This window comes from Flavobacterium degerlachei (assembly GCF_900106645.1).
GTDB classification, from domain to species: Bacteria; Bacteroidota; Bacteroidia; order Flavobacteriales; family Flavobacteriaceae; genus Flavobacterium; species Flavobacterium degerlachei.
Map to the genome: position 1 here is coordinate 173015 of NZ_FNMV01000004.1, position 57671 is coordinate 230685.

At 34.2% G+C, this 57671-nt stretch carries 48 protein-coding genes, 2 tRNA genes and 1 pseudogene (2 of these 51 running past the window's edge); 25 read left to right on the forward strand and 26 right to left on the reverse strand.

The window, feature by feature from the left end; translation table 11 throughout:
• Together BLV91_RS05750 and BLV91_RS05755 are read left to right on the forward strand one after the other, a co-directional pair.
• Positions 1–398 carry the 3' portion of a serine O-acetyltransferase gene (locus tag BLV91_RS05750; RefSeq protein WP_091430636.1) on the forward strand. 157 nt of this gene lie to the left of the window's left edge, so only the last 398 of its 555 coding nucleotides appear in the window; its start codon lies off the left edge, out of view; its stop codon occupies positions 396–398.
• Positions 398–1516 (forward strand): glycosyltransferase, encoded by a 1119-nt coding sequence (locus tag BLV91_RS05755; protein ID WP_091430638.1) that lies wholly within the window; start codon positions 398–400, stop codon positions 1514–1516. The genes BLV91_RS05750 and BLV91_RS05755 overlap by 1 nt, the downstream gene beginning before the upstream one ends.
• A 7-nt stretch (positions 1517–1523) precedes the next feature.
• On the opposite strand, the gene BLV91_RS05760 is transcribed toward BLV91_RS05755, so the two are convergent.
• From BLV91_RS05760 to BLV91_RS16965, 4 genes are read right to left on the reverse strand one after another with little or no spacing between them, the layout of a single operon-like run.
• Complete coding sequence (locus tag BLV91_RS05760; protein ID WP_091430640.1) at positions 1524–2156, reverse strand: methyltransferase domain-containing protein; 633 nt, start codon at positions 2154–2156, stop codon at positions 1524–1526.
• A gap of 18 nt (positions 2157–2174) precedes the next feature.
• Complete coding sequence (locus BLV91_RS17320; RefSeq protein WP_394331832.1) at positions 2175–2561, reverse strand: GtrA family protein; 387 nt, start codon at positions 2559–2561, stop codon at positions 2175–2177.
• Positions 2542–3504, reverse strand: a complete 963-nt coding sequence (locus BLV91_RS05765) for a glycosyltransferase family 2 protein (protein ID WP_091430641.1) — start codon at positions 3502–3504, stop codon at positions 2542–2544. Before BLV91_RS05765 ends, BLV91_RS17320 begins: the two co-directional genes overlap by 20 nt.
• Before the next feature lie 2 nt (positions 3505–3506).
• A complete protein-coding gene (locus tag BLV91_RS16965) occupies positions 3507–3998 on the reverse strand; it encodes a hypothetical protein (protein WP_175513957.1) in 492 nt (163 codons plus the stop codon).
• A gap of 714 nt (positions 3999–4712) precedes the next feature.
• On the opposite strand from BLV91_RS16965, the gene BLV91_RS05775 reads away from it, so the two are divergent.
• From BLV91_RS05775 to BLV91_RS05785, 3 genes are all read left to right on the forward strand, one after another.
• A complete protein-coding gene (locus BLV91_RS05775; protein ID WP_245709614.1) occupies positions 4713–5873 on the forward strand; it encodes a glycosyltransferase in 1161 nt (386 codons plus the stop codon).
• Positions 5870–7210 (forward strand): O-antigen ligase family protein, encoded by a 1341-nt coding sequence (locus tag BLV91_RS05780; protein ID WP_091430645.1) that lies wholly within the window; start codon positions 5870–5872, stop codon positions 7208–7210. Before BLV91_RS05775 ends, BLV91_RS05780 begins: the two co-directional genes overlap by 4 nt.
• A gap of 208 nt (positions 7211–7418) precedes the next feature.
• Positions 7419–8813: an exopolysaccharide biosynthesis polyprenyl glycosylphosphotransferase gene (locus BLV91_RS05785; protein WP_245709615.1), complete on the forward strand. Its 1395-nt coding sequence runs from the start codon at positions 7419–7421 to the stop codon at positions 8811–8813.
• Positions 8814–9235: 422 nt separating this feature from the next.
• Here the strand turns inward: BLV91_RS05785 and BLV91_RS05790 are convergent, their stop codons facing one another.
• Both BLV91_RS05790 and BLV91_RS05795 read right to left on the reverse strand, forming a co-directional pair.
• Positions 9236–10396 carry a lipoprotein N-acyltransferase Lnb domain-containing protein gene (locus BLV91_RS05790; protein WP_091430651.1) on the reverse strand — a complete coding sequence of 387 codons (1161 nt, stop codon included), beginning with the start codon at positions 10394–10396 and terminating at the stop codon, positions 9236–9238.
• A 23-nt stretch (positions 10397–10419) separates the two neighbouring features.
• Positions 10420–11490, reverse strand: coding sequence for a putative type IX sorting system protein PorV2 (locus BLV91_RS05795; RefSeq protein ID WP_449403936.1), 1071 nt, complete (start codon positions 11488–11490; stop codon positions 10420–10422).
• A 189-nt stretch (positions 11491–11679) separates the two neighbouring features.
• On the opposite strand from BLV91_RS05795, the gene BLV91_RS05800 reads away from it, so the two are divergent.
• The 3 genes and pseudogenes from BLV91_RS05800 (at position 11680) to BLV91_RS05810 (ending at position 13708) form a co-directional block, all read left to right on the forward strand.
• Complete coding sequence (locus BLV91_RS05800; RefSeq protein WP_091430655.1) at positions 11680–12405, forward strand: CDP-alcohol phosphatidyltransferase family protein; 726 nt, start codon at positions 11680–11682, stop codon at positions 12403–12405.
• The gene (locus BLV91_RS05805; protein WP_091430658.1) at positions 12386–13249 is read left to right on the forward strand and encodes a glycoside hydrolase family 25 protein; all 864 of its coding nucleotides are present in this window, start codon (positions 12386–12388) and stop codon (positions 13247–13249) included. The genes BLV91_RS05800 and BLV91_RS05805 overlap by 20 nt, the downstream gene beginning before the upstream one ends.
• 136 nt (positions 13250–13385) lie before the next feature.
• Positions 13386–13708, forward strand: a pseudogene (locus BLV91_RS05810) (four helix bundle protein).
• A gap of 59 nt (positions 13709–13767) precedes the next feature.
• Here BLV91_RS05810 and BLV91_RS05815 read toward each other — a convergent pair.
• From BLV91_RS05815 to BLV91_RS05835, 5 genes are all read right to left on the reverse strand, one after another.
• A complete protein-coding gene (locus BLV91_RS05815; RefSeq protein ID WP_091430660.1) occupies positions 13768–13998 on the reverse strand; it encodes a DUF5808 domain-containing protein in 231 nt (76 codons plus the stop codon).
• A gap of 122 nt (positions 13999–14120) precedes the next feature.
• A complete protein-coding gene (gene lptB, locus BLV91_RS05820; protein ID WP_091430662.1) occupies positions 14121–14861 on the reverse strand; it encodes an LPS export ABC transporter ATP-binding protein in 741 nt (246 codons plus the stop codon).
• 158 nt (positions 14862–15019) lie between these two features.
• Complete coding sequence (locus BLV91_RS05825) at positions 15020–15373, reverse strand: carboxymuconolactone decarboxylase family protein (RefSeq protein WP_091430802.1); 354 nt, start codon at positions 15371–15373, stop codon at positions 15020–15022.
• 1 nt (position 15374) lies between these two features.
• The gene (gene tatC / locus BLV91_RS05830) at positions 15375–16181 is read right to left on the reverse strand and encodes a twin-arginine translocase subunit TatC (RefSeq protein ID WP_091430665.1); all 807 of its coding nucleotides are present in this window, start codon (positions 16179–16181) and stop codon (positions 15375–15377) included.
• Complete coding sequence (locus BLV91_RS05835; RefSeq protein ID WP_175513958.1) at positions 16181–17146, reverse strand: KpsF/GutQ family sugar-phosphate isomerase; 966 nt, start codon at positions 17144–17146, stop codon at positions 16181–16183. Before BLV91_RS05835 ends, tatC begins: the two co-directional genes overlap by 1 nt.
• A gap of 108 nt (positions 17147–17254) precedes the next feature.
• Between BLV91_RS05835 and BLV91_RS05840 the strand changes: the two genes are divergently transcribed.
• A complete protein-coding gene (locus BLV91_RS05840; RefSeq protein WP_091430667.1) occupies positions 17255–19450 on the forward strand; it encodes a RecQ family ATP-dependent DNA helicase in 2196 nt (731 codons plus the stop codon).
• Positions 19451–19498: 48 nt separating this feature from the next.
• Here the strand turns inward: BLV91_RS05840 and BLV91_RS05845 are convergent, their stop codons facing one another.
• A complete protein-coding gene (locus BLV91_RS05845; protein ID WP_091430671.1) occupies positions 19499–19750 on the reverse strand; it encodes a hypothetical protein in 252 nt (83 codons plus the stop codon).
• Positions 19751–19934: 184 nt separating this feature from the next.
• On the opposite strand from BLV91_RS05845, the gene BLV91_RS05850 reads away from it, so the two are divergent.
• Positions 19935–21512 carry an NAD(P)/FAD-dependent oxidoreductase gene (locus BLV91_RS05850; RefSeq protein WP_091430673.1) on the forward strand — a complete coding sequence of 526 codons (1578 nt, stop codon included), beginning with the start codon at positions 19935–19937 and terminating at the stop codon, positions 21510–21512.
• Positions 21513–21548: 36 nt separating this feature from the next.
• On the opposite strand, the gene BLV91_RS05855 is transcribed toward BLV91_RS05850, so the two are convergent.
• From BLV91_RS05855 to BLV91_RS05865, 3 genes are all read right to left on the reverse strand, one after another.
• A complete protein-coding gene (locus BLV91_RS05855; protein WP_091430675.1) occupies positions 21549–22505 on the reverse strand; it encodes a quinone oxidoreductase family protein in 957 nt (318 codons plus the stop codon).
• A 119-nt stretch (positions 22506–22624) separates the two neighbouring features.
• Entirely contained in the window at positions 22625–25102 is a 2478-nt protein-coding gene (locus tag BLV91_RS05860; RefSeq protein ID WP_091430677.1) for an ATP-binding protein, read from the reverse strand.
• A gap of 383 nt (positions 25103–25485) precedes the next feature.
• The gene (locus tag BLV91_RS05865) at positions 25486–25947 is read right to left on the reverse strand and encodes a GNAT family N-acetyltransferase (protein WP_091430679.1); all 462 of its coding nucleotides are present in this window, start codon (positions 25945–25947) and stop codon (positions 25486–25488) included.
• A gap of 168 nt (positions 25948–26115) precedes the next feature.
• On the opposite strand from BLV91_RS05865, the gene idi reads away from it, so the two are divergent.
• The 7 genes from idi (at position 26116) to BLV91_RS05900 (ending at position 29295) form a co-directional block, all read left to right on the forward strand.
• Entirely contained in the window at positions 26116–26643 is a 528-nt protein-coding gene (gene idi / locus BLV91_RS05870; RefSeq protein ID WP_091430807.1) for an isopentenyl-diphosphate Delta-isomerase, read from the forward strand.
• A gap of 44 nt (positions 26644–26687) precedes the next feature.
• On the forward strand, positions 26688–27098 hold the full coding sequence (locus BLV91_RS05875) for a 6-pyruvoyl trahydropterin synthase family protein (RefSeq protein WP_091430682.1): 411 nt from the start codon (positions 26688–26690) through the stop codon (positions 27096–27098).
• Positions 27098–27556, forward strand: coding sequence for a peroxiredoxin (locus tag BLV91_RS05880; RefSeq protein ID WP_091430684.1), 459 nt, complete (start codon positions 27098–27100; stop codon positions 27554–27556). The genes BLV91_RS05875 and BLV91_RS05880 overlap by 1 nt, the downstream gene beginning before the upstream one ends.
• A 68-nt stretch (positions 27557–27624) precedes the next feature.
• Complete coding sequence (locus BLV91_RS05885) at positions 27625–28593, forward strand: type I phosphomannose isomerase catalytic subunit (protein ID WP_091430686.1); 969 nt, start codon at positions 27625–27627, stop codon at positions 28591–28593.
• Between the two features lie 57 nt (positions 28594–28650).
• On the forward strand, positions 28651–28917 hold the full coding sequence (locus BLV91_RS05890; protein ID WP_091430688.1) for a hypothetical protein: 267 nt from the start codon (positions 28651–28653) through the stop codon (positions 28915–28917).
• A gap of 78 nt (positions 28918–28995) precedes the next feature.
• Positions 28996–29069 (forward strand) — tRNA-Thr (locus BLV91_RS05895).
• Positions 29070–29221: 152 nt separating this feature from the next.
• Positions 29222–29295: transfer RNA gene (locus tag BLV91_RS05900), tRNA-Thr, on the forward strand.
• A 152-nt stretch (positions 29296–29447) separates the two neighbouring features.
• Here the strand turns inward: BLV91_RS05900 and BLV91_RS05905 are convergent.
• The 5 genes from BLV91_RS05905 to BLV91_RS05930 form a co-directional block, all read right to left on the reverse strand.
• Positions 29448–30158, reverse strand: coding sequence for a DUF4369 domain-containing protein (locus tag BLV91_RS05905; RefSeq protein WP_091430690.1), 711 nt, complete (start codon positions 30156–30158; stop codon positions 29448–29450).
• Between the two features lie 126 nt (positions 30159–30284).
• Entirely contained in the window at positions 30285–32144 is a 1860-nt protein-coding gene (locus tag BLV91_RS05910; RefSeq protein WP_091430691.1) for a M61 family metallopeptidase, read from the reverse strand.
• Positions 32145–32272: 128 nt separating this feature from the next.
• Positions 32273–32551: a DUF2805 domain-containing protein gene (locus BLV91_RS05915; protein WP_091430693.1), complete on the reverse strand. Its 279-nt coding sequence runs from the start codon at positions 32549–32551 to the stop codon at positions 32273–32275.
• A gap of 388 nt (positions 32552–32939) precedes the next feature.
• On the reverse strand, positions 32940–33293 hold the full coding sequence (locus BLV91_RS05925) for a DoxX family protein (protein ID WP_091430695.1): 354 nt from the start codon (positions 33291–33293) through the stop codon (positions 32940–32942).
• A 76-nt stretch (positions 33294–33369) separates the two neighbouring features.
• Positions 33370–34269: an EamA family transporter gene (locus tag BLV91_RS05930; RefSeq protein WP_091430697.1), complete on the reverse strand. Its 900-nt coding sequence runs from the start codon at positions 34267–34269 to the stop codon at positions 33370–33372.
• 214 nt (positions 34270–34483) lie between these two features.
• On the opposite strand from BLV91_RS05930, the gene BLV91_RS05935 reads away from it, so the two are divergent.
• Positions 34484–36601 carry a TonB-dependent receptor domain-containing protein gene (locus tag BLV91_RS05935; RefSeq protein WP_091430700.1) on the forward strand — a complete coding sequence of 706 codons (2118 nt, stop codon included), beginning with the start codon at positions 34484–34486 and terminating at the stop codon, positions 36599–36601.
• Between the two features lie 91 nt (positions 36602–36692).
• Here the strand turns inward: BLV91_RS05935 and BLV91_RS05940 are convergent, their stop codons facing one another.
• The 3 genes from BLV91_RS05940 to htpG form a co-directional block, all read right to left on the reverse strand.
• Entirely contained in the window at positions 36693–37082 is a 390-nt protein-coding gene (locus BLV91_RS05940; protein ID WP_091430702.1) for a DUF2721 domain-containing protein, read from the reverse strand.
• A 344-nt stretch (positions 37083–37426) separates the two neighbouring features.
• Entirely contained in the window at positions 37427–38020 is a 594-nt protein-coding gene (locus tag BLV91_RS05945; RefSeq protein ID WP_091430704.1) for a hypothetical protein, read from the reverse strand.
• Positions 38021–38594: 574 nt separating this feature from the next.
• Positions 38595–40499 (reverse strand): molecular chaperone HtpG, encoded by a 1905-nt coding sequence (htpG, locus tag BLV91_RS05950; RefSeq protein WP_091430809.1) that lies wholly within the window; start codon positions 40497–40499, stop codon positions 38595–38597.
• 180 nt (positions 40500–40679) lie between these two features.
• On the opposite strand from htpG, the gene BLV91_RS05955 reads away from it, so the two are divergent.
• The 3 genes from BLV91_RS05955 to BLV91_RS05965 all read left to right on the forward strand — a co-directional run bounded on the left by BLV91_RS05955 (position 40680) and on the right by BLV91_RS05965 (position 42969).
• Positions 40680–41159 (forward strand): lipocalin family protein, encoded by a 480-nt coding sequence (locus BLV91_RS05955; protein WP_091430706.1) that lies wholly within the window; start codon positions 40680–40682, stop codon positions 41157–41159.
• Positions 41160–41185: 26 nt separating this feature from the next.
• The gene (locus BLV91_RS05960; RefSeq protein WP_091430709.1) at positions 41186–41881 is read left to right on the forward strand and encodes a YiaD family glycine zipper/OmpA-like lipoprotein; all 696 of its coding nucleotides are present in this window, start codon (positions 41186–41188) and stop codon (positions 41879–41881) included.
• 143 nt (positions 41882–42024) lie between these two features.
• Positions 42025–42969: an ABC transporter ATP-binding protein gene (locus BLV91_RS05965; protein WP_091430711.1), complete on the forward strand. Its 945-nt coding sequence runs from the start codon at positions 42025–42027 to the stop codon at positions 42967–42969.
• 62 nt (positions 42970–43031) lie between these two features.
• Here BLV91_RS05965 and BLV91_RS05970 read toward each other — a convergent pair whose 3' ends face one another.
• Entirely contained in the window at positions 43032–45443 is a 2412-nt protein-coding gene (locus BLV91_RS05970; protein ID WP_091430713.1) for a S9 family peptidase, read from the reverse strand.
• 265 nt (positions 45444–45708) lie between these two features.
• On the opposite strand from BLV91_RS05970, the gene BLV91_RS05975 reads away from it, so the two are divergent.
• Positions 45709–46716: a 3-oxoacyl-ACP synthase III family protein gene (locus BLV91_RS05975; RefSeq protein ID WP_091430716.1), complete on the forward strand. Its 1008-nt coding sequence runs from the start codon at positions 45709–45711 to the stop codon at positions 46714–46716.
• A 105-nt stretch (positions 46717–46821) separates the two neighbouring features.
• Here BLV91_RS05975 and BLV91_RS05980 read toward each other — a convergent pair whose 3' ends face one another.
• Together BLV91_RS05980 and BLV91_RS05985 are read right to left on the reverse strand one after the other, a co-directional pair.
• On the reverse strand, positions 46822–49239 hold the full coding sequence (locus BLV91_RS05980) for a TonB-dependent receptor (protein WP_091430718.1): 2418 nt from the start codon (positions 49237–49239) through the stop codon (positions 46822–46824).
• Positions 49240–49453: 214 nt separating this feature from the next.
• Positions 49454–53737, reverse strand: coding sequence for a T9SS type B sorting domain-containing protein (locus tag BLV91_RS05985; RefSeq protein WP_091430720.1), 4284 nt, complete (start codon positions 53735–53737; stop codon positions 49454–49456).
• Between the two features lie 201 nt (positions 53738–53938).
• Between BLV91_RS05985 and argS the strand changes: the two genes are divergently transcribed.
• From argS to ffh, 3 genes are all read left to right on the forward strand, one after another.
• Positions 53939–55717 carry an arginine--tRNA ligase gene (argS, locus tag BLV91_RS05990; RefSeq protein ID WP_091430722.1) on the forward strand — a complete coding sequence of 593 codons (1779 nt, stop codon included), beginning with the start codon at positions 53939–53941 and terminating at the stop codon, positions 55715–55717.
• Between the two features lie 290 nt (positions 55718–56007).
• Positions 56008–56727, forward strand: coding sequence for a hypothetical protein (locus tag BLV91_RS05995; RefSeq protein ID WP_245709616.1), 720 nt, complete (start codon positions 56008–56010; stop codon positions 56725–56727).
• A gap of 124 nt (positions 56728–56851) precedes the next feature.
• Positions 56852–57671, forward strand: the 5' portion of a protein-coding gene (gene ffh, locus BLV91_RS06000) for a signal recognition particle protein (protein WP_091430724.1). Its footprint extends 533 nt past the window's final position; the window shows 820 of its 1353 coding nt (coding positions 1–820); its start codon is at positions 56852–56854; the stop codon falls past the right edge of the window.

A 57671-nucleotide genomic window follows, 5' to 3' on the forward strand; every position in this document is an offset into this window, starting at 1 on the left:
GACATATTTTGTTGTTATTTTGTTTATTCTGGCAAAAAATAGTAGAAATTACCACGGGGATTTCGATACCCGCTTCGGTACAAATCGGGCATTCGTTTTACATCGGACATTTTGGAGGAATTATTCTTAATGGAAATGCCGTAATAGGGAACAACTGTAATATTTCACAAGGCGTCACCATTGGTATTTCGGGAATAGAAAACAAAAGAGGCGTTCCGGTGATTGGTAATGATGTGTATATTGGTGCTAATGCAGTTTTGGCTGGAAAAATTAGGGTTGGCAATTCTGTGTTAATTGGCGCTTGCTCTATGGTAAATAGTTCTATTGCTGATAATGCTGTTGTTATGGGCGTCCCTGCTGTAGTTATTTCTAACCATGGATCTAAAGGCTATATTTAATGAAATTATTGATTGTTTCAACTGCGCCGTTTATCTATAGAGGAAGAGATGTATATGCCTACGGACCTTATGTAAACGAACTTTTGGTGTGGAATAAAAATGCAACTACAATAGGATTTTGTTGCCCAGTCTGGGAATCAGATAGGGGTTTATTAATATCAAAAGTACCGTTTGAAATCGGGAAGCATTTTAAATTAATAGATTTAAATGGCGTTACCTTGAAAGGTAAAATACAATCCTTCTTTAGGTCATTTTATAATATAATTATTTTGTTTAAAGCTTATTATTGGGCAGATCATATTCATATACGTTGTCCGGGGAATATTGGTTTGTTGAGCTGTTTTGTTCAAATATTTTTTCCTAGTAAACCAAAATCCGCAAAATATGCTGGGAATTGGGATCCTGAATCCAATCAACCGTGGAGTTACTGTTTACAAAAATGGATTTTAAGTAATACTTTTTTGACTCGAAATATGCAGGTGTTAGTCTATGGAGAATGGCCCAATCAATCTAAAAATATAAAGCCTTTTTTCACGGCCAGTTATTCTGAGAAAGAAAAACTGCCTTTACAACCATTGAATATGAGCGGGACTATCAATTTTATTTTTGTGGGGTCTTTGGTCGTGGGAAAAAATCCACTATACGCCATTAAGCTAGTCGAGCAGTTTTTCAAAAACAACCATAATGTAAGGTTGAATATTTATGGTGATGGAGTTTTAAAAGCTGAACTTGAAAAATATATTGAAGAGAATTATTTAGAAAAACATGTTTTTTTACATGGAAATCAAAATCAAGAAGTCATAAAAAAAGCCTATCAAAATAGTCATTTTGTAATTTTGCCATCAAAAAGTGAAGGTTGGCCCAAAGCCATAGCAGAAGGGATGTTCTGGGGATGTGTGCCAATTGCAACTCCCGTTTCTTTCGTGCCGTTTATGTTAGATTATGGAAAAAGAGGGGTGTTGTTGGAAATGGATTTCACCTCTGATTACAATCAGTTAAAAATGTTTTTGAGAAATGAAACTCTTTATCAAGAAATGAGAAATGAAGGGGCAAATTGGTCTCGATCGTATACTACAGACTTATTTCAAACTGAAATTAAGAGCATATTAATAAATTAATTTTTAATTAAGAGCTGTGTTTTTCTGCTAAAATTATAGTCCAAGGTATAGGTGACTCAATAGCGATTACCTTACCGTATTCTTTTTCAACTAGTTTGATGATTGATTTTTTCGACCAATGATTTAAATGTCCTGGTGTATTGCCAAAATGTCTTAAATATTTAAATCTGCAAATATTTAAAAAACGCCATAGTGGCTCACGTGGAACACCCAAAATAATATATTTTTTAGAAATTCTTTTTAATTCTTCTAGTGCTAATTTTGGAAAATCTAAATGTTCTAAAACTTCTAATAGAAGAACTAAGTCAACGCTATTGTCTTCATATTTAAGTTCGTACACGCTCTCTTGAAAAATAGTTAAATGAGGATTGTTATTTTTGGCAAGAGGTATTAAGCTTTCTACATATTCAGAAGCGGTCAAATTCGAAATCATTTTATTGATTTTCATCGTAGATCTTCCTTCTCCACACCCTATTTCATGGGCGGAATTAATAGTTGCAGTTTTGTTTAATAATTTTTCAACGGATTTAAAGTAATTGTCAACCAAAAACTTTGAGATTAAGTTACTGTCTTCATACTTTCCGGAAAAATTTTCTATTTCTGGAGTGGCCTTTAATTTGGTATGGTCAATTTTTTTCATTGTAAATTAATATTTTATTTAATTGTATACATAATATTTAGATACAATAAATCGGAGAGGCATTAAAATTAGGATAGTAATAACAGTCGATATCATGTAACTTAATTTTAAATACATTCCTGTATTATATAGTAAGTTCGCAAGCAGATAAAATGTTATTAAGAAAATACAAAATTTAATTAGTTTGTTTTTTTTGTGGGAGGTTTTGAATAATAGTTTTAATTGGATGAGATATAGTAATAAATACCAAATTGCATAAGTAACCATAAATGCCATAGACTTATCAATTTTAATAATACTGACTAATAGATATAGAGATAGAAAAATATATGTATACCCAAAAACACTGATTAAGATATAACGTACTATCTGTGATTGAAATTTTTTATCTTTCAGGATTTTCAAAATGCGTTTTTTTTAAAAAATATAATATCTTTTCTTGATTTTTTCTAATTCTACCGAGCATATCTGCCATAAAAGAAAAAATAGTAACTACCACACTCATTCCTAAAAGTGATAATCCAATTATACCAAAACTTTTATAAGGGGTAATTGTATCATAAACAATCCAATGGGTTAAAGCCCATCCACCAAAAAATAGGGCGACTAAAAAGGTAAAAAATGCTATTCCTAGGAAAAACTGTAAGGGTTTGTAGTCTTTAAGCGATTTAAAGATTATGGAAGAGGTTTTAAAAGCATATTGAAATAAATTATTCGCAATTCTGGAAACACGATCTTCAAAGTATTGTACACGCACAGGTATTTGCTCTACATTGAATCCTTTGTCCAATAAATCTAAAATAGTTTCATGCGTATAGGTAAAACTACCGTGCAAATTTAAACTTAACAAAGTATCATTAGAATAAGCTCTAAAACCACAGGAGGCATCATGAATTTTTGTGTTACTTACAAAACTTACAATTTGGTTGACTTTTTTGTTGCCCCAAAATTTGATTTTAGGCATATTATCTGGTTTTCCGTTTGTGAAACGAATCCCAATACAAAAATCGGCTTGGTTATTTAAAATGGGAGCTAGCATTTCAGGTATTTGATTAACATCAAATTGACCATCTGCATCAATGCTAACAAGAGCTTCAGCTTTTGTTTGTAAAGCATAGTTAATGGCGGATTGAAAAGCGTCGCCGACACCCTTGTTTTTATTATGGCTTAAAACTGTAGCACCTGCTTTTTTTGCCTCAGAAACGGTTTGATCGGTACTTCCGTCATTTACTACTAGAATTTCAATGGCTCTAAAACCAATAATTGTTTTAGGGATGGAATTAATTACCTGTGAAATGGTTTTTTCCTCATTCAGAGCAGGCATATAAATAATTAATTTTCGCAACATGTTTAGAGGATTTTTTTTAAGATCAGAAAAGTTAATCGAATTTCATTTAAAACCAAAACGATACTTAGTATTTGAGCAATTCTTATAAAATACTTGGGATTTGGAAAGAACTTGGCGTAAATTAAATAATACCCCAAATAAATTATAGGTAATAGAAGAAGCCAATATCTGCTAAAACCTGTTCCCGCTAAAATAAAACCAAGCATGACTAAAGAAAAGGCCAACAGTAAATTGACGACAATGGCGTTTTTGACTTTTTGATAAAGACCAAAAAAAACAGCTAAAAGTAGAACTGAACTAATAAAAAAGTTTCTGACTCCAGTTATAGGTACAAATAATGATATAAAAGCCGGTATTCCATTTATACGACTAACTTCATAATGTTTTTCTAAACCTAGTCCACATTTTATATTGTACCAAAGTGGATTTTCCCCAATTTTAAATCTATTGAAGTAACTTATCTCACTTAAGTTTTGAGATTCAATATTGTACACATATTTAAACCAAAAAAGTAGAGGAGTAGTGAGTAGAAGAGATATTACGAGTACTTTTAAAAAATATTTTCGAGAACTGGTGAAAAAAGAAAAATAATATAAAATTACGAGTAACCCTAAAATGGCATATAGGTATCTCGTAAAAACTAGTAAAATAAATAACAAGAAAAATTTTTTGAAATTGGATAGGGTTTTGGGTTCGTTGAGGTAATATATAAACCCCCAAAAAGAAACAAAAATAATAGATTCGGGATATAGAGAAGGAAGAAAGGATATGAAACCAGAAGAAATTATAGTCAGTAGGATGATGCTGTAAACAACCGCTCTGTCTAAATTAAGTTTTGACATAGTTAAGTAACAAAACCGAATACCTAAAATAGTTAGCATTATATGAAAAAGTTTCTGCAATGCAAATCCTAAATAAGGAAATTTGCTAATGCTGAAGAAAGCCATTAAAAAAGGGACTATAGGTATTACAGTTGAAGGATGATTGGTTTGGTAATATCTTCCAGTTAATAAATTTTTAGAAATTTTAAAGTAAGTGGTTTCATCACCTTGAAGAGGTATAATGAGATTTCTAAGAGACAGTATTAGTATTGAAATAAAAAGTAAACTAAATAATTTTTCCTTTTTTATGAAAGATAGAACACGTTGCATAAAGTAAATGTTAATGGAGTAAAAATAGTATTTTTTATTTGAAACGAAATTATTGTTGTGAAACGACTAACAAGTTCATTTTATTTATATTTGCTTGGTCCTAACTTTAAAAATAATAAAGCGATTAAAGCAAATATAAGAATACTTCAAATTATAGATTCACTTGAAGCTGGTGGTGCCGAACGTATGGCGGTGAACTATGCCAATGCGCTTATAAAGTATACTGAGTTTTCCGGTTTGGTAAGTAGTAGGAAGGGAGGACCATTATTAGAGCAATTAGATGATGAAGTAAATTACCTTCATTTGAATAAGAAAAATGCTTTTGATGTTGCAGCCGTATTTCGATTACGGGATTTCGTAAAAAATAACAATGTTACCATTGTTCAAGCGCATAGTAGTTCTTTTTTTATCGCTTTTCTTTTGAAATTGATTCGTCCTTCCGTAAAACTGATTTGGCACGACCATTACGGGGATAGTGAGTTTCTAAATAAAAGAACTAGTACCATTTTGAAAATGACAATGCCTTTTTTTGATGGTATAATAGCGGTGAATCAAAATCTTAAAAAGTGGTCAATCGAAAAATTATATTTTAATAATGTTATTTATTTAGCCAATTTTGCTACAATAGAAAAAGAAGTTTTTCCGCCTACAATTTTGGAAGGCAAAGCTGGTAAACGAATAGTGATGTTGGCAAACCTACGAGAACAAAAAAACCATTTTTTGGTTTTGGAGGTGGCAAAAAAAATAAAAAAGAAATATCCCGATTGGAGTTTTCATTTGGTAGGGAAAGATTTTAATGATGTATACTCCCGGAAAATAAAGAATCTAATTAATGATTATAGTTTGGAAGAAATGGTTTTTATTTACGGTTCGCGACAAGATGTTGGAGCTATTTTAGAGCAAGCTAGTATTGGAATTCTTACTTCAAAATCAGAAGGCTTAGCCGTTGCTTTACTCGAATATGGTTTTCATAAAATCCCCGTTGTAATTACAGATGTAGGAGATGCTGGATTAGTAGTTAAAAATCGTAAAAATGGCTTATTAATAAATTCCCGAAACTCAGATTTGTTTTATAATTCAATAGTAGAATTAATTGATGACGATAGCTTAAAGATAGAATTTGGTAATGAATTGTACAAAACGGTTATTGAAAATTTTTCAGAAACTGTCGTTATTAAGAACTATTTAAATTGGGTGCAAACCACTATTTTGAAATGAAAAAAGAAGAATTATCATATCTCTACTTAGTCCTATTCCATGTCTTTATTGGGTTTGTTATTTATTTGCTGCCTTTTACCGCAAAATTATATGGCTATTCCATGTTTCTATTAGGATCTTATTTTGTTATAAAAACCCAAAATAGAAATAATGAAGCCTTGATTGTCGCAGCTTATATTGTAGGTGCGGAGGTGCTGTTGCGGATGACAGGCGGAAACATATCCTATGAATTTTCAAAATATGCGGTAATTATTTTTCTTTTTATGGGGATTTATTTTAGCGGATTTTCCAAGGGAGCGACCCCTTATTGGATTTTTTTACTGCTATTGGTGCCTGGTGTGGTTATCTCTACTTTTGTTTTGAATTTTGACACCAACATCAGGACGACAATTGCCTTTAATATATCAGGACCAGTATGTTTGGCGGTAGCCTCCCTATATACCTATAGGCGAAAAATAGCATTGGAACAGCTAAATAACATATTGCTCAGTATGGGGTTGCCTATTTTAAGTTGTGCGATTTATCTGTTTTTTTATACCCCAAGTATACGTGATGTTATAACAAGTACGCAATCCAATTTTGAAGCTTCAGGGGGATTTGGCCCCAATCAGGTAGCTACTTTTTTAGGGCTTGGGATGTTTATCTTTTTTTCAAGGATTATTTTAGAATCCAAGTCAAAATTTTTAGTGATCTTAAATTTGATAATAGTTTTCAATATCAGTTATCGAGGAATGATTACTTTTTCACGAGGTGGTATGATTACTGGTTTTTTAATGATCCTTTTATTGTTATTGTTTTTGTATTTAAAATCCAATTATCGAGGAAAGGTTAAGTTGAACTACATAATAGTTATTATTGCTATGGCAATGATGGCTGTATGGGGATTTACCTCATTTCAGACAGGTGGTCTGATTAATAAGCGTTATAAGAATCAAGATGCTGCTGGTCGCGTAAAAGAAAATCAGTTTACAGGGCGGGAGGACATCGCTCAATCTGAAATTAATATGTTTTTAGAAAACCCTATTTTTGGAGTTGGAGTTGCTAAGGGAGCCGAGATAAGAGAAACAGAATCTGGGGTTTTTGCTGCTTCACACGATGAAATTACCCGGATGTTGGCGGAGCATGGTAGCTTGGGTATTATCGGTTTGTTAATTCTCTTTTTTACTCCCCTTATTTTGTATTTGGAAAACAGTTTCAACATGTATTTGTTGTGTTTTCTTGCTTTCTGGTTTTTAACGATTAATCATGCTGCAATGCGAACTGCGGTGCCTGCATTTGTTTATTCACTGGCTTTATTAAATGTACAGTTGGGGTCTGCTAAGAGGAGTGTTCAGTGATCAGTATTCAGCGATTACTATATAGTTTTTTAGTGTTTAACATGCGTTATGAGTGTTCAGTTATGAGTGTAGAAGAGCATTTACAGCTGTTTTGCCACTATTATAGAGATTAGGTCTTTAAAAAAAATAATCTGTTTAAAATATTTAAGCTTTTTTAGAATTACATGAGCGCAAAAGCACTAAATTGCGAGGATAATCACTAAAAACAATGTCCAAGAAAAAAATACATTTTGAGATCTCCGAAAGGAAAATGATTCTTCGGCTATTTGATGTTTTTTTTGTTTTGGCAGCTTTGTACTTGATAGGGAATGGCTTTGAACTAAACTATTTACAGGCCTCAGTTTCCAACTTTTATGTGGTACTGGTTTTGGCAATTTATATCAATATTTTCGGAATGATTTTCGAGATGTACGACCTTCAGGTAGCTAGTAATGAATTCCAAATTTTAAAAAGTACTTTGCTTACCGTGTCTACCACCGTCTTGGTGTACTTACTGACTCCCGTTTTTTCACCAGAATTACCATCAAATCGCCTTCAGATTCTGGCATTTTATGTTGTTGTATTTGTAGCGCTAATTTTATGGAGGCTGTTTTACGTTAAGTTTTTGGCATCGAACCGATTTCTCCAAAATGCGGTATTGATTTGTGAAGAGGAGCAGCTGGAAGAATTGGTTTTAGGTTTGGAAAATATAGATCCCCACTACAAAATTATTGCTTACGTTAGTGTAGATCCTGTTGAGAACGATGAGCTTTCAGCTTACCATTATGTACCGCATATTAAGAGGGGTGATTTGGCCTCATTTGTTAAAGAAAAAGGCGTTTCGGAAATTGTAATCGCGTCAAAAAATACTGAAGGAATTACTTCTGGATTATACCAGCAGTTACTTCATCTTTTAGAATCGGGTAAAGTAATTAGGGAATATACCCAAGTATATGAAAGTAAGACCCAGCGCATTCCTGTTCAGCATATGGCTAGGGATTTTTACAGTTTTTTTCCATTTAGCAGAAGCAATCAAAATAAATTGTATTTATCGATAGTGCGTTTTTTTGAAATAGGGTTTTCTGTCATAGGACTTGCTATCGGGGCTTTATTGTCGCCGTTGATAATATTGGGAAATGTTATAGGCAATAGAGGTAAACTATTTTATACCCAAGAGCGCATAGGAAAAGATGGTGTAGTGTTCAATATTTTGAAATTCCGAACAATGGTCAAAAATGCTGAGTCGAACGGTGCCGTTTTTGCCACATTAAATGATTCGAGAATTACCGCGTTTGGTAAATTTTTAAGGAAATCGAGGATAGATGAAATTCCACAATTTGTCAATATCCTTAAAGGGGAGATGGCGGTTATTGGTCCACGTCCCGAGCGTCCACATTTCGTAAAGGAAATTAGGGGACTCATGCCTTTCTATGAAACGAGACATGTGATTAAACCGGGACTGACCGGTTGGGCACAGGTGAACTACGCTTACGGAGAAACAATAGACGACAGCCTAATCAAACTGCAATACGATCTCTATTATATCAAGCACAGGAGCTTTTACCTAGATTTGAATATTACGCTAAAAACGATCACTACCGTTTTGTTTTATAGGGGACAATAAAGTTCGTTGTCCGTTGTTCGTTGTTCGATGTTCGTTGGGAAAACGGTTAACGATGATCGTTTTTCGATATTCTGCTATTTTGGATTTGCAATGGCAGTCCTCTTTTTACATTCAAACATTCCGCAGCCCGAGCCGTTCGTCCTTCGTCCTCAACTTGCGGACTGCTGCCACTTTGCTTGTTCGTTGTTTTGCTATGCTTTTTATTTAAGGGCGGTGTGAGGAGTTTTAAGGAAGAAGTGTTCAGTTATTGTTAGTTTTGAGAAGTAAGTTTTTTTTGAAAAGAGTCTTTTTCTTTTAGCTCACTGTACTTTTTTGCTAGTGGTGTTTGCTTCGCCTGTTCGCTTCACTCGGGTGTCTGAATCTTCGATTTCAAGCCTGAAAATCAAAAGAGCAGCCGTATAGCTTTCGTTGCTCTTCACTCTTTACTCTTTACTCTTTGTTCCTTTTTCATCGCTGACCGCTAATCGTTTGTTGTCCAGTAACAATCTCACTAATACAATGCTACTAGTTAATACCAAAGGAAGTACAATCAAAAGATGGGCTTTGTTTATAAGAATAAGCAAGTATATGAACAATGCAGCCAAGTTAAATAACGATAGTGCATAAATCCATTTGGTATTCTTCCTGAAACAAAAGTAAAGAAGAGCTAATGTAGCTGGATTGAATAATAGGACATTATAATTGTATCCCAATTCCTGATGGCTTGAATAAAATCCTACAGCTAAAAAGAACAAACCTAACAACCCCATAATCAAAAGATATAGTTGGTTGGTGAACGTTCTGTTCGCAAGAACAATTGCGACTAGTAGAAGAAGGTATGAATAGCAATTGTTCCACCAAGAAACCGGAGGGACTTCATTGAACTCGAGTAAGGTTTTGCTTTCTTTTGCAAGTAGTTGATTGTTGTATTGTACCTTTTTTAAACTTTTATGTAACTCAAAGGGTAAAAAAATCTTTGTTCCTAGTTGATCTACTTTTCTACCAAATATGATACTGGTACCCAGTTTTTCGTAAAAATGATTGTCAAAATAAGGATACAAGATTGTTCTGTATGTAATGTCAGTATCAGAATTTTTTACAATTGCGACAGTGTCTAAAGTTTTGTTGATTATGTCAACTACCATAGATGTACAGTTCTTGTCGATAAATTTATAGGTATAATGGCTTTCTCCAGATGCCAGGGAGCTGTTGAGGTTCTCAAACAATTTTTGTTTAAGTGTATATGGAATATTAAGCTCCTGCTCATAAACGGACCTTCTTTCATAGTTGTACTCGTTCATAAAGTCAGTAAAGGGATGTGCTACAGCATAATATTGTAGATCTCCTTTTGTGAATTTAGCTACAAAATTCGGAGTGTTAAAATCAAAAGCACCATAATTATAAACGAGATCGATAAAATGGTCAGGATCGGTGATGCGGATGGCGGTATGCCCAAACAGTGAGTAGGATTCGTTTCCTGTTCCACAAGTCAAGACGCTAACTTTTGCATTTTCTGATAATATTGGATTTTGTCCAAAGCTGTTATTCACGATGCCTAGGAAAACGGCAATAAGAATTATTTTTTTTAAAATGGAAATGTTCATTTTTATTTTGTTAAAGAGTATAATCAGTTTCTAAATAGGGATAAATCTACTTTTACCGAAAAAATATTAGAGTAGACAGCAGCGCTTTGATTGCCTAAGTCTGTTAATGCATAATCTACTTGGATGCCTTTGTATTTAAAACCCAAACCGATATTGGGTTGGAAACCCACTTTTTCCGTGCTATCTAATTGTTGTATTTTTTGAAAATTACCTACGCCTGCGCGAAGAAAAACTAAATCGGTATAACCAAATTCGAAACCTAAGGCGGGGTCTATACTGACAACATCTGTCGAAATCAAATCATTGGTTTTGGTAAATCGCATGTTGACATTGGCTGCAGCCAAAAGACTATAGTCGTACCGAATGATAAACTTTTTAGAAAGTCCCAGTTGGGCTTTGGGAGCGGTAATCTCTGTGCTTTCTGGAAGCTCCTGATTTTGTCCAGGTACCGCATCAGCAATTTTTTGATATTCCTTTTCGTCTATATTCCAGACGTTGTAAGTGGTAGTGATATCACGTAGCATTAGTCCAAATTGCCAATCATTCTTTTCAAATTGTAATCCGACATCAAAACCGAATCCCCAGGAATTAGCAAACTTACCGATAATGCGACGTATTATTTTTGCATTAACACCATATTGAAAACCTGGAACGGCTAATTTTCGAGCATATGAAAAAGTAAAACCATAATCAGCAGTAGAAAAAAGGCTTATTCTATTATAGTCGATATTACCTTGGCTGTCTATCAGTTCAGTCGTGTTAAGGATGTCATCAACTCCAAAACGGATTAATGAAATTCCCCAAGCACTACGGTCATCTATAGGACTAGCATATCCGATATAGTCGTATTGCGCGATATTAGCAAAGTAATTGGCATGCATTAAAGAAATCTGATGGTCTTCAAGATGCGTTAGCCCCGCTGGATTCCAGTACCCTGAATTCACATCGTTAGTGCTAGACACAACAGTATTTGCCATACCCAAGGCCGCCGCATCAACGCCAATATTCATGAATTCATTGGAATATTTTCTAACGGTTTGCCCGTAACTTAAGGAGCAAATCAAAAGCAATATAAAGAATTGAATTTTTTTCAATCGAATTGTTTTTACAAGCGGGGAAGCTGTTTAATTTTTATCAAAAATATAATTTTTTACTGAGCTTCCTTTGTTCTAAAGCTAAATAAATGACAATGGGAAAAGAGCTGTTAATAATCTCTATGAAAAACGTGGCGTGCATTGACTTATTATATTAAATTTGTCAACTAAGACTTAAATTAAATTGCAATGAACATTAAAAAACATATCCCTAATTCCATAACATTACTTAATCTGCTTTGTGGATGCATTGCTATGGTCTTTGTGTCTAATTCAGATTTCGAAATGGCTTTTTATTTCGTTTGTCTTGGAATATTCTTAGATTTTTTTGATGGATTTTTTGCCCGATTATTGAAAGTTTCAGGACCGCTAGGTTTACAGTTGGATTCTTTGGCTGATATGGTTACCAGTGGTCTGGTACCAGGATATGTAATGTATTTTTTACTGTCCAACAGCCAGCATGAGATTTCTGCGAGCCCAATGTTGCCTTATCTGGGGTTCATCATTACTATGGGTTCGTGTTACCGTTTAGCAGTGTTTAATATCGATACGCGCCAGACTAATTCTTTTATTGGTTTACCTACACCTGCAAATGCTTTGTTTATATTGAGTTTGCCTCTAGTATTAAAATATTCTGATTCCTTATTTATTCTCGAAGTGCTGACAAATCAATGGGTTTTATTAGCCATTACACTTTTTAGTGCTTACATTTTAAATGCTGAGATTCCGTTGTTTTCTTTGAAGGTTAAAAAGTTTAGTCTTAAGCATAATGCGCTTCAGATTGTGTTTTTGTTGTTTTCTTTCTTGCTGTTAATCTTTTTCCAATACGCGGGAATTCCATTAATTATTATTAGTTATGTGTTGCTGTCAATAGTGAGCAATAAATATTTATTGGATGAGAAGAAAAAGCGTTAAAAGAAAGCCACCTATAAGACGCCGAACTAAAAAGAATACTTCTTTTTTTTCTGGGAAAGTATTGCGATTTATGATAGCTGCTTTTTTTGTTCTTCTAGTTTTTGGTACGGCTTATCATTATCGAAATGGCCTTGCTTATTATTTTAGTTTCAAATCAAATCGGGTTTTACAAAAGGAAGCGGAGGACAAACGAATTTCAGATGTCCGTAATTACCAGGTTTTAAACAAACATGAAGGAAAGGTAATAGGACTGGATGTATCTGAATACCAAGGAAAAATAAGTTGGACAGAAGTAGATACTTTGGAAAATAAATATCCCGTACACTTTGTATTCATCCGAGCAACCGTTGGTGACGATAGATTAGATAAGAAATTTAACGAAAATTGGCTTGGCGCCAAAAAAAATAAACTACTACGAGGAGCCTATCATTATTACCGTCCCAATGAAAACTCTCTTGAACAGGCAGAGCTTTTTATTAAAACGGTTTCCTTAAGTAAAGGTGATTTGCCGCCAGTTTTAGATATTGAGAGATTACCTGAAAATCAATCTGTCGAACGATTGAAAATTGGTCTAAAAAGATGGTTAAAAAGGGTAGAGGAGCATTATAAGGTAAAGCCTATAATCTATACGGGAGAGCGGTATTATGATGATTTTTTGAAAGAAGAATTCAGTGATTACCTTTTTTGGATAGCCAATTATAATTTTTATCGTGAGGAAATTGATGAGGAGTGGTTATTCTGGCAGTTCACAGAAAAAGCATCAGTCAATGGAATTAAAGGGAATGTAGATGTTAATATTTACAATGGTGATTTACAACAGTTACGTTATATTACGGTGGAGTAGTCAGTGAGCAGTTTGTAGTGATCAGTGATCAGTAATCAGTGTACAGTTTTTAGTAGTCAGTGTTCAGTATTAAATAACAACAGAAGTAATGAAATTTCAAGATTTATTAGCCTATCAGAAATGATTTTCACTGGCGATGAAAATTTTTGAAATGACAAAGCTATTTCCGCTAGAAGAAATGTATTTTTTAACGGATCAAATTAGGCGTTCTTCAAGAAGCGCGTACCCGCCAATATCTCGGAATCTTATAGAAAAAGAGTTTATCTCAAAAACTTTCATAGTAAATTAACCAATTCAGATTCCGAACATTCAGAAACTCAGGTTTGGTTGGAGTATTCATTTAAATGCAATTATATCACGGAAGGTGTTTATAACGAATTGCTAAATGAAAGTAATGAAGTAGGCAAGCTAATTAAGTACATGATTTTAAATCCGCAAAAATTTGGAGTGGTTCTCTAGAGAAGTATTTACTAAACACTGACCACTTTATTTAAATCTGTCCTTGTAGTACTTATTCTTTATTTTGGCTGGAACACGGCAATTCCAATTATTATGATAATTATAATGACAAAAAAAGCAACGGAAGTAGTATTTGCAAAATTAACTGTCCAGCCAGCCCAAGCCACTCTTTTAGGAGGAAGTAGGCGTTTGTCTTTTTTGTTGTAGTAAAAGATACCAAGCTTCCAGTTATTAGGATTCTTGTGCCATTTTTCAAGTGTTTCTTTACTTGGTTTTTCTTTTTCGCTCATAGCAAATAATTTAAGTTAAGGATTTGCTGTTGTTTTGATTTTGGAACAAATTAAGGCTCGTTTTTTAGAATTGACCACTGATTACTCTGTATAAGCTGATCACTGAATACTGATAACTTTATTTAAAACTCCAACTTCTTCTTTCTCAGCTCAAAATTCTGTCCTAAATACACACGACGTACCATTTCATCTTCAACTAGTTCTTCTGGGATTCCCGCTTTCAAAATTCCACCTTCAAACATCAAATAGGTTTTATCAGTAATGGCTAATGTTTCCTGAACGTTGTGATCAGTGATTAGAATACCAATATTTTTATTTTTTAATTGCGCAACAATTCGTTGTATGTCCTCAACAGCAACAGGGTCAACACCGGCAAATGGTTCATCGAGCAAGATGAATTTTGGGTCGGTAGCTAAACAACGTGCTATTTCAGTACGACGTCGCTCACCACCTGAAAGTAAATCACCACGATTAGTACGAATGTGTTCCAAACTGAATTCAGCAATCAAGCTTTCCATTTTTGCCTCTTGCTCTTCTTTTGAAAGAGTAGTTAGCTGCAAAACGCTCAATATATTGTCTTCAATACTTAGTTTTCTAAAAACAGAAGCTTCTTGTGCTAAATAACCAATCCCGTGCTGTGCTCTCTTGTACATAGGGTAATCAGTAATGTCCATATCATCAAGATAGATGTTTCCTGAATTTGGTTTAACCAAGCCAACAATCATATAAAACGAAGTCGTTTTTCCAGCACCATTTGGTCCTAAAAGACCAACGATTTCACCTTGGTTTACTTCAACCGAAATGCCTTTTACCACACTTCGGCCTTTGTATTTTTTTATTAAATTATCTGCTCTTAAAATCATTTCGTTTCGTGTAATTGTTTAATCAAAGTCCTGCTTATTCGTTACAAATAAACGAATAAACAAATAAGAAAATCAAGCTGTTAACAATTATTTAGTTTCTTTTCAAAGACAATTGCCTTCCCAAAAGGGGAGGGACATTTTTGATTTGGCAAAGAGTATTATTTTGCTGCCTCTTCTTCTAGTGCTTCCCAGAATTCGTAAGCTCTACGTAAATGAGGTACAACAATGGTTCCGCCCACTAAAGTGGCAATTCCCATGGCTTCCATCATTTCCTCTTTGGTAACGCCTTCTTTATGGCTTGTTTCTAGGTGGTATTTTACACAGTCATCGCAACGTAAAACAGCAGAAGCAACTAATCCTAGAAGTTCTTTTGTTTTAACGTCAAGAGCACCTGGCGCATACGCATTAGTGTCTAAGTTGAAAATGCGTTTTACTATTTTGTTGTTGTCAGCTAGTAATTTTTCGTTCATTTTAGAACGATATTCATTGAATTCTTCGATTATTGCAGCCATCTTATTTTTTTTCATTTTTAGTTACAAATACCGAAATAAAGATACTTGCTTCATAGATTAATAACATTGGAATCGCAACAATAGTTTGACTCACCACATCTGGAGGAGTTACTATAGCCGCAACAATTAGTACAAGTACAATTGCGTATTTTCGATTGTTTCTTAAAAATGCAGGGGTTACAAGCCCTAATTTTGTCAAGAAATAAATGATAATTGGTAGTTCAAAAAACAATCCACTTGCCAGTACTGATGTTTTTACCATTCCTATATAGGAGTCTAGAGTAAACTGGTTCAGTACGACATCACTGACTGTAAAGGTGGCTACAAAATTTACGGACATAGGAATCACTACAAAGTAGCCAAACAGAACGCCCATAAAGAAAAGTAGCGAGGAGAAAAAGATGAAAACTTTGGCGTTTTTCTTTTCGTTGGTATATAGCGCGGGACTGATGAATTTCCAGATTTCCCACAATATATAAGGGAAACTTAATATAAATCCAGCTAAGATACACACCCAAATAAAGACGTTAACCTGGCCTTCCATTTCTGTATTCTGGATGATAAAAGGCATTTCGGTGATGCAAATACTGTCGGCAAAGCCTAGAGAATGGGATAAATCACAGAAAAAATGATAGGTAAAAAATGTAGGTCTCGTGGGACCAAATATAACCGTATCAAATAGGTAGTCGCTGAAAAAATAAGTGGCTATAGCCATCAGGATTACTGCTATTGTACTTCTTACTAATAACCATCTTAAATCCTCAAGATGATCTAAAAACGACATTTCGTTTAAGTTTTTCTTTGCCATTATAGTATTCCTTCTTTTAAAATATCGTGTAAATGTAAAACGCCTTTGTATTCCTCATTGTCTACAACTACCAGTTGGGTAATGGAGAAATCTTCGAGAATATTTAATGCATCGACTACCATAGCTGTTGATTGAATCAGTTTTGGATTTTTGGTCATGATGTCTTTTGCTGTCAAATCGGCAAAAGAATCTCTTTCGTTAAGCATTCTTCGAATGTCACCATCGGTAATAATACCAATGACTTTTTCCTGATCCACAACTGCAGTTACACCCAATCGTTTTTCTGAAATTTCAAAAATAACTTTCTTAATCGAAGTATCTGGAGAAACCATAGGTTTTAAGGTGTGTTCCAACATGTCTTGTACCCTAAGTAATAATTTTTTTCCTAGAGCACCTCCTGGATGGTATTTGGCGAAATCTTCTGGTTTGAAACCACGAATTTCCATTAAACATACTGCTATTGCGTCACCCATAACTAATTGGGCAGTGGTGCTGTTTGTTGGAGCCAAATTAATAGGGTCAGCCTCTTTTTCAACAGTTGTGTTTAAAATAAAATCAGATCCTTTGGCTAAAAATGAGGTTGTATTTCCAGTAATAGCAATTAAAGTATTTCCAAAACGTTTTAACAATGGAACCAAAACCTTTATTTCTGGACTATTTCCGCTTTTAGAAATGCAAATGATGATGTCGTCATTTTGTATCATTCCTAAATCCCCGTGAATCGCTTCAGAGGCATGAAGGAACATTGACGGGGTTCCAGTTGAGTTAAAAGTGGCTACCATTTTTTGTGCTATGATAGCGCTTTTTCCTATACCGGTGACAATCAATCTTCCTTTTGAATTGTAGATTGCTTGCGTTGCATCCGGAAAATTATCGTCTAGTAAATCAGTTAATTTTGTAATCGCTTCGCTTTCAGATAAGATGGTTTTTTTGGCGATAGCCAATATATTTTCTTTAGATATCAAAACAGAATATTTAAAATTTGTATGTGTAAAAGAAATTTGTATCTTTATGTGGTGCAAATTTATACAAAATACCACGTAATACCATATCATAATACCATATAATAAAGAATGAATTCAAACGAAATCGACATCCATAAAGAATTAAAGAAATATTTTGGCTTTGGCCAATTTAAAGGCTTGCAGGAACAAGTGATTAAAAGTTTACTCAACAAACAGAATACATTTGTTATTATGCCAACAGGAGGCGGAAAGTCGCTCTGTTATCAGCTTCCAGCTTTAGTTCAAGAGGGGACAGCTATTGTTGTTTCACCTCTGATTGCTTTAATGAAAAACCAGGTTGATGCCATCCGAGGCCTTTCTTCGGAGAATGGAATTGCCCACGTTTTAAACTCTTCACTTACAAAAACAGAAATTACACAAGTCAAAAAGGATATTACTTCTGGACTGACAAAACTGTTATATGTGGCTCCAGAATCTTTGACCAAAGAAGAAAATGTCAATTTTCTTAAAACTGTCAAGATTTCATTCGTTGCAATTGATGAAGCCCACTGTATCTCTGAATGGGGTCATGATTTTAGACCAGAATACAGGAATCTAAAACACATTATAAAACAATTAGGGGATTTACCTATTATAGGTCTTACCGCTACGGCAACGCCAAAAGTTCAGGAAGACATTCTGAAAAATTTAGATATGTGTGATGCTACTACTTTTAAAGCATCCTTCAACCGACCTAATTTATATTATGAGGTCCGTACAAAAACAAAAAATGTAGAATCGGATATCATCCGTTTTATAAAACAACATAAAGGAAAATCTGGGATTATATATTGCTTAAGCCGAAAAAAGGTGGAAGCAATTGCTCATGTTTTACAGGTGAACGGAATTAGTGCCGTACCGTACCACGCCGGATTAGATGCGAAAACACGGGCTAGACATCAGGACATGTTTCTTATGGAAGATGTGGATGTGGTTGTGGCAACAATCGCGTTTGGAATGGGGATTGACAAGCCAGATGTGCGTTTTGTGATTCACCATGATATACCTAAATCGCTTGAAAGCTATTATCAAGAAACAGGTCGTGCTGGTCGAGATGGTGGTGAAGGTCATTGTTTGGCTTATTACTCCTATAAAGATGTTGAGAAACTAGAAAAATTCATGTCGGGGAAACCCGTTGCTGAACAGGAAATTGGCTTTGCTTTATTACAGGAAGTGGTAGCTTATGCCGAAACTTCGATGTCCAGAAGAAAATTTTTACTGCATTACTTTGGTGAAGAATTCGATAGTGAAACAGGCGAAGGTGGTGATATGGACGACAATGTAAGGAATCCAAAAGTAAAAATAGAAGCCCAAGACCAAGTAGTGAAATTACTGGAAATAGTTAGGGATACTAGGCATTTATATAAATCTAAGGAAATTGTTTTTACCCTTATAGGTAGAGTCAATGCCGTGATAAAAGCGCATAGGACAGATGTGCAACCCTTTTTTGGTTCAGGAACTGCCTTTGACGAGAAGTACTGGATGGCCTTATTGCGACAAGTCCTTGTTGCAGGCTATTTGACTAAAGATATTGAAACTTATGGTATCGTTAAAATTACTGATAAGGGATTAGACTTTATAAAAAATCCAAGTTCTTTTATGATGTCTGAGGATCATGAATACAATGAAGCAGGAGATGAAGCAATTGTAACTGCTTCAAAATCATCTGCTGTTATTGATGAGGCCTTGATGACTATGTTACGAGATTTACGTAAAAAAGTAGCTAAGAAAATAGGAGTTCCTCCTTTCGTGGTTTTTCAAGATCCATCGTTGGAAGACATGGCTTTAAAATATCCTATTTCCGTAGAGGAGTTGATCCATATTCATGGAGTAGGTGAAGGAAAAGCAAAGAAATATGGTAAGGAATTCGTTGAATTGATAAGTCAATATGTCGAAGAGAATGAGATCCTGCGTCCGGAAGACTTAATCGTAAAATCAACAGGAATAAAATCAGCTAATAAGCTGTATATTATTCAAAATGTTGATCGTAAATTATCTCTTGATGATATTGCTAAAGCCAAAGGGTTTACCATGGACCTTTTGATGAAAGAAATGGAACAAATTGTCTATTCTGGTACCAAGTTGAATATAAAATACTGGATTGACGAGATGTTAGATGATGATCAGCAAGCTGAGATTTATGATTATTTCATGGAGTCAACCACAGATAAAATAGAAGACGCCCTAAAAGAATTTGAGGGCGATTATGATACTGAAGAATTACGCTTAATGCGAATTAAATTTATTAGCGAAGTAGCAAATTAGTCTTAAAGGCGTAAAGCCATAATACCTTAAAGTTAGTACTTTGAGGTATTATGATTTTTCACTTTCGACAAAAAGTTCTCCGCGATGTGGTTTCAGCGCATCACGAACCTGAATCATATGTTCGTCTGTAACTACCATATAGGCGATTGCTAACATTTCACCTTGGATTTCAAAGCCCGTAATGTTTAGTGGTAATTTTTCGAGGGCAATGTATTCCTTCAAATGGATTTCATGATGTTCAGCAGTTTTTGCGGAAGCGGGTCCACGGAAATCCCATATTAATTTTATTTTTCTAGACATTTTTTTTATGAAGTTATATGATTCAAAGGGGCAAAGTTACAAAGTCTTATTTGAAAAATAAGCCAATTTAAAAATGGATTCTCCTTTCCGTAACCGGAATTCATCACAAAATACTACTTTTGTACCGGATTATTTTGACTATTTATAGAAGTCAGATAGTCTGAAAATCGAATAATCTGAAAAAATGCCTCAAGAACATCTATTACAAGTATCTCCAGAAATAGCCGCAAATGAATTGTTGCTACAAGATTACCTTGGAAAATTACTGAAAATTTCCCCAAAGGAAATTCAGCATGTTTCCATATTAAAACGCTCCATTGATGCTCGTCAGAAAGCAATAAAAATCAATTTGAAAGTGGCTGTTTATTTGAAAGGAGAACCTTTTCAGGAGAGAAAGCTGGAAATTCCAGATTACCCCAATGTTGCTAATGCACAAGAGGTGATTGTTGTGGGCGCTGGTCCTGCAGGACTTTTTGCTGCTTTACAATTAATCGAATTGGGCTTGAAGCCAATAGTAATTGAACGTGGAAAAGAGGTGCGTGGTCGTCGTCGCGATTTGAAGGCAATCAATGTGGATCATATTGTTAATGAGGATTCCAACTATTGTTTTGGAGAAGGTGGAGCAGGAACTTATTCTGATGGGAAATTATATACCCGTTCTAAAAAAAGAGGCGATGTAACTAGAATTCTAGAGTTACTAGTCGCTTATGGTGCAACACCAGATATATTAGTGGAGGCACATCCGCATATTGGGACCAATAAATTGCCTCAAATTATTCAAGATATTCGTGAAAAAATTATCGAATGTGGTGGGCAAGTATTGTTTGAGACCAGAGTTACTGATATTTTAGTCAAAAATAATGAAGTGGAGGGAATTGTAACCCAGAACGGAACGACTATTCTTGCGAACAAATTAATTTTGGCCACAGGACATTCTGCCAGAGATATTTTTGAGCTATTGGATCGCAAACAGATATTTATTGAGGCGAAAGCATTTGCTTTAGGCGTTAGAGCTGAGCATCCGCAATCTTTGATTGACAGTATTCAATACAGCTGCGATTATCGCGGAGAACTTTTACCGCCCGCTCCTTATAGTATAGTGAAGCAAGTAGGAGGAAGAGGAATGTATTCTTTTTGTATGTGTCCCGGAGGTGTAATTGCCCCTTGTGCAACTAGTCCTGGCGAAGTAGTGACTAACGGTTGGTCTCCATCAAAAAGAGATCAAGCTACTGCTAATTCTGGAATTGTTATCGAACTGAAATTGGAAGATTTTAAGCCTTTTGCCAAATTTGGTGCGTTGGCTGGAATGGAATTCCAAAAAAGTATCGAGCAAAAAGCATGGCATTTGGCAGGAGAAACTCAAAAAGTTCCTGCACAACGAATGATTGATTTTACTCAAAGTAGAGTTTCTTCTGAAATTCCCAAAACATCATACGTTCCCGGTACTACTTCAGTAGAAATGGGACAAGTTTTTCCTGGTTTTCTAACTCAAATATTGCGTGAAGGATTCTCCGAATTTGGAAAATCAATGAAGGGGTATTTGACAAATGAAGCCATATTACATGCTCCAGAATCTAGAACATCATCGCCAGTTCGTATTCCGAGAGATGCTATATCATACGAACATCTTCAAATTAAAGGATTGTATCCTTGCGGAGAAGGTGCAGGTTATGCAGGAGGAATTATATCTGCAGCTATTGACGGTGAAAAATGCGCTTTAATGATTGGAGAAAGCCTAAATAAAAAAACCTCGAATCTTTAAAGAGTCGAGGTTTGGTATAGAATGAAAAAATCCTATTTAAGGGATGAGAATTATTTTTCCGGTGCTTTTTCTGCTTTCCAGATATTCGTGCGCTTTTTTTTCTTCCGAAAGTTTAAAGATAGTTGGATCTGCGATTGTAATTTTATTAGTGCTTATCCAGTCAAACAACTGATGTGCTCTTTTGATGCGTTCCTCCTTTGATGTCAGGTAACTCCATAAATCACCACCAGTAAGTGTTTTTGAAGTGTCCATTAACATTCTTGGGTTAATGAAATCAGGATCTCCGCCTGCCATACCAAAGAACACAACTTGTCCGCAATTCTTAGTTACTTCAAAACTATCGCTTAAAGTACTACCAACACTGTCATAAACAACATCAACACCATTTGGACTAAAAGATAAAACCTGATTTTTCCAGTCTTCTGAATACAAAAAAACTTTATCTGCTCCGTTTTTTAGTGCCATTTCAGCCTTGCTTGCTGATGAGGTAAGTCCTATTACTGTCGCACCCAAAAGCTTGCTTATTTGAGTCAAAAATGAACCAACTCCTCCAGCCGAAGCATGTATTAATACTGTTTCGCCTTTTTGAGTTTTATGACTGTCAGTTGCTAAGTAATGTGCCGTTAGTCCTTGTAATAATATTGTCGCAGCTGTTTCAAAACTGATTGTGTCCGGTAAAGGAATTACTTTCGAAAGAGGAACGGCTACTAATTCAGCATTGGCAAGGGGGACATCGGCAAATGCGATTCGGTCGCCAATTTTAAATTCGCTATTGTTTGAGTTGACTACAACTCCAGCGCCTTCGTATCCTGCAATAAATGGAGGGTTTCCCACTAAGTGATAATTTCCTTTTCGGCGGTATACATCAGCAAAGTTTAAGCCGATGGCTCGCATCTCGACTAATATCTCATCCTCTTTTAATACTGGATTGTGTACGTCTATATATTCAAGAACATCTGAATCGCCAAATGCAGAAAAGGTAAGTGCTTTCATTTATTTAAGTCTGTTTTAGAGTGCAAAGGACGGGAATATAAATACAGAATTGAGTTTTGATTCCCTACCATTTTTAATGAGCAATGAGAAAAATAGGGAAGGGCTACGTACTTATTTTACTAAACTAGATTGATATGCTTATTGATTTTACTAAGTAATAATTTTTCATCAATCGGTTTAGAAATATAATCATTCATTCCAACGGCTTTGCATTTCGCTACATCTGCTGTAGTAACGTCAGCAGTTAGTGCAATAATTGGAATTTTAGATTCTAGCACTTCGCGTATGTACGAAGTAGCTTCAAATCCGTTCATTTCCGGCATTTGTAAATCCATTAAAATGATATCATAACTGTTGTTTTGGAATTTTTCAATTGCGATCTTACCATTATCTGCTACGTCAATATCGTATCCGAAATCTAATAAGATGATCTTCAATAAAAGCTGGTTCAAGGTCATGTCCTCTACGACCAAAACCTTTACTCTTTCTGCCGTTGAGTCATTATTTATAAATGGAAGAATTGGGGAAATATCTTCTTTGATGTCTTCTTGAGACGAAGTTGGTTTTTCAAAACTCATAGTGAAGCCAAAGGTAGAGCCTTCTCCCTCTTCGCTGCTTGCAATGATTGATCCCCCTTGAAGTTCAACTAATTGTTTTACAATTGCAAGTCCTAATCCTGTTCCTCCATACGAGCTGGTGGTTCCTTTGGTAGCTTGTTCAAAATTATTGAAAATATGTGCTAGTCTGTCTTCTGGTACTCCAATTCCGGTGTCTGTTATTAAGAATTCAATAGTAACTCTCTCGCTATCTTCATCTAACAATGAAACTTTAACACTTATTCGCCCTTTAGAAGTGAATTTTATCGCATTACTCATTAAATTTAAAATAATCTGACGCAAACGCATCGGGTCTCCAATTAAAAATTTGGGAATCGACGGGTCACATTCCTGTATTAATTCTAAATTTTTTTCCTTCATTTTCTGTTCAAAAAGATGCAGAATTGTAGAAATGGACTTTGATAATTTAAAAGGCGCATTATCAAATGTCATCTTTCCAGCATCAACTTTAGCTATGTCTAAGATGTCATTAATTAAAATTATCAATGCATCTCCAGATTCTTTAATAGCATTAATATATTCTGTTTGTGATTTATCTAATTGTGTTTTAAGTATTACGTTAGTAAATCCAATAATGGCATTCATGGGCGTCCTTATTTCATGACTCATGTTAGATAAAAATTGCTGTTTTGATTTTACTGCTTCTTCTGCAATTTTTGTTTTTAACTCTGCATTGATTTTTGATTCGACTAGTTCGTTTTTTGCTAATACCTGATTTGTTACATCGTAAGCAATTATGGTTACGCCTGAAATTGTTTCATCAGCTTCATAATACGGCTGGTAAACAAAATTAAAATAGGCGTCTCTTAATTCTCCATCATGAAGTATAGGTGCAAGAAGTTCATTTCCGTAAAAAGGAATACCAGTAGTAAAAACATTATCTAGCAATAAAGGAAATTCCTTATCTATTAGTTCAGGTAAAACATCATTAAATTTTTTACCTTCTACATTTTTGCCTTTACCCCACATTTCTTTGATGCTGTCATTTGCGAGTGAAACAACCATGTCTTTGCTTTTTAATATCGCTATTGCAAATGGGGATTGCAGTAGTACCATATTAAATCGCTTATTGCTGTCTTCTATCTCTTTCGATGCGTTCTTCTGTATTTCAATTCGTTTTTCGAACTCTTTTTTCTCTTTGTTTTGAAGGGCTATCGATAATCGCCTTACCTCAGAAACATCTTGAATTGCCAGTAAAATTGTTTTTTCATCATGTGTTTTTTGAAAAATATAATTCGCGCTAACTACAATTGTTTTTCTATCAAAACTTGAGGTATCACAGCTTATTTCTACTTTATGAAAATCTATCTTTTTGGAAAGCATTTTATCCAAGAGGTTGCGTAATTCAGGCAAGTCCCATCTGTTATTGTCTATGGCAAAGACAGATGCTCCTTCTATTTCTTCTTTGCTGATAGCATATTTTAGGCAAAATGAATTACTGGCAGATTTTATTTTAAGATCTTCATTGAGGACCAGCATGGGTTCCATCATTGTAGCAATTATTTCTTCAGAGAAGCCGTAAGATTCCTCTAGTAATTTAATGCTCTTTTTTAATTTACTGTTGCTATACCGTAGCTTCTTGTTTTTGGTAATATCCTCAACAAGTAGCATTATATAGTTGATATTGTTGTTTGAGTCAAGGATAGGGGAGTTAATAGCCTTCCAATAACGTCTTTCAAAACCTCCTCCTTCTGATTCTGGCTTTTGAATGTCATATTTTATGATGTCAATTGTATCAGTTTTTTTTTTCAATAACACGCTATTTAGGGACATTCTCAAATTGCTAATGGAATACGATGTCTCTTCATTAGGGTTTTCAGGGAATACATCAAAAATGTTTTTATCTGTAATGTTTTCTCGTTTAGTCATAGTGACTTGTAGAAAATTATCAGTTGCGGCAACTACATTGAAATTAGTATCCAATACTATTGACAGGGATGGTGATTGCTTAAAAAAGTCGATGTAATCGTTACTGGTCATATATCGATAGGAAATTAATGGTTGTATTTAATACTTTAAAAACCGTTACGCTTTTAAAATTTTATTATGTACGATTTATTCTACTCCGTTGCAATTATGGTTCAAATATACACAAAAAAGCATTCGATTTTCACTTAACAAATTTCATTCCAAAAAACATTAATATTTTACGGTGGCAACTTGTAAATTGGGAATTATTTGTAATAAAAAAATATTTTTTTAAAGCGAAAAATTGGAGTTAAATTATTCGTATACAAATGTATGGGATGCTATTTGCGATAAGGAAGCAAGGAAGTAATTATTAGATAAAATGTATAAAATAAAGCAAAAAAATAAAATTAATTTGCTGCTTTAGCGGGAGATTGTTCTTTATGAGACCTTTTTTATAATTTTAATCTCATATTAATTAGGTGCTTTTTGAACCCAACTTTTTTATAAGCTTTTATAGCTGAAGGATTGTCATTGTAAACGTCTAAACGGAGTTCATAGATGTCAAGTGACAGGCACCAGTTCTTAAGAGCTTCTATGATTTTTGAATTTACCCCTATACCTCTGTATTTTGGGTCGGTATACATAAAACCTAAGTACGCATATTTTTTATGGTTTAAATAGGGTTTTGCGGCTGCTATTCTCGCATAGCCGGAACCTACAATAACCGTGTCAATTTCGGCAACGAGGACTTCTACGTCAGCGGCTAAAATCATTTTCTCAATGTCGTAATAATGAATTTTACCTTCTTTCAAAGTAGGGTCGTAGGGACGCTCTGCGGTGATAATCCCCTGTTCGAATTCGAGTAGTATATTAAGGTCTTCTAATTTAGCTTTTCGGATTTTTATTGGGCTCATTATTTGTGATGGTTTGGTTTGTCAAAAGTACGAAAGAATCTTTGAATGGATTTATGCTATTCAATTCGAATATTCATAACAATTTTGGCATTCAACAAAAAGAAACAGATTGTTAAAGGCGTTTCTATTGTTTATCTTTTTTGTATTTTTGTGACGCTAAAAATAGATATGATAGAAGAAAACGTAATATTAGTTAATAAAGACGACGAGCAAATTGGATTGATGCCTAAATTAGAGGCGCATGAAAAAGCAGTGTTGCATCGTGCCTTTTCTGTTTTTGTTTTAAACAGTAATAATGAAATCATGTTGCAGCAAAGGGCGCATCATAAATACCATTCGCCATTGCTTTGGACTAACACTTGTTGCAGTCATCAACGGGAAGGTGAAACCAATATTCAAGCTGGAAGCCGAAGACTGTTTGAGGAAATGGGTTTTAAAACTGATCTCAAAGAACTTTTTCATTTTATATACAAAGCTCCTTTTGATAATGGTTTGACAGAACACGAACTCGATCATGTGATGATTGGTTATTATAACGAAAAACCAGAAATCAATCCAGAGGAGGTCGAGGCTTGGAAATGGATGAATATTGAAGCCGTTAAAAGTGATATGTTATTACATCCGGAAATCTATACCGTATGGTTTAAAATCATATTTGACGAGTTCTATCATTATTTGGAAGACCATAAAGTATAAATTATAGATCTAATATTTCAGAAATCTGATAAAAAGACATTACAATGAGAGTAACCATAAGTAGAAAAGCACATTTTAATGCGGCCCATCGACTGTATCGCAAGGATTGGACTTTCGAACAAAACGATACGGTTTTTGGCAAATGTAATAATCCTAATTTCCACGGTCACAACTATGATTTGATTGTTAGTGTTACTGGCGAAATTGATCAGGAAACAGGATTTGTTATGGATGTCAAGATTTTGGCAGACCTAATCAAGGAAGAAGTGGAAAATAAATTTGATCATAAAAATCTAAATGTAGATGTTCCTGAATTTGAAAACCTAAATCCCACAGCCGAAAATATTGTGGTGGTTATTTGGGATAAATTAAGAAAAAAAATCAAAAGTGAATTTGATTTAGAAGTAGTTCTTTATGAAACGCCTCGCAATTTTGTAACTTATAAAGGAGAATAATGGAATTGAAAGTAGGAGATAAAATCCCAAATTTCATCGCGAAAGATGGTAATGGGAATGATTTTGACAGTCAAGATTTTGTTGGAAAAAAACCTCTTGTCATTTATTTTTATCCAAAAGACAATACACCTGGTTGTACAACACAAGCATGTAGCTTTAGGGATCAATACGAAGATTTCAAAGATTTAGGTGCTGAGGTTATTGGTATCAGTAGTGATAGTTTTGAATCACATCAAAAATTTGCCACACAATACAAATTACCCTTTATTCTATTGTCAGATAGCGATAAGAAAATCAGAAAATTATTTGGCGTTCCATCTAATATGTTTGGTTTGTTGCCTGGAAGGGTAACTTACGTAGCAGATCGAAATGGGGAAATCCAAATGATATTTGATAGTATGATGGCTGGTAAACATATACCTAAAGCACTGGAGACTATTAAAAAATTAGCATTATAAATTAATCATATATCAGCTGTTGTTTTGCAAAATTGTGAAATGCGTTTGCTGGAAATAAAAAAAAGACAATGATGACAAAAGTGTATCCTTTACAGTTTGAGCCTATTTTAAAAGAAAGAATTTGGGGAGGCGAAAAGCTAAAAACAGTTCTTAATAAACCAATTACATCAAAAATTACTGGTGAAAGCTGGGAGTTGTCAACTGTTAAAGGTGATGTTAGTATTGTCGCTAATGGAGAACTAAAAGGAAAATCATTGATGGAAATCATTGATGATTCACCAAACGAGCTTTTAGGAACTGCTGTTTATGAAAGATTTGGAAAAGAGTTTCCTTTGCTTTTTAAATATTTAGATGCACGTGAAGATTTATCGATTCAAGTACATCCTAATGATGAATTAGCTAAGAAGCGTCATAATTCTTTTGGGAAGACTGAAATGTGGTATATCATGCAGGCTGATGAGGATGCAAGAATCATTGTTGGTTTCAAGGAGAATTCAAATGCAAACGAGTATTTAGAAAATCTGAAGAATAAAACGTTGCTTTCTATTTTGGATGATGTAAAGGTGAAAGAAGGTGATGTGTTTTTCCTAGAAACAGGAACTGTTCATGCTATTGGTGCGGGATTAGTTGTTGCCGAGATTCAGCAAACTTCTGATATTACCTATCGTTTATATGATTTTGATAGAGTGGATGCGGAAGGCAATACTAGAGAACTACATGTTGATTTGGCTCTTGAAGCAATCAATTATAATAAGGTAGATACTTATCGTACTTATGATAAGAAAATCAATCAATCAAATACGATTGTGGACTGTCCTTATTTTACCACTAATTTTATACCGTTAGAGGGTGCTGAGGCTGTTACCAAGAAAGGGGATAGCTTTACCGTTTATATGTGTATTGACGGAGAATTTGAGGTAGAACACAACGATCTCACTTTTAAATATAAAAAAGGGGATACTATATTGATTCCTGCGGCAATGAGTAATTATGCGCTAAATGGAAAAGCTTCTATTTTAGAAATTTACATTTCATAGCGAGTAATAGAAAGATTATATGTACTTTTGCAGACGCAAATTAAAATTAAAAATAAAATGGCAAATATTAAGAATTTAAAAAAAGACATCAACTACGTTTTAGGAGATATTATTGAAGCAGTTTACTTGTTTGAAATTTCTACTACAGGAAAACCAACAACTGAAACTAACAATTTAATTGATGAAGCTATTGCTGCATTTGACGAATTGATCACAAAAGTGAACGCAAAAAACGTTGAAAACAAAAAAGCACACTTCAAACAAATCAATGTTGAATTAGAACAAACTGCAAATCAATTGATTGCTAAAATCAACGAATTGTAGTCGAAAAAAACGATAAAAAAATGCAGATTTGTTTTGGAGAAATCGAATTCATCTGTATATTTGCACCCGTAATGAGACGCCAGCGTAGCTCAGTTGGCTAGAGCAGCTGATTTGTAATCAGCAGGTCGTGGGTTCGAGTCCCTCCGCCGGCTCATCGTAAAACCATCTAACTTTTGTTAGGTGGTTTTTTTATGTTTTTGAATGAAATAATGCCGTTTTTTACCTCCTAAAAATAATTTATATTTTATTGATTATTTATTTGGAGATATGAAATTCATGTGTATATTTGCACCCGTAATGAGACGCCAGCGTAGCTCAGTTGGCTAGAGCAGCTGATTTGTAATCAGCAGGTCGTGGGTTCGAGTCCCTCCGCCGGCTCATCGTAAAACCACCTAACTTTTGTTAGGTGGTTTTTTATTTTAAAGCAGGTCGTGAATTGTTTTTATTTCATAGACCAAAAAAAAACGTCTCGATTTTCACGAGACGTTTTTGTATTTTGATAAACAATCGAAATAGAGTTTTTAATCGATTTATTTCTGGTTTTTGATATTAGCTACGTATTCAGTCAATTTCTTTCCGTAAAGCGATTGTGCTACTTTTGGAGTCATTGATTTTTGAATTGTATCCAAGTATTTAATGTTGATGTCGTAGATTTCAGATAAAGCTATGTAAGGAGCTACCTCGTGGTCTTTATTGTTTATGGCGAAGTTAGTCGCAAACAAATACTTTCTCTTGATGTTTGACTCTTGTTTTGCATTTAAGCTGTCAATTGATTTTGTGTTATTGCTTTTGATGGCATTGAACTTTTTTTCAATTAAAGTTAGTTTTTCATCTGTAAAACGAGAATTGATTTTTTTATACTCTTCGTATAAATCATGATTTTTAGAACCAGTGATTTTTGCGTCTGCAATATAAGATTCTAAGTTAGTGTCTATGTTGATGGTTCCTGGCTCAGCAAAAAATACCAAGTTATTGTCTAATGAGTTGCTAGTTCCTCTGTCTAGAAACAAATACAACATCTCAGGAGATTTTAAATCAATGTCACTTTCAAAGGTAGAACTACCATCAATATTAATTGTGTCTATTGCCACAAGGGTCGTATCGACAATTCTTTGGATGTATAAAGTTCCTTTCTTTAGTCCCTTGATATTTCCGGTAATATGCAAGTCTGCTTTTGATTCAGTTTTGTTACAAGATGCTAATAGCACAAGAGAAACGAATGCAAGAATTATTTTTTTCATTGGTTATATATTTTGCTGCAAAATAAAGAAAATAGTTGGAAACATAAGAGACTAATTTATCGAAATATTGCAAAAATAAAATCCCAATATATTTCTACATTGGGATTCTTAAATTGTTGTTTGAAATTATGCTTTCAACCAAGCTTCTTTTAATTGTGATTTTGAAGCGTCAGTTGCTTTTAGTATTTGTTTTTCTTCATAAGGTAGTTTTACTTTCCCTTTAATAGTTTGTATTGCACCGTCGCGTTTGATTTTTACGGTTATAGCATCGTTTTCTTTCCAGTTTTGACTTGCGCCAATCATATCATAGATGTTTTCCAGTGAGTATGCTTTGTCGTTTATTGTCATTATTACATCGCCACCTTTTAATCCTAAAGAGGTATAGAAGTCATTTAATTCAATATTTGGTAGAACAATGATTTCTTTTGTTTGTGGATCCACAGTGATGTAAGGTTTTTGACCTTTAAGGAAAACATTAGCAGGAGTTTTCGTTGTAGATCTTGACAATCCTACTTTTGCGAAATAGTTATCGTAAGGAATTGGAGTTGTTCCAGCAACGTATGTGGCTAAAAATTGTCCTACTTCTGGATAAGTCAATGACGTTATTTTTGCGAAAAGTTCATCATCGTTAAATGGTTTTGAAACACCATATTCATTAGATAGTTTTTGCATCAAATCAAGAATACCTCTTTCGCCATTGCTTTTTTCTCTAATGATAATGTCTAAGCACATTCCAATTAATGACCCTTTTTGGTACACATTTACATATTGATCTTTATATGGTTGTGTCAATACGTTAGCACTCATTGTTGTGAATGACATGGTATCGTTCATTGCGTTTGCTCTTTCAATCTGATCTGAAATACGGTTGTAAAAATCTTCTTCAGTAATTAGTCCTTGATTGATTTGAAATAAGTTAGCAAAATATTCCGTAACTCCTTCGTACATCCATAAGTGTTTTGACATCTTTGGGTCGTTATAATCAAAGTCTTGAATTTCTTTAGAGTGAATGCTCAATGGCGTTACGATATGAAAAAATTCATGTGAAACCACATCTTTCATTGATTTTACCAATTCTTCTTTAGGCATCACTTCAGGCAAAACAACGGTAGTTGCAGTTGGATGTTCTAAAGCACCAAAACCTTTTGCATCACCATCCTGCATAGTAGATAGATACAATAATACGCTGTATTTTTTAGTAGAATTAATTTTTCCTAAAAAGTTCTTTTGTGCGGTCATCATTGTTTTCATCTCTGGCGTAATGCTTTCGGCAGTAACTTTTCCAGTAGGGGAATAAACGCTGATGTTAATATCCATTCCGTCAACAATAAATGAAGTGTGGTCTGGTTTTGAATACATGATTGGGTTTTCAACTAATTCAGCGTAACGAGAGGTTACAAATACATCATTAGTTGCGCTAGAGTCGATATCAGTCATTGAAGTTGCTCCCCACATTTCTGCTGGATGCGAAATAGCTACTTTGTATGGCGTAGACATGAAATTAGTGAAGTAACCTACAAAACAATGCGTGTTTAGCATTATATTTTTACCAGCATCTATGTTTGAACCAGCAGGTGAGAAAACATCATCTTGACCAAAACCTGTCCCTTTTTCAGTGTCAAAGGAATCATTTACTAAATAAGTAATTTTATCTAAGGTTTTAGCTTTTGAAATAGACCATGAATTAGTGTCCATTTTGTTTACGACTAGTAAATTGCCTTTTTTGTCATAGGCCTTTAAGTCATCGACAAATCTCCCGTAATTGTCCTCAGAGTAGGTTCCAGGAACTGTTTTTGGGATATGATAAGTAATTTTATCAGAAGTAATCGATGGGGCTTTTACAGTCACCATCACCTTGTCTTCTATGATGTCACTTATGTTTATTGCTACTTGAACCTGTTCTTTACTGGCAGTCGCTATTGAACTGGTAGTTTTACAACTCCATAATACTGATGAAAATGCAAGTGCGTAAATTATTCTTTTCATTTTTGTTAGTTTGATTTACTTATTAGACTTTCAAAATATAAAATTGTTACAGTATATTTTAGAATTTTGAGTCTTAAAATTATTTGCAAAAAAAAACACCCTAAATTAAGAGTGTTTTTTTGAATTGGTTAATCTAATTTATTTTTTATGTAGTACTTACCGTCCAAATCTTCATCAAAATCATCAATTTTAATTGGTTTTGGTTTTGGTTTGTTTGCTGCAGCTTTCTTTTTCCACATTTCAAATTTTTCTGCGGGCATCTTCTTTTTCATTATTTCCAGAATCTCTTTTTCGGCCAGACCAAATTCTTTTTTGATAATTTCAAAAGGATTTTTTTCTTCTAAAGCCATTGTAACAAGTTTTTCTGTTTGTTCCCAGGTCAATTCTTTGCGGTTACTCTTTTTCATCAGGTGAAAATTAATTCAATTTGTTTTTAGTGATTAATATAATTGATTCTAAATCAGACACCAATATTAATAAAAATATATTTACTTCTGACCTAAATAGCAATTTTTTTTATAGTATTTACAACTTTTTGGAGGAGCGTGGTTTTTGAAAGGGTATTTTTAACAAATTCGGCAATTGATTGTGTTCTTCTATCTTCATGTGAGTGTCTACTCCATAAATAATGTCCTCTTTTGAAAGTGTCTTGAATGTCCCAAAAATCCGATCCCAAATCGAAAATAGGGTACCGTAATGACTATTTGTAATAGCATTTTTTACATTAACTTTTCATTCCGAAACTCTAATTTGGATATTAATTCTGCATTCGCTTAAGTAACAAATTTAGTGCTTTTAGGTATAGATATAAGCCCAATAAATCAAAACCAGTTGTAAAGGCATTCGTAAAAGTAAAACGAATTTTGGTAACTTCATTCCTGCCTTTTCATTTTGGTACATATACACATGAGTAGGAAATACGGCAATTAGTAAGGCGATAGTTCCCCAAGCAGCATAATTTGATACCATTGGAATCATGAGGGAAATCCCCAATACTATTTCAGCAAAACCACTTATTATATTTAATAATTTTGGGTTGGGAAAATAGGGCGGGATTATCCTTTCATACAGCTTAGGGCTTCTAAAATGATTGAGTCCTGCAATTGTATAAATCAAAGCCATTAAGTAAAGATGCCAAGGTAAAGTCATAATGAAACGTATTTAATTTGGTACAGCTGCTAATTTAGGGATATTAAATGGATATGTTTTTAATTAAAAACGGCAGTTAATTATTGCGTTTTTTAAAATTCACATTCATTATCACTATGGCCAAAATAATTAAAATTATGCCCAGCCATTGTGTTCCAACTACATTTTCATTCAAAAGAAAATAAGCCATCATTACTGAAACGGGAAGTTCTAATGCTGAGACAATACTTCCTAAACCGATTCCAGTAAGTGGAAAGCCCGCATTCATAAGCATTGGTGGAATAATAGTCCCAAATAATGCAAGTACAATTCCCCATTTAAGGAAGATGTCAAAATTGAATGGAGTAGTTTGTGTTGCTATCGAGAATCCAAAAACAATCACAGCGCCACCTAGTAGCATATATAAACTACGTTGTGCCGAAGAAATTTCAGTAGCCACGCTATTTGCAGTAAACATTGTCGTGGTGAATGAGGCTGCTGCCAAAACTCCCCACATGATACCATGCCAGTCTAATTGCACTTCATTTTGAATCAGGTTAGTGGCCAGAACGGTTCCAATCAAAACAATAACTACCGATATGATTTTCTGGTTTGAAGGGATCTTCTTTTCTAAAATCATTTCTAGTAAAACACCCATCCAAACGGTTTGCATCAATAAAACAATACCAATAGAAACAGGAATGTATTTTACAGCCAAATAATAAAAGACACTGGTCATTCCTAAAGAAGTTCCTGCTAGCATTAAATGGAATATGTTTTGCGTTGTTGCTTTCACAACTGCATTCTTGTTTTTTGCTTTTTGGAACAAATTAATAAGTAATATTCCAATAATTCCTAAAATAAATTGGGATGAGGTGACTTCCGCGGTGGTGTATCCTTCGTTATAGGCCATTTTTACAAAAGTAGCAAGCATACCATAACTGGTCGCTCCAAATGCAACTAAAAAAACTCCTTTTAACACTCTATTTTCGATCATTGTTTTAAATTTAAAAGCCGGCGAAGATAAGCTTTAGTTATGAATTACAAGTAAAGACTGTCTTTCTTTTGAAAATTAGTCTTGTATGGCTTTGGTTTTTTGGTCAGTTTCAGCTGTATTTAGGGTTCTTTTTGGATTAGTTTTGTTTATTTTAAAGTAGGTCTGTAACATTACACTTAAAGTTAGTACTTATGGTACATCTTATAAAATAGACATGAAAAAAAATATACTGTTTACCCTAATGTTTTTAGGAGGATTTTTTAGCATTTCGGCTCAAAATACTCCGGAAAAAACTGTTGAAAAAACAACTGAATTAAATGAAGTTGCTATTATCAAAACTAAAAAAGCCATTGAGCAAAAGGCAGATAGAACGATCTTTAATTTTGCTGACCAACCCAGTCTAAATACTGGATCAGTATTAGAAGGGATTAAGAAATTACCGGGATTAATAGCCTCAGATATTGCTGGAATGATGTATCAAGGAAAGCAATTGGATGTTTTTATGGATGGTCGTCCATTGAATATTTCTACTAATGAATTGAACGCTTTCTTAGAAGGAATGCCAGCGAATGCTATCGAAAAAATCGAAATTATTACGCAACCTGGTGCCGAGTTTCCCGCTACTTCCGGAGGTGCTATTTTGAATATTATAACTAATAAAAATGCCAAGAATTATCTAAGTGCAACCTATACTAATAGTACCAGTTTTACGAGTTATGATGATGTAAGATGGAGAATGAATAACAGTCTTTTGTTAAGTGCTAAAAACAAATACTTTGGTTGGCAGTTAAACCTAGGTCAGAATTATAGAGAAAGCGCGGTTTGGACTTCGCTTGAGAAACAAGAAAACAATACCACATCTATACTGTCAACTACAGATGCTGATCGAGTAGGGCGTAATAATTACATTAAATCGGCATTGACGTTTGATATTGGCAAAGACCGTTTGTTATTAAATTATGATTTAACGCACAACAATAATGATAGCCATACCTTGGGAAATGGTCCTGATTTTAGTACTAATGATGCCTCAGTGAGTACTGGTTTGCGACAAGACGCCGTGGTGACCTACCAAAAGAAATTCGAGAACGCAGCCAAGAAATTAGAATTCAAATTTAATTATAACAGTAATGAAAATGATTTTGAACTGAGCCCGTTAGCTAATTCGTCTTCGACATTAGATAACTCCTCAAATCAGAATCTGTATAATTTTAAATTTGATTATTCACAACCTCTTAAATTATCTGATGAAGGAAAGTTAAGTTTTGGTAGTTTGTATGAAGAGTTGCTTTTTGATGCGGAAAGCAAAGGAGTTAAAAATCTAGAATATAGACGTAGAACTGCGGCATCTTACGTAGAGCTGCAAACTAGGTTTGATAAAGTGAATTTTATTGTAGGTGGTCGCGCCGAAGATTATGATATTACGGGTAATACAGATACAGCTGAATTAACGGCATTCGAGCAATTCCGTTTTTTTCCGAATGCAAGTGCCCAGTATAATTTTAATAAATCAATTAATTTTAATTTAAACTATAATAAAAAAATTACGCTGCCTAGTACATCGGCATTGAACCCAAACAATACCAATTACCAAAATCCAAATATTGACTACTCAGGGAATCCAAACCTGCAACCTACTATTTTTAATAATTATGAGGTGAAGTTAAGTGCTTTTGATTATGCTTTTATAAGTTATAATGTTAGCTCTGCTAAAAATCAAGTTATCCAGAGAGTGACTCTTAATGATGATGTGGTTGTGAATAGTAATGAGAATATTCCGGAGATTAAGATTCATAATTTTAGTGTTGGAATGCCAATTCCCTATATGTTGTTTACCAAAGGACTGGAAGAAACAATGAAAATGAATGTTAATCCTGACACCATGAACTTTTTATATGTGTATGCGGGCTATCAATATCATGAAATTCCAAATGTTGATACTAATGGATTCTGGATGTTTAACTTCATGTCGCAAATTGTATTACCAAAACAAATTAAGTTTGTCGCTAACTACAATTACATTGTTCCAAAGGGGAATTATTTTTACTTCATCGCGGTTAAGCCTTTCAGAAATGCATTAGACTTGACTTTCTCTAAAAAGCTTTTAAAAGACAAACTGACACTCTCTATTTATGCTGATGATGTGTTGAATGGAAATAGAAATGCTTTCAATTCGTATGAAACACCATTGTTAATTAGCAATAAAATGGACACTAGGAAATTTGGATTTAGCTTAAATTACAAGATTCCAACAAAAAATAAGTTGGCTAAAGAGAATCCTAATTTACTGAATAAAGATAAAAAAGAGGATGGTGGAATTTTAAACCAATAATCTTTTCAAAATAAAAAACGACAAAGAGCGGTGAAATCTATTCGCAGCTCTTTGTCGTTTAGGTAGTTTTTAATGTGTTAATATCCCAATGTTAGGGCATTAAATCACTTAAATGGACTTGCAGTGCTTTGACAGAAATGCTGATTTCCCAAAAAGAAAGTGCTAATGAAATAAGCAAGCTTAGTAAGCTAAAGCCAAAGAAATAGAGACCGCCTATTTCGAAATCAAAGAAGAGTAATAGCATAGCAAAAACAGAAAGAAACAAACTTAATACTCCAAAAAGCTGCATGTAACGGATTAACGTTAATCGCAGGTTGAGGTTTGCAATTTCGATTAAAATACTCTTGTTTTCTTTTTCATCATAAGTTTTCTTAAGACTTCTCACGATAGTTGCAATTGTCAAAAAGCGATTCGTGTAGGCCAGAAGAATCAATGAAGTAGCAGAGAATAATAATGCAGGAGTTTCTATATGTAAGGTCATCTTTGTATTTTGAAATTATGGTTCAACTAAATTAATGAACCAAAGTTCGATAAAGTTTACGGGATAACAGTTTTTTTATAAAAAAAATCCACGTCAAGAAGTCTGATGCTAGAAAAAAAGAAGTGTTGGGTGTTGGGCTGAAACCCAAGTATGGAACTCTTTTGCAGCGAGTAGCTATTTGAAAAAAAATATTTTTTTGGGTAACCGCTTTACAAAAGCTACGATTTGTGTACTATTTTAAGTAGGTAGTCGTCGCAGACAAGCAGCAGAGAAAGTGGGCATACCAGCGCTAGTGCGATAATCTATTTCGTATTGTATATAGCCACGTAATCAGGAAGAATAATTTAATTTAAGATTTTAAAATCAAAAGCTAATTTTTTAGTATGAATTAAGGTACGCCAATTGATAAAAAATAAACAAAATAGCATTACAAATCCCAAAATAAAACTCGCAATAGACTGCCATGAAAAAATATTGTCAATGATACTTTGTTGATTTTCGGATGCAAATTTTCCTAAATGTAAGGCTATCGAATCACTAGTGAATTTCCCTACCAAAAAAGGGGCAATGATATAAATAGGCTTTATTTTTGAAATACCTCCACCTAAGAAAAGTGGTGTGGTAGGAAGCGGCAACAAAGAATAAGCAAGTACCACTAAAATACCTTTCCATTTATTTTGGTTCATTTTATCTCCAAGAAACTTAATGTCTTCATTTTTAGATGCCTTTAAATATTTGTTGGCCATTAACGGAGCATATAAAAGAAGAATAAACCGACCTATAACCGACCCCACAACTCCAATGACAATCACTGCCCAAACATTTAGATCAAAAAGAATTTGAAGAAATACCATTATTGTAAACGCGGGTGCAAACGGAAAAGGAACTATGTCAAATAATAGAGCTCCAAAAAAAACTAATAGATATTGCCACCACATGTGTTCTGAATTTTAATTTTATTGACAAGTTAATGAAGCAAGTAGTGCTCATTTTTTATGTCTAATCAATGAACGTCAAAACTACAATTAAATTTGGTGTGATATTGAAATAGTTTTTTGAGGTAATAAGTCATCGCGGTCTAGGTTTCCTTTTATACGATTTGGTGTTATAGATTTTGGCAGCGGAATAACCCTGTTTTTTATATCAATGTTTAGTATGAAATATTTTTTCAAAATTTCATTTACTTTTAACTTTTACATTTTTTAATCTTGTTAAGATGTATAAAAAAGAGTGCAAATTGGCTACTGTATTTTCTAAATGTTATCGTAAAAGAAAAACCTCCTTAATTAGCCCCGATAGCAGCAAAAATCCTTTGCTGTGGCGATAGCCAAGAGCAAAGATTGTAGCGAATAGCGGGAGGGAAGTTATTATGGAAATCATTAGTTCTGCTCCAAAAAAAAAAAGACCCACAAGTTTGTGCTTGCAGGTCTATTTTCATTTTCTGAAAAGATTCCGAAACAAGTTCGGAATAAGCGATTCACACCATTTTACTTCATAAAATGGGTTTTCTGCTTATTTGATCATTTCAAAACTTCTTTTTACAAAAGCAGTTAATGCTTCTCCTTTTAGTAAGTTTTGAGACAGTTTAGCTAAATCTAAGGCTTGTTTTACTAAGTGTTCTTGATCTGCTTTGTCTTTTGTATTCAGAATGGTTGTTGCTAATGGTGAATTTGTATTGACAACTAAGTTATACATTTCCGGCATATTACCCATTCCAAACATTCCGCCACCGCCACCTGACTGGCTCATTTCTTTCATTCTACGCATGAATTCTGGTTGCGTGATGATAAACGGAGCTGACTGACTGTCCATGGCTTCTAGTTGTACACTATAGTTTTCTTTTGGTACAATTGTTTCTACAACTGTTTTTAAACCTGTTTGCTCTTCTTCTGATAATTTAGAAATAGTAGTTTCCTCTTTCTTGATTAAATTATCGATATGATCTGAATCGACACGTACAAAAGTTAAATCACTATTGTCTCCTTCAATTTTTTGAATTAAATGAGAGATAATTGGAGAATCTAAAAGTAAAACTTCGTATCCTTTTTCTTGTGCTATTTCGATATACGAATGTTGCGCTTCTTTATTTCCTGCATACAAAACAACCAGTTTACCGTCTTTGTTTGTTTGCTTGTCTTTTAAGTTTTCTTTTAACTCTTCAAGTGTATAGAACTTGTTGTCAACAGTAGGATATAAAACGAAAGCACTTGATTTTTCGTAGAATTTATCTTCAGAAAGCATTCCGTATTCTAAAACGATTTTGATATCGTTCCATTTTTTCTCAAAATCTTCACGGTTTTCGGTGAATAATGATTTCAATTTATCAGCAACTTTACGAGTGATGTAGTTCGATATTTTCTTAACTGCTGCATCTGCTTGCAAACCTGAACGAGATACGTTTAATGGAATGTCTGGTGAGTCAATAACTCCTTTCAGCATCGTTAAGAATTCAGGAACAATTCCTTCTACATTATCAGTTACATATACCTGATTTTGGTACAATTGAATTTTATCTTTCTGAATTTGTAAGTCAGAACCCAATTTTGGGAAATACAAAATACCAGTTAAGTTAAACGGATAATCAACATTTAAATGAATGTGGAATAACGGCTCTTCAAACTGTGAAGGGTACAATTCATGGTAGAAAGACTTGTAATCTTCATCAGATAATTCAGTTGGTTGTTTTGTCCAAGCTGGATTAGGGTTATTGATGATATTATCTACTTCAACAGTTTTAAAGACTTCGTCTTTGTCTTCTGCTTCAACAGATTCTCCCTTTTTTTGTTCAATTTTTTCAGATCTAGTTCCAAATTTAATTGGAATAGGCATGAATTTATTGTACTTATTTAGTAACTCTTTTATTTTAGACTCTTCTAAGAATTCTAATGAATCCTCAGCGATATGTAAAATAATTTCAGTTCCACGTGTAGTTTTGTCAGCTGGTTCTAATGTGAACTCTGGACTTCCGTCACAGGTCCAGTGTGCTGCTGGTTCGTCTTTATATGACTTGGTAATGATTTCCACTTTTGCAGCTACCATAAATGCAGAATAGAAACCAAGACCAAAATGACCAATAATTCCAGAATCTTTAGTAGAATCCTTGTATTTTTCAAGGAATTCTTCAGCTCCTGAAAAAGCAAGTTGATTGATGTATTTCTCTACTTCATCAGATGTCATTCCTAACCCCTGGTCAATAATATGAAGCTTTTTACCTTCTTTGTCAATTTTTACTTCAATAATTGGATTGCCATATTCTACTTTGGCTTCGCCAATGTTTGTTAGATGCTTTAATTTTAACGTAGCATCGGTCCCATTAGAAATCAATTCACGTAAGAAAATTTCGTGGTCGCTATAAAGGAACTTCTTTATTAGTGGGAAGATATTTTCCACCGAAACATTTATTTTTCCAGTTGTCATATTTATATTTTTAAGGGTTTTTATAATCTCATACAATTCTTTCAAATAGAATACCAATACTTATGCAGGTGACAAATTGTCTTAACTGTTAATTTTGAAACAAAATAGTGGAATTTTGAAAGTGTAGCCGTCATATACCTTTGTATCTTTGTATAAGTTTAATAATAAAACTATAGAACAATGAAAAAAATATTTTTTTTAACAGCTTTAGCATTAATGCTATTCTCATGTAAGACTAGTTCAGTAACAGGAAAGAAACTAGATAAAAGTGCTCAAGTTGCAGTAAAAGGAAACTGGGTATTAACTTCAGTTACTTATCCAGGATCACAATATATCAAAGTAAATTCTTTTGACATTGCTGATTCAAAATGTTTTGAAGGAAGCACATGGAAATTTGTTTCAAATAATAATAAAGGGAATATGGCTTTGACAAATTTTGATTGTCCAGCATTTAGTTCTCCAATAACTTGGTTTATCAATACAGATGGTGAATTTATCTTAAAAGTTTTAGACGCAGGTGAAAAAGCAAAAAGAGTAAGAGCAGGTTATATTTTGCATATTGCAAATCAAGCTGATGATTCTTTCCAATTGATTGATAAAGGAAGTGACGTTGCTGGTAAAAGTATTGATGTAGTTTATCAATTTCAAAGAGCTAACTAATATTAAATATTAAAAATAAAATAATTATGAAAAAATTTTCTATACTAACATTGGCTGTAGTTATGTCAATTGGAACACTTTTTACAAGTTGTGAAGCTTTAAAAAATACTAATAACACACAAAGAGGAGCTGGAATTGGAGCAGCGAGTGGAGCTGTAATTGGTGCAATTCTTGGAAACAATGTTGGAAAAGGTGGTAATGGTGCTATGGGTGCTGTACTAGGTGGAGTAGTTGGTGGTGTTGCTGGTGGAGTTATTGGTAACAAAATGGATAAACAAGCCAGACAAATTGATGAAGTTCTTCCAGGAGCTGAGGTAAAACGTGTAGGTGAAGGGATTCAATTAGTACTAAATGAAAATGCAGTACGTTTTGATACTAACAAATCAACTTTGACAGCTACTGCTAAAGCGAATTTAGATAAATTAGTTCCTGTGTTTGCTGAATATCCAGACACTGATATTACAATATTTGGATATACTGATAGTACTGGTCCTGCAGATTTTAACTTAAAGTTATCTGGACAAAGAGCAGCTTCAGTTAGAAGTTATTTAGTAAGTAAAGGAGTAGCTTCAAGCAGATTTAATGTAACTGGTTTAGGTATAGCCGATCCAATTGCATCAAACGAAACAGTAGAAGGAAGAAGCCAAAACCGTCGTGTTGAGTTTGCTATTACAGCAAATGATAAAATGAGGGAAGATGCTAAAACGGAAGCAGGGAACTAAGACTTTAGTTCGTTTATATAGAAAGAAAGCCGTTTCGTTATTATAACGAAACGGCTTTCTTTTTTTAATTAAATTTTAATTTCAACGAAGTATTTTTGTCTAAGACAACTATCTTTGTAGCCTCAAAATATCATTATAATAAAATGCTTCAAGTTCAAAATATCTCATTCGGTTATACCGAAAAGCCTGTACTTCATAATATAAATTTCACAATAGAAAAAGCTCAAAATATTGCAGTAATTGGTGAAAGCGGTTGCGGAAAAAGCACGCTTCTAAAATTAATTTACGGTTTGTATGATTTAGATGAAGGGAATATTGTATGGAATGATACGGAAGTGTTGGGGCCAAAATATAATTTGGTTCCCGGTATGTCTTTCGTCAAGTATTTATCCCAAGATTTTGATCTGATGCCTTATACAACCGTTGCTGAAAATGTAGGTAAATTTCTTTCTAATGTTTTTCCTGAAAAGAAAAAAGAGCGGGTACAAGAGCTTTTAGAAATTGTTGAAATGACGGAATACGCTGATACCAAAGCGAAGTATTTGAGTGGCGGTCAACAGCAAAGAGTTGCACTTGCAAGAGTTTTAGCGCTAGAGCCAGAAATTCTTTTGCTGGATGAACCTTTCAGTCATATCGATAATTTTAGGAAAAATGCGCTTCGTCGTAATTTGTTTAGCTACTTAAAAGCAAAAGAAGTAACTGTTATTATAGCTACTCATGATAGTACGGATGCATTGTCATTTGCTGATGAAACACTTGTTTTGCAAAATGGACGCGTCATTGATAAAGCCAGCTCGCAAAACTTGTATGAAAATCCAGTGAATAAATATGTAGCCTCACTTTTTGGCGAAGTTAATGAGTTAAAGTTGTCTCAATTAGTTGCTGTTGATGAAGAAGATGAAATAGTACTATTATATCCGCATCAACTGAAAGTAGTCGATAATGGTTTAATGAACGTGGTTGTAAAACAATCGTATTTTAAAGGGAGTCATTATTTAATTAAGGCCGTTTTTGACCGAAAAGTAATTTTCTTTGAGCATGATACTCCGCTAGAACTGAATCAGGAAGTGACGCTGATGATAGCCTAATAAAAAGTAAAACCCCGAAATTTATTGAATTTCGGGGTTTTTTTTTTAAGTTTAAAGTGAACTTAGTTCTTTAAATATTTTTCTAAGAATTGATCTTGTTCCCATAATAGGTGTAAAATATTTTCTTTGGCAGCATAACCGTGTGATTCTTTTGGTAAAATCACCATTCTTGCAGGTCCTCCTAATCCTTTTAAAGCTTGAAAATAACGTTCCGTTTGTAATGTGAAAGTACCTGGGTTATTATCAGCCTCACCATGAACTAGTAATAATGGTGTTTTCATTTTGTCAGCATTCATAAATGGCGACATTGTATTGTAAACCTCTGGGACTTCCCAGTAATTACGTTGTTCTGACTGAAAACCAAATGGAGTTAAAGTTCTGTTGTACGCTCCACTTCTTGCAATTCCGCAGGCAAAAAGTTTAGAATGTGTCAATAAGTTAGCAACCATAAAGGCACCGTAAGAATGTCCACCTATAGCTACTTTTTCCTTGTTGATATATCCTAATGCATCTACTGCATTAATCGCCGCTTCAGCATTGTCTACTAATTGAGTGATAAAATTGTCATTTGGTTCTGTTTTACCCTCTCCAATAATAGGAAAAGAAGCATCATCTAAAACCACATATCCTTTAGTTACCCAATAGACAAATGAACCATAATAAGGAAATGTAAAACTATTTGGGTTTTGATCGCTTTGCCCTGCTGAATTCTTGTCTTTAAATTCTGATGGATACGCCCAGATTAATAAGGGTAGTTTTTCTTTTTTAGCCTTGTTATAACCCGCAGGTAAATACAAAGTTCCAGATAATTCTACTCCATCTTTTCTTTTGTATTTAATAACCTCTTTGCTCACATTTTTGATGCTTTCAAATGGGTTTTGGAAGTTGGTAATTGGCGTTAGCTTATTTTTGTGCTTGATGTTTCTGAAATAGTAATTTGGATAGTCACTTTTAGATTGTATTTGTACCAAAACTTCTCCTTTTTTGAAGTCTTCTATCGATAATAAATCTTCTTTTTTATCAGTGTAAGTAGACGTATAAAGACGGTTTGATTTTAATGATTTTAAGCTAAACTCATCAATAAATGGGAATTGTCCATTTTTAGTAAATCCATCACCCATTAAAAACAAATTGTTATTCTCAATAGCTAATACTCGTTTCCCATATTGGTTTTTGATTGTTTCAAAATTTCCAGGATCTGAATAGATGTCTTGAGAATTTCTGTCTGAAATTACTTTTGGAGCTTGACTTGCGTCAGATGGATTGAATAGATACGTTTTTGTGTTTCTAGTGTCATACCATTGGTCAAAAGCAATTGCTGTATTATCATTTCCCCAAATAACACCACCATAGCGTTGCTTCGTTTTCAATGTTGAAATAGGAGCAGTGTCGAAGGGTGCATTCCATTGTGAAACTTCATCTCTAAAATCTACTTTATTTTCAGGATTACCTTCGTCTAGAGCTTCTGTAAAATACAAAGTAGCAGCTTTGTCATTTCTCCAGTTCATACTTCTTTTCCCAGTACGAACAGCCATAAAACCTTTTGGCATGATTTCGAATAAAGGAACTTCATTAACTGTTTTTACAGCAGTACCGTTTTTATCATAAACAACCGTTTTCGATGGAAAACGATTTAATGGTACGATATAAGAAAATGGTTTTTGAATAGTAGAAATCATTAAGTAGTTTCCATCTGGAGAGAAATCTTCTCCTGCATACATATCAGCGCTTTTAAATAAGGTTGCTGTACCGTTGATGTTTACTTTAAATAACTCTGCAGTAATAATGTTTTCAAAATTAGTTTCATCAGTTTTGTTTTTCAATAAATCCTGATACGTTCTGTTTTGTGATTTTGAACCATCAGCATTCGAAATAATTGGACCTAATGGTAAATCTTTTTTAGCATCTAATAAAGCAGCTCTATTCTTAGGTAACATTTTAACTAATATGCTTTCATTATCATTGAACCAGCTAAATGGGTTGCCAAGGTTGGCATTTACAGTTGCCTCTGTCAACTTTGAAGCTTTAGATGTAGCAACATCAACAACCCAAAGTTCTACACCAGTATTTGTAGTGTGGGAGAACGCAATTTTTTTTTCATTTGGTGACCAACTAATATTGCTAATGCGAGGATTAGTAGGCAAGCCACTTACTTGATTCTCAGTTGTACCTTTTATTTTGCGTATTTTGATATTATTAACGTAAGTTACTGTGCTTGAGATATTGGTAATTGGGTTGATTCTCAAACCTCCTAATCGTAATTCCTCTTGATTTAAATCGTCTAATGTTTTATAGGTATTCCTATAGCTTAATAGCATGTATTCTTTTTTTGTATCCATAGATACTGAAGGAGCTCTCTCATAATCAGCCAAATCTAAAATTGATTTGGAAGGTTTTTGATAGCTTAGGTTCTCTTGTGCAATGGCACTTAGCCCAAAACAAAGGAAAAAGAGTAGGTTGATTTTTAATTTCATGGTTATTTTTTTTGATAATAATAATTGTATTTGTCTTACAAAGTATTGCCTTGTTACAGCCGAAGATATTTTTTTTTTGTACTATTATGTGACTAAATGGAATCGGGATTAAAATTAGGAAAATAAACTTAGTAGATTGTATTTAAAATTAGGAGTAAACTTTTCTAAATAGATATGGTTTTTAAATCGATAAAAAATAGTAATTTGTCAACCAGAATTTTAAAGTATGCTTAAATTTGCCAACTTATTTTAATAATATAACAATATGTACCATTCAAAAATAGCGGGATTAGGATATTATGTTCCTTCAAATGTTGTCACAAATGACGATTTATCTAAAATTATTGATACAAATGACGAGTGGATTCAAGAAAGAACAGGAATTCAGGAACGAAGACACATTATACCAGGAGAAGATACAACAACGTCAATGGGAGTGAAAGCTGCTGAAATCGCGATTGAACGTTCAGGTGTTGCTAAAGAAGATATTGACTTTGTGGTTTTTGCCACACTAAGTCCTGATTATTATTTTCCTGGCCCTGGAGTTTTAGTACAACGTGATTTAGGGTTGAGAACTGTAGGTGCATTAGATGTCAGAAATCAATGTTCTGGTTTTATATATGCTTTGTCGGTTGCGGATCAATATATTAAAACCGGAATGTACAAAAATGTTTTGGTGATTGGTTCTGAAGTGCATTCAGCTGGTTTGGATATGACTTCTCGCGGACGCGGAGTTTCTGTTATTTTTGGTGATGGAGCGGGAGCGGCTGTTTTAAGTAGGGAGGAAGATTTATCAAAAGGAATTCTTTCTACACACTTACATTCTGAAGGACAACATGCCGAAGAATTGATCGTAAAAGCACCAGGAATGGGAGGTCGTTGGGTAACTGACATTCTTGCGGATAATGATCCTAATGACGAAAGTTATTTTCCTTATATGAACGGACAATTTGTATTTAAAAATGCAGTAGTTCGTTTTGCAGAAGTGATAAATGAAGGGCTAGAAGCTAATGAATTACAAGTGTCAGATATTGACATGCTGATTCCACACCAAGCTAATTTGAGGATTTCTCAGTTTATCCAAAAGAAATTTGGTTTGAGTGACGATCAGGTTTATAATAACATCCAGAAATACGGAAATACTACGGCAGCATCTATTCCGATTGCTTTAACTGAGGCTTGGGAATTAGGTAAGATTAAAAAAGGAGATACAGTTGTTTTAGCTGCTTTTGGTAGTGGATTCACTTGGGGAAGCGCCATAATTAAATGGTAAAATCATTCCTTTTATAGTTAAGAAATAAGCTTATTATTTTATATAAAAAAACCGGAGTTGGCATACTCCGGTTTTTTTTTGGTAACAAATTATTAAAACTAAATCTTATAAAAGTCCACCGCCGCCTTGGGTTTCATTTTTATCTCTTTGTTTTCTTTGGATGGCTTTGTTTTTTCCACTTCCAAAACGGTAATTGAATCCTAGATATACGGATTGACTCTCCCAGTTGAACTGTCCGTTTGATTTGTAAGGACGGTCACCTTCAAAAGCAAAATGCATCGAATTAAAAATATCACTGAAGCGTGCACTAATTGTTCCGCTTCCTTTTAAGACGTTGTAGCTAGTTCCAACATCCATTTTCCACATTGCTTCTCTGTTGAATTGCAAGCTCAAATCACGCCCTCTATACATACCAAATAATTGGAAACGAAGGTCTTTTGTGGCTTTGAAAGTATTATTTATACGAGCATTAAACGTATTCGCGTTAACTTCAACAAATTCGTAAATTCCTGGCGAACTTTCTATCGTTCCTTTTACTTTTTTCTGATAAGCATCTACACTTACGTTAGCGCTCCACCATTTTCTGAAATCTAAATTACCTGAAACTTCAATTCCATAAGCTTCGTTGTCGTTGAAGTTGTCAAAAGATAAGATTTGTTTGCTTGGATTCTCAGGATTTGTAAAGATAACTCTAGTGATTTCGTCTTCAATTCTTCTATAAAAAATACCTGAAGTGATAGATCCTATTTTGGTTTTTCTAGTATAATTTATTTCGTACGAATTAGTAAATTGCGGAATAAGATCTGGATTTCCTTGAGAATCTAATGTCGCAGTACTCCATTCTCTAATTGGATTTACTTGTCCAATGCTTGGTCTGTCTACTCTTCGTGAGAAACTTAGGTTAAATGAGTTTTTGTCACTAGGGTTATAAGTCAAGAAAGTTGAAGGATAGACGTTTAATAAATCATCTTTAAAAGTCCCGTCAGCCTTAGATACTTCTTTAAATTGAGCTTCAATATTGTATTGTTCTAGGCGCGCTCCAGCTTGAAAACTCCATTTTTTCCATTGCTTTCCTAAAGTGGCGTAGGCTGAGGAAATTTTTCTATCGTAACTAAAATTTGAATTTGGGTTACTATCTCTAAGTAAACTGTTATCTGTTGTTTCGTTTCTATGTTCTAATCCCAATTCTAACTTTATAGTTTCAGTTAGTGGATTTACATAATCAAGATTGATAATTGTGTTTTCACCAATAGTTTCAACATCATTTGTAAAAGTGCTATTTATTGCTCCTGTATCTCTGTTGTAATTAGTATAAATCGCATTTTCAGGACCGTCATTTTTATTGTAATTCATTTCTAATTCTAAACTACTTCCTTCTTTTTTGAACTTTATCTTATAATCGAAATTGTAAGTTTGTGAACGATCGTCGTTTTTATTTTCGAATAGTTGCAGTAGATCTGTATTCGTCGAATTGTTTGTGTAATCTACATCTGTACTTGCCTTGCCATTTCCTTTAAAAAAACTTTGGTTGGTATAGAATGACAATGTGTTATTATCATTAATATTAAAATCGAATCCTACTTTTGCTAAATGGGAAGTGTTATTGTTGTTAAATGTGAAGATTTGGGTGTTTTCTCTATTAAGCTCTTCACTTTTTATAAATCCATTATTAGCTTGTTTTCCTGTGTTTAAACCATAATTCCCGTAGAAATTAAATTTCCCGCTTCTGTAATTTAAATCAAATGATGAATTTAATTTTGGTGTTTTTCCAAAGGTAACCCCATTGTTAATGCTACCGTTGAAACCAATTTTACTGTTTTTGTTTAAAACAATATTAATAATACCGCTCATTCCTTCAGGGTTGTATTTTGCAGAAGGATTAGTGATTAACTCAATCTGTTTGATTGAAGAGGAAGGTATTTGTTGTAATAATTGGGAAGCGTCAATATTTGAAGGCTTACCGTCAATTAAAACGCGCACGTTTGAATTTCCTCTTAAACTGATGGAGTTTGTTTGCGGATCAACACTAACTGACGGGATGTTGTTCATGATTTCCCCAGCTGTTGCGCCAGTAGAAATTAAATCTTTTCCAACATTGATAATCTTTCTGTCAATTTTTTGTTCGATTGTCGACTTTTCACTAATAATATCAACGCCTTTAAGTTGTATTGCATCTTCTTCAATAGCAAGAGTCTTTAAGTCGGCATTTTTATTGTCAGCAGACAATGTAATGGATCGTGTTACGGTTTTGTAACCCATAAACTGTATTTCAACAGTATAATTTTTTAAATCTAGATTTTTGATATAAAAAATTCCTTTGTCAGAAGTTATTCCTCCAGTAATGAATTTGTTTGCTTCTTTTACAATGACATTTACATAGGGAAGAGGCTCATTAGTTGTTTTGTCTACGACTTTTCCTGTTACACTTCCTGGACTTTCTAAGGGTACTGATTTTACCGATGTTTGCGCCTGCATCGAAAGTAGTGTTCCGAATAAACAGATTAAAATTAATTTGATTTTCATGATTGTGATTTTTGATTAAACATTTGATTGATGATGCAAAGGTATTCTTTTTATTTCAATAGTATGTATAACATAGTACTGTTTTTAATAAATAATGTATTAAAAGATATCTAATAGACTATCAGCGTACCCATTTGTTACATTTTTTTCTGTTTTTTATCTAAAAAAAAGACTTTCGGTAAGGAAAGTCTTGGATTGAAGAATATTAAAAGCATTATCTTTTTAAAGAAAAGTGAAACCGATGCTCTTTTGCAACTCCACTTTCAACGTAAGATATATAAAACCAATAATCGTCTGCGGGTAGTGGGTAACCATTGTATGTTCCGTCCCAACCAGCACCTTGTGGAAAGAGTTGCTTTAGTAGTTTGCCATACCTATCGTAAATATAAAGTTTTAGATTTTCTTGATTTGGCAGTTCTGTAACATTCCAAGTGTCATTAAAACCATCGCCATTTGGAGTAAAAAACTTAGGCGCATATATAAGTTTGAAAGTAATTGGATTTGTCGATCCGCAACCGTTTATGTCTGTAACACTTATTTCGTGATTACCAGAGCTTACATTTGTGAATGTATTACTCACTTGTGGCGCGTTCCCGTCTAGGGAGTATAGAAAGTTACTTCTATCTCCTGCGGTTGGCACTGCATTTACGATTATGGTTTGATTGTCAGAAAACCATCCCTCAGTAGTATATGTTATTGATGAGGGAGGAAATATTTCAAGAACTGTAAATGGAGCAGGATCTGATGAACAACCAATTATGGAGAGATCAGTTACAGTCAAAGTATAGTTCCCTGGGATGTTCGTAGAAAAATCATTAGCAACTCCTACCAGAGTTCCATCTTCAGACTTCCACTCAAAGGCATATTGAGGAGCTGTATAGTTAGTTGTATTGTAGGAATTAGTGAAGATTCCTGTGCTAAAATCATGACAAATAGGAGAGCTAGTAATAATAGGGTCTGGCTTTGGTGTGATTGTGATTTCTATAGGTTTTTCATCATAACATACTTTTGTGATAGCTGTTCCAGCTTCTGCGTAAGCATATATGGTTGATGAAGTAGTTATCAAATCACCTGGAAATTTTTCTATATTGGTTGTACTTGGACCACCTGCTTGAGTATAGTATTTGCTCACAGGGGCAAGAAAAGCTGGTAAGGTATATGAATCACATCTTAATATGGGAGCATAGGCAAGTACAACTGGTGTGTTATATATTGTTACAGTGAAAGCATCTTCAGCAGAACATGAAACTCTGCTATTGTCTTCTGCATAAACATATAAAGTTGTAGTGCTTGTTAGAGGTGGATAAGGAGCAGATAATTTTACTCCACTACCATTGGGTCCTCCAGGTGCAGTGTAATAATCGCCGAGTCCCACTATCGGCAGTAGGTTATAGGAATCGCAACTAAACTGATCTTCAATAGGGTTGACTTTGGTTACGAATACGTCTATGCTGTATTCTCTTACACAAGTATTTGGAGCTGTAGCAGCAGCGTATACGTATATTGTTTTTGATTCTGTAATTAAAGAACCAGGAAGTAGAGCAGGATTTATACTAGAGGGACCTCCCGAAAACTCATAATATTCACCATTGGTTAAATTATCTAAAACAAAATTATCGCCACATTTTATAACCTCTATAGGTCTTGCATCAATTGCTGGTGAAGGATTGATCGTAATCAAAAAGCTGTCTTCAACATAACAAGTACCTACAGCCGACTTGTCGTAAAAATACATAGTTTGGGTTTTCGTTACAGGATAGCCAACATCTCTTTTCGTTCCAGTTCCTAAAGGACCAGTAAAATAATCTCCGCTATGCGCAACTGCCGGGAGGAAATAAACATCACATAAGGTTGGAGTGTCTTCAAATAACGGCAAGGGAGCAATGTTTACGGTAATGGTAAACTCTAAGTTATCTGTACAGCTTTCTCCGGGAACATAAAACCACAAAGTTGTGGTAGTATTTATTATTGTGTTTGCAGGAACTACAGTTCCGCCACCTGCTGCTGCAGTGCGGTATTGTCCTACGTGTAAGGCAGGAAGTTTGTAAGCAGAGCAGGAATTAATGTCTGTTGGAGGAGTAATATTTGCGAGATCTATATAAACTGTAAACTTTTTTTCTGAAGAACAGTTTACTGGTGCTGTTGCTGTTTCTTTGTAGGTAAATATGGTGGTGTTAGTTGTAATAATAGTACCAGCAGGAAGAATTGGTAATCCCTTGTTAGTCCCTGAATAATAAGTAGCTCCATTTGGATCAATGGGTAAAGTGTAAGAACTACAGGCAAATTGATCTGCGTAATTAGGTAATGGCGTAAAGGGAATTATAGTTATGGTAAAATTACGCTCCTGTATGCAAGGTGGGCTTATAGTAGCGTCTTCAAACCAAATGTATATTGTGTTTGGGCCCGCCGTATTTATTGTCGTTCCAGCAGGCAGTTGAATATTTCCAGCAGTATTAGGACCACCACTTTGAGTGTAGTACTTTGCATATGGCAAAGAAGGAAGTTTGTATTGCGAACAATATGAAGCTGAGGGATGAGTTATCGCATTTAAGTCAGCAATAGTGATTTTAAATGGGGATTGATTTGCGCAGCCTCCTGATTGATTATAAACATAGATCGTCGTAGTCGAATTAATAATGTCGCCAGCAAATAATTCTGTACCCGTCCCGTTTGTACTAGTATAATATTGCGCCCCTGTTTTGGTCAAGACGGGCAAAGTGTAGGAATCACAAACAAATACTTCTTCTAGAATATCTACTTGTGGCAAAGGCGTCACAATTAGTTCCATGCTCACTGTAATGAAGCAGCTGGGGTTAGAAATGTTTTGAATTCGGACCCATATGGTTCGACTCGGAGATAATAAAAAATTGTTAGTCTTTATAGCTAAAACAGCAGTGTTAGTATTTGCGCCTGCCAGGGTTGTATGGAAAGTTAGGATATTATATGAAGTGTCTTGTGAACCTAGAATTGAAGTTATTGTCGTTTTCAGGTTGAAATCGGCTTTTGGTGGATTTTCGGATGCACTTAGAGCACATAAAGTGATGTTGCTGGGGGTGCTCGCAATTATGGGGCTATTAACAATTTGTAATTGGAAAGTACGGATTTCAAAACAGCTAGTAACAGGGTTTTGAATTCTAGCATAAATAGTTTTTCCGTTTTCCGCTGTTGAAATGGTATGGGGAGTCGAAATTACATTCGCATTTGCAACAGCATCTGCATTGTTGAGATGGTAGGTTATTATTGTCTCTGGGGCCAAGTCATCTAAAGCTCCGGTAGTTGTGGTAGTCTGATTTTTTCCTGCTAATAGAATTGTTGTGTTTTTTCCTAAATCAAAATCATAGGTTGGTGCTCCAGTTGCACAAGCAAAAATGGGAGGCACAGTTGTCATGACCCCAATTTCAGGATATATCTTAATCTCGATTTCATCGGTCACTGCGCCGCAACCAGGTTCAATATAAGTCACACTGTAAGTATGAGTCCCTGAGCTAATGAGTGGTAAAAGGGTATTTAAGTCTAGTGAAGATCCTGTTTGTGCGGGCGAAAAGGCATTTCCTTCTTTTTTCCATTCAAAAGTAGTCCCTGGACTTAAGCCCGCTGCAGTTAATATGGGTAAACTTTGGAATGGACAAATAGCGCTATTATTAGAAACGCTGTAATCTAATCCTAAGACATCTTGCCCGATATTAAAACTATTTGCCTCTAAAAATATGGCTGAGTCGTAGGCTGTATCATTACCACCGTCTGCAATTACTAATTTGATTCGGTAAGTGTGCGTGATATCCAGTCCTGCTGCCGAAGCTATCATTTTTACTGTTTGACCGTTAAAATTGATTGCCGGACCAAAACCGCTGGTGTTGTATGCTCCAAAATAATTTGGATTTGCTGATGGGCAATTGGAATTATAAGTAGCATCTCTAATCGTTTCTACAGACACGGGAATATTAGTACTGGGAATAACTGCAATATTGATATTCGCTCCCCCGGCTGTGACATCTTTTAATAAAAAGGCAAATGCATCTGAAAAATTACATTGTGAAGTGCCGTATTCTTCTGAAGCAAATAAGAAAGAAAAATCAAAGTTGGGTGTTTTGGGTTGAAAATCAAATTCGATATAAGTTGCATTTATAGAATTGATAGAAATTCCAGATTGTGATAAAAGAATGTTTTCTAAATCGGCGTCCCCTGTCCAGGAGTTATTTCCGTCACTTAAAATCGTACTGTTAGGTGCAGGCGTTTTGCTCACATCACCTGTAGATAGTACGACACCACTAGTAAATGGGAAATTAGTATTGGTATTTTTAAAATAGCCAATACTATTTGTTGAACCAAATTGTGAACCTGATTTAAAATTTATATTAGATGTATTTACACATGGTGAATTAATCAATATATCATTAACAAGTTCATCTGTGGTATATAGAGTTGTATTGACAGTTATAGATTGGGAAAAAGACGAGAAAAAAACGATCAACATTCCAAAAATAAAGATCTTTTTCATGTGTATAGATTTTATGTGTTAAACAAAAATAACATTTATAAAATGAATATTTTAATATTCGCTTGTTTTTGTAACTACTTAATTTTCAATATAGTAAAAATAGTGTATTTGTTTGTTTTGTCATTTAAAAACGATTAGATTTTTTTTTGTATTCATTTTAAGGAATTAGAATTATCTTTGCACGCTTAAAACCTTTACAAAATGACATTATCCCAAATTCTTACCCCATCAATTGAAAAAGCTGTCCAGGCCTTATTTGATATAGCTATTGACAAAGTTGAATTTCAGTCCACTCGGAAGGAATTTGAGGGGGATATTACGATGGTTATTTTTCCTTTACTGAAAGTAGTAAAAAGTAATCCCGTAGAATTAGGTAATAAAATAGGGAACTATCTGGTTGAAAACGTAGCGGAAGTTGCTAGATTCAATGTAGTTTCTGGTTTCTTAAATATTGTGATTTCAGACGAGTACTATTTAAATTTCTTCAATGAAATTAGAGAAGACCTACAATTTGGTTTTGTTACACCAAACCCTGATGATAAAGCGGTGATGGTGGAATACTCTTCTCCAAACACTAATAAACCACTGCATTTAGGTCACGTACGTAATAATCTTTTGGGTTATTCGGTAGCGGAGATTATCAAAGCATCGGGTAAAAAAGTATATAAAACTCAAATCATAAACGATAGGGGAATTCATATTTGTAAATCAATGCTGGCTTGGCAGAAATTTGGAAATGGAGAAACTCCAGAATCAACTGGATTAAAAGGAGATAAATTAGTTGGTAATTATTATGTGGCTTTTGATAAAGCCTATAAAGCAGAGATAGCTCAATTAATGAGCGAAGGCAAAACTGAGGAGGAAGCTAAAAAGCAAGCGCCAATTATTTTAGAAGCACAAGAGATGCTTTTAAAATGGGAAGCGGGTGATGAAGAAGTGATTTCCCTTTGGAAAAAAATGAATCAATGGGTTTATGATGGTTTTGCCATTTCTTATAAAAATCTAGGGGTTGATTTTGATTGTTATTACTATGAAAGCAATACCTATTTGCTAGGGAAAGATGTAGTTAAAATTGGACTTGAAAAAGGTATTTTCGAAAAAGATCCTGACGGTTCTGTTTGGATTGATTTGACTGACGAAGGATTGGATCGTAAAATTGTATTACGTTCTGATGGGACTGCGGTTTACATGACGCAAGATATTGGTACTGTCATTCAGCGTGTGAAAGATTATCCAGATGTGGGCGGAATGGTTTATACAGTGGGTAACGAACAAGATTATCACTTTAAAGTTTTGTTTTTAATTCTGAAAAAACTTGGTTTTGATTGGTCTAAAAACTTGTTTCATTTATCATACGGAATGGTAGATTTACCTTCTGGAAAAATGAAAAGCCGTGAAGGAACGGTTGTCGATGCAGATGATTTGATGCAGGAAATGACGGAAACGGCACAAAAAATCGCAGAAGATTTAGGGAAATTAGATACTTATTCTGCTGAAGAAAAAGCAAAATTATACAATACGATAGGTCTAGGAGCTTTAAAATATTATATTTTGAAAGTAGATCCTAAAAAACGAATCCTTTTCAATCCTGAAGAGTCGGTAGATTTTGCAGGAAATACGGGGCCTTTCATACAATACACTTATGCCCGAATTCAATCGATAATACGTAAAGCTAATTTTGATTTCTCAGCTAAATCAGAAATGCTTACGTTACACGAAAAAGAGAAAGAGCTATTGAAGCAATTAGAGTTATTTCCAGAGGTAATACAGAATGCGGCTCAAAACCATAGTCCTGCACTTTTGGCAAATTATACCTATGATTTAGTTCGCGAGTACAATTCATTCTATCAAACTGTTCCTATATTAGGTTCAGAAGTTGAAAATGATAAAATATTCAGGGTTCAATTATCTAAAAAAGTAGCTGATACTATCGCTTCTTCTTTTAAACTTTTAGGAATCAATGTTCCTGAAAGAATGTAAGAGAAAATAAATTTCTAAAAAAAAACGACCTCAATTTGAGGTCGTTTTTTTTTGGTTAATTAGGATTAGTTTCAAATTAAAGTCTAATGACTTATCCTGTTTATAATTTGCGGTAATTATGTTTTTTTTCTGTTCTGTACGAAAGCTTCCCTATATAGTTTTCTATATGCAATAAAATTCATGCGCTATAATTGGGTCATTTAAGGTATTACTAATAAATGTTGTAAAACACTGTAATATAAACGTGAATTTTTCGTTAGTAATACTAAGGATAAATAAATAATGACATTATGAAAAAGATACTGGTTTTAGCTTTACTTGTCATTATGATAAGCTCTTGTACAGAGAATTCGTCTGCATCAAAAAATGGAAATGTAACATTGAAAGTGTCTGCGGTATCGACTTCAGGCTTAACTTTTCCTGCTGCGCGAATGGCGTCAACTATAGTTATTACTGATTTTAAAATAAACATCGGGAATATTAAATTTGAAACTGATGAAGATGACGATAGATATAACGAGGAACCTAGCCATGAAGATGTTAAACTGACTGGGCCCTTTTTGTTAGATTTATTGGACACAAATAAAACATTGAGTCAAACAATTGCTTCTTTGACTGTTCCAAATGCCAAATATGAAGAAATAAAAATTAAGTTTGAAACGGGCATCGAAGTTGGAGATATGTTTGGCAAAAGCATTTTAATTAAAGGAACTATTGATGGGAAGGAATTTGTCTTTTGGAGTGACAAAGATGTTGAGTTAGAATTGGATTTTAATGAGCCATCTAAAGATTTCACAGTCAATAGCAACGATATTTCACTTAATATAAAAATACAAATAGATGCGCTGGTGGCCAAACTCACCTCTTTAGCCAGTCAAAATCTATTATTAGACAGGGATGGAGATGGTATTATCGAAATTAGTACTGGCGATGACGATGGCCATCATGATATAGGGGAGATAATAAAAAAATTATTGGAACACGAAATGCATTTAGATGACAAGGATTAAACAAAAATGGATATAAAATTATCAAAAAAGAGGCTGTCTTAATAAGATGGCCTCTTTTTGTTTATAATAGTATTTAAACTTCAAAATCAAATGCTTAAATTTGCAGCTCAATAAATAAAAAATCATGTTCGATAATTTAAGCGATAAACTAGACAAAGCCTTTCATATACTTAAAGGGCACGGGAAAATAACTGAGGTAAACGTAGCCGAAACTTTGAAAGAAGTTCGTCGTGCCTTACTTGATGCCGATGTGAATTTCAAAATTGCCAAGGATTTTACTACTAGAGTGAAAGAGAAAGCGCTTGGACAAGACGTTTTAACTACACTTCAACCAGGACAATTGTTGGTGAAGTTGGTAAAAGATGAGCTTACTGAATTAATGGGTGGTGATGTAGCTGGAATTAATCTTTCAGGTGCGCCAACAGTTATTTTGATGTCAGGTTTACAAGGTTCTGGAAAAACAACTTTTTCTGGAAAACTGGCTAATTATCTGCAAACAAAAAAGAATAAAAAACCTCTATTGGTTGCCTGTGATATCTATCGTCCAGCGGCAATACAACAATTATACGTTGTTGGAGATTCGATAGGCGTTGAGGTATACTCAGAGCCTGAGAATAAAAATCCTGTTGAAATTGCTCAAAATGCAATTAAACATGCCAAAGCAAATGGATTTAATGTTGTAATTGTCGATACAGCGGGTCGTTTGGCTGTTGATAAAGAAATGATGGACGAGATTGCTCGTGTTCATAAAGCAATTGAGCCTCAAGAAACTTTGTTTGTTGTGGATGCGATGACAGGTCAAGATGCAGTGAATACGGCAAAAGCCTTTAATGACATATTAAATTTTGATGGGGTAATCCTTACTAAATTAGATGGTGATACTCGCGGTGGAGCTGCACTTTCTATTAAAACGGTGGTTAATAAACCAATTAAGTTTGTAGGAA

Excerpts from the sequence above, each read along its gene's own strand:
- BLV91_RS05755 (WP_091430638.1), top strand. The coding sequence starts at position 398 with ATGAAATTATTGATTGTTTCAACTGCGCCGTTTATCTATAGAGGAAGA.
- BLV91_RS05760 (WP_091430640.1), bottom strand. The coding sequence starts at position 2,156 with ATGAAAAAAATTGACCATACCAAATTAAAGGCCACTCCAGAAATAGAA.
- BLV91_RS05765 (WP_091430641.1), bottom strand. The coding sequence starts at position 3,504 with ATGTTGCGAAAATTAATTATTTATATGCCTGCTCTGAATGAGGAAAAA.
- BLV91_RS05780 (WP_091430645.1), top strand. The coding sequence starts at position 5,870 with ATGAAAAAAGAAGAATTATCATATCTCTACTTAGTCCTATTCCATGTC.
- BLV91_RS05785 (WP_245709615.1), top strand. The coding sequence starts at position 7,419 with ATGTCCAAGAAAAAAATACATTTTGAGATCTCCGAAAGGAAAATGATT.
- BLV91_RS05790 (WP_091430651.1), bottom strand. The coding sequence starts at position 10,396 with ATGAACATTTCCATTTTAAAAAAAATAATTCTTATTGCCGTTTTCCTA.
- BLV91_RS05800 (WP_091430655.1), top strand. The coding sequence starts at position 11,680 with ATGAACATTAAAAAACATATCCCTAATTCCATAACATTACTTAATCTG.
- BLV91_RS05805 (WP_091430658.1), top strand. The coding sequence starts at position 12,386 with ATGAGAAGAAAAAGCGTTAAAAGAAAGCCACCTATAAGACGCCGAACT.
- BLV91_RS05815 (WP_091430660.1), bottom strand. The coding sequence starts at position 13,998 with ATGAGCGAAAAAGAAAAACCAAGTAAAGAAACACTTGAAAAATGGCAC.
- lptB (WP_091430662.1), bottom strand. The coding sequence starts at position 14,861 with ATGATTTTAAGAGCAGATAATTTAATAAAAAAATACAAAGGCCGAAGT.
- BLV91_RS05825 (WP_091430802.1), bottom strand. The coding sequence starts at position 15,373 with ATGGCTGCAATAATCGAAGAATTCAATGAATATCGTTCTAAAATGAAC.
- tatC (WP_091430665.1), bottom strand. The coding sequence starts at position 16,181 with ATGGCAAAGAAAAACTTAAACGAAATGTCGTTTTTAGATCATCTTGAG.
- BLV91_RS05840 (WP_091430667.1), top strand. The coding sequence starts at position 17,255 with ATGAATTCAAACGAAATCGACATCCATAAAGAATTAAAGAAATATTTT.
- BLV91_RS05845 (WP_091430671.1), bottom strand. The coding sequence starts at position 19,750 with ATGTCTAGAAAAATAAAATTAATATGGGATTTCCGTGGACCCGCTTCC.
- BLV91_RS05850 (WP_091430673.1), top strand. The coding sequence starts at position 19,935 with ATGCCTCAAGAACATCTATTACAAGTATCTCCAGAAATAGCCGCAAAT.
- BLV91_RS05855 (WP_091430675.1), bottom strand. The coding sequence starts at position 22,505 with ATGAAAGCACTTACCTTTTCTGCATTTGGCGATTCAGATGTTCTTGAA.
- BLV91_RS05860 (WP_091430677.1), bottom strand. The coding sequence starts at position 25,102 with ATGACCAGTAACGATTACATCGACTTTTTTAAGCAATCACCATCCCTG.
- BLV91_RS05865 (WP_091430679.1), bottom strand. The coding sequence starts at position 25,947 with ATGAGCCCAATAAAAATCCGAAAAGCTAAATTAGAAGACCTTAATATA.
- idi (WP_091430807.1), top strand. The coding sequence starts at position 26,116 with ATGATAGAAGAAAACGTAATATTAGTTAATAAAGACGACGAGCAAATT.
- BLV91_RS05875 (WP_091430682.1), top strand. The coding sequence starts at position 26,688 with ATGAGAGTAACCATAAGTAGAAAAGCACATTTTAATGCGGCCCATCGA.
- BLV91_RS05880 (WP_091430684.1), top strand. The coding sequence starts at position 27,098 with ATGGAATTGAAAGTAGGAGATAAAATCCCAAATTTCATCGCGAAAGAT.
- BLV91_RS05885 (WP_091430686.1), top strand. The coding sequence starts at position 27,625 with ATGATGACAAAAGTGTATCCTTTACAGTTTGAGCCTATTTTAAAAGAA.
- BLV91_RS05890 (WP_091430688.1), top strand. The coding sequence starts at position 28,651 with ATGGCAAATATTAAGAATTTAAAAAAAGACATCAACTACGTTTTAGGA.
- BLV91_RS05905 (WP_091430690.1), bottom strand. The coding sequence starts at position 30,158 with ATGAAAAAAATAATTCTTGCATTCGTTTCTCTTGTGCTATTAGCATCT.
- BLV91_RS05910 (WP_091430691.1), bottom strand. The coding sequence starts at position 32,144 with ATGAAAAGAATAATTTACGCACTTGCATTTTCATCAGTATTATGGAGT.
- BLV91_RS05915 (WP_091430693.1), bottom strand. The coding sequence starts at position 32,551 with ATGAAAAAGAGTAACCGCAAAGAATTGACCTGGGAACAAACAGAAAAA.
- BLV91_RS05925 (WP_091430695.1), bottom strand. The coding sequence starts at position 33,293 with ATGACTTTACCTTGGCATCTTTACTTAATGGCTTTGATTTATACAATT.
- BLV91_RS05930 (WP_091430697.1), bottom strand. The coding sequence starts at position 34,269 with ATGATCGAAAATAGAGTGTTAAAAGGAGTTTTTTTAGTTGCATTTGGA.
- BLV91_RS05935 (WP_091430700.1), top strand. The coding sequence starts at position 34,484 with ATGAAAAAAAATATACTGTTTACCCTAATGTTTTTAGGAGGATTTTTT.
- BLV91_RS05940 (WP_091430702.1), bottom strand. The coding sequence starts at position 37,082 with ATGACCTTACATATAGAAACTCCTGCATTATTATTCTCTGCTACTTCA.
- BLV91_RS05945 (WP_091430704.1), bottom strand. The coding sequence starts at position 38,020 with ATGTGGTGGCAATATCTATTAGTTTTTTTTGGAGCTCTATTATTTGAC.
- htpG (WP_091430809.1), bottom strand. The coding sequence starts at position 40,499 with ATGACAACTGGAAAAATAAATGTTTCGGTGGAAAATATCTTCCCACTA.
- BLV91_RS05955 (WP_091430706.1), top strand. The coding sequence starts at position 40,680 with ATGAAAAAAATATTTTTTTTAACAGCTTTAGCATTAATGCTATTCTCA.
- BLV91_RS05960 (WP_091430709.1), top strand. The coding sequence starts at position 41,186 with ATGAAAAAATTTTCTATACTAACATTGGCTGTAGTTATGTCAATTGGA.
- BLV91_RS05965 (WP_091430711.1), top strand. The coding sequence starts at position 42,025 with ATGCTTCAAGTTCAAAATATCTCATTCGGTTATACCGAAAAGCCTGTA.
- BLV91_RS05970 (WP_091430713.1), bottom strand. The coding sequence starts at position 45,443 with ATGAAATTAAAAATCAACCTACTCTTTTTCCTTTGTTTTGGGCTAAGT.
- BLV91_RS05975 (WP_091430716.1), top strand. The coding sequence starts at position 45,709 with ATGTACCATTCAAAAATAGCGGGATTAGGATATTATGTTCCTTCAAAT.
- BLV91_RS05980 (WP_091430718.1), bottom strand. The coding sequence starts at position 49,239 with ATGAAAATCAAATTAATTTTAATCTGTTTATTCGGAACACTACTTTCG.
- BLV91_RS05985 (WP_091430720.1), bottom strand. The coding sequence starts at position 53,737 with ATGAAAAAGATCTTTATTTTTGGAATGTTGATCGTTTTTTTCTCGTCT.
- argS (WP_091430722.1), top strand. The coding sequence starts at position 53,939 with ATGACATTATCCCAAATTCTTACCCCATCAATTGAAAAAGCTGTCCAG.
- BLV91_RS05995 (WP_245709616.1), top strand. The coding sequence starts at position 56,008 with ATGAAAAAGATACTGGTTTTAGCTTTACTTGTCATTATGATAAGCTCT.